The following is a 56,463-nucleotide window of genomic DNA, read 5'->3' on the forward strand; positions in this document are numbered from 1 at the left end:
ATACAGAACATTCCCTTTCTTTTGGTGGTGGGTGTGTGCGACTGGGCTACCCCCACCACCGGCAGGGGATCGGGGCCACCGCAGCCCTCGGGGCCTCGCTCGATCCTGACGCCGAAACCAGTATAGGTCAGGCTTACCTAACTAGACAACCGGTGGTGCCGACCCGGCGGTCCGGACCAAGATCCCGCGTGCGAACGTGGAGCCATGAGCGACGACTTCTCCTCGATCAAGTCCCTGGCCGATATCACCCCGGAGCTGATGAACAAGCTCAGCGAGGGCACCTTCACCGACCTGCTGGGACTGAAGTTCACCGCGCTGAGCGGTGACGGGGTGGCCGCGGAGTGGGTGGTGACGCCGCAGCAGTATCAGCCGGCGGGGATCGTCAACGGCGGTGTGTACTGCACGGTCATCGAGACCCTCGCCAGCGTGGCCGCCGGCGCCTGGCTCGGCGATCGCGGGACCGTGGTGGGCGTCAACAACAACACCGACTTCCTGCGCGCGGTGCGGGAGGGCAAGCTGACCGGTGTCGCGAGCCCGATCCATCGCGGGCGTTCGCAGCAGCTGTGGCAGGTGGTGATCACCGACGAACAGGACCGGACGGTGGCGCGCGGTCAGGTCCGGCTGCAGAACCTCAACCCTCAGAACTGAAGGCGCGGAACCGGAATCGCCGCGCCGGAACTCGTCGTCCACGGATCGGATATCACCGAAACATGCTGGTAACGCAGGTCGTGCCAGAATGACCGACGATCCGTCCCCGCAATTCGACGAGGAGTCCGAATGCGACTGTCGCCGCACGAGCAGGAGCGCCTGCTGCTGAGTTACGCGGCCGAGCTGGCCCGGCGGCGACAGGCCCGTGGACTCAAACTGAACCACCCGGAAGCGATCGCGATCATCACCGATCACGTGCTCGAGGGGGCGCGCGACGGCCGCACCGTCGCCGAGCTGATGGCCTCGGGCCGCACCGTGCTCACCCGCGACGACGTCATGGACGGCATCCCGGAGATGATCCACGACGTTCAGGTCGAGGCCACTTTCCCGGACGGCACCAAGCTCGTCACCGTCCACCACCCGATCGGATGACGGCCATGATTCCCGGCGAATACCTCTGTGCCGAAGGCGCGATCGAGCTCAACGCGGGCGCGCAACGCATCGAACTGGACGTGGTCAATACCGGTGACCGGCCGGTTCAGGTCGGCTCGCACGTGCACTTCCCGCAGGCCAATACCGCCCTGGAATTCGACCGCGCGGCCGCCCACGGCCACCGCCTCGACATTCCCGCCGGCACCGCGGTGCGCTTCGAACCCGGTCTGGGGCAGCGGGTTTCGCTGGTCCCGCTGGGCGGCGACCGCGAGGTGCACGGAATCAGCCTCACCCCACCCGGAAAGCTGGATGCCTGATGGCCGAACTGTCCCGCGCCCGCTACGCCGAACTGTTCGGGCCCACCGCCGGCGACCGAATCCGCCTGGCGGACACCGATCTGCTCATCGAGATCACCGAGGACCGCAGCGGCGGACCGGGTCTCGCCGGTGACGAGGCCGTCTTCGGTGGCGGCAAGGTGCTGCGCGAATCCATGGGCCAGGCCCGCGCCACCCGCGCCGAGGGCACCCCCGATACCGTCATCACCGGCGTGGTGATCGTCGACTACTGGGGAATCATCAAGGCCGACATCGGCATCCGTGACGGCCGCATCATCGGCATCGGCAAGGCGGGCAACCCCGACACCATGAGCGGGGTGCACCCGGACCTGGTGGTCGGGCCCTCGACGGAGATCATCGCCGGCAACGGGCGCATCGTCACCGCGGGCGCGATCGACTGCCACGTGCACTTCATCTGCCCGCAGATCCTCGACGAGGCCATGGCCGGCGGCATCACCACCCTTGTCGGCGGCGGCACCGGACCGGCCGAGGGCTCCAAGGCCACCACTGTCACTCCGGGCGCCTGGCATCTGGCCCGCATGCTGGAGTCCACCGACTCCTGGCCGGTGAACATCCTGCTGCTGGGCAAGGGCAATACCGTGCGCGAGGACGCGCTGTGGGAGCAATTGCGCGGCGGCGCGGGCGGTTTCAAACTGCACGAGGACTGGGGCACCACCCCGGCCGCCATCGACCACTGCCTCACCGTGGCCGACGCCTCCGGCGTGCAGGTGGCGCTGCACTCGGACACCTTGAACGAGGCCGGATTCGTGGAGGACACCCTGGCCGCCATCCGGGGCCGGGCCATCCACTCGTATCACACCGAGGGTGCGGGCGGCGGGCACGCACCCGACATCATCACGGTCGCTTCGCATCTCAATGTGCTGCCCAGCTCCACCAACCCGACGCGGCCGCACACCATCAACACCCTCGACGAGCATCTGGACATGCTCATGGTGTGCCATCACCTGAGCCCGTCCATTCCGGAGGATCTGGCCTTCGCGGAGAGCCGGATCCGGCCCTCCACCATCGCGGCCGAGGATTTGCTGCACGATCTGGGCGCGATCTCCATGATCGGCAGTGACGCACAGGCCATGGGCCGCATCGGCGAGGTGGTCATGCGCACCTGGCAGACCGCGCACGTCATGAAGCGCCGTCGCGGCGCGCTGCCCGGCGACGGCGCGGCCGACAACAATCGCGTGCGGCGCTACGTCGCGAAATACACCATCTGCCCGGCGGTGACACACGGCCTCGACGCCGAGATCGGCTCCGTCGAAGTGGGCAAACTGGCCGACCTGGTGCTGTGGGAGCCCGCCTTCTTCGGGGTCCGCCCGCACGCGGTCATCAAGGGCGGCGCGATCGCCTGGGCCGCCATGGGCGACGCCAACGCGTCCATCCCCACTCCGCAGCCGGTACTGCCGCGTCCGATGTTCGGGGCGGCGCCGAGCGTGGCGGCGGGAACCTCGCTGCACTTCGTGTCCGAGCAGGCCATCGAGGACGGCCTCGCGAACCGGCTGCGGGTGAACCGGAAACTGGTGCCGGTGGCCAATGTTCGCAGCCGCACCAAGGCCGACCTCCCCAACAACGACGCCATGCCCCGCATCGAGGTGGAGCCGGACACCTTCACCGTCCGGATCGACGGGGAGGTGTGGGCCGAACAGCCCGCCACCGAACTGCCCATGGCACAGCGGTACTTCCTGTTCTGAACGGAGCCGGCGCCGGGCGCGGCGAGCGCGCGCCCGGCACCGAGCCCGGCTCCCGAGTGGGAAATCTCTCGGCGTGAGCGCAATGCTGGGAGTGCGCCGGAGGCGGTGGCAGACTTCGGATATGACGACCGCCGATTGGGCCGAAGTTGATCGCTATCTCGTCGAAACCCTGGTGGGAGACGAGGATTCGGAAACCTTGCGGGCGAACGCGGAGGCCGGACTGCCCGCCATCGACGTCTCGCCGCCGCAGGGCAAGTTCCTGTATCTGATCGCGAAATCCGTGCGGGCGCGGCGCGTACTCGAGGTCGGCACGCTGGGTGGATACAGCACCACCTGGCTGGCGCGGGCCGTCGGGAAGGCCGGCCGGGTGGTGACCCTCGAATACCAGCCGAAGCACGCCGAGGTGGCGCGCCACAATCTGGATCGCGCGGGGGTGGGGGAGCGGGTCGACATCCGGGTCGGCGCGGCGCTGGACTCGCTGCCGGTGCTGGCCGAGGAGCAGCCGGAACCGTTCGATCTGGTCTTCATCGATGCCGACAAGGTCAACAACGCCAACTATGTGCGGTGGGCGCTGCGGCTGACCCGGCCCGGGTCGGTGATCATCGTCGACAATGTGGTGCGCAATGGCGGCATCGCCGACGCGGCGTCGGCGGATGCGGCGGTGCGGGCCAGCCGGGAGGTCATCGAATTGATCGCCGCCGAGCCACGATTGGACGGGACCGTACTGCAGACCGTCGGCGGAAAGGGTTGGGACGGTTTCGCTTACGCGGTCGTGCTGGGCGAGGACGACTGAGTTTCACGTCACTGAACGGAGGGCGAACTGGGCATACTCTGCCCGGTCCGCCCTGTCCCGGAAAATTTGCTGCACGTTTGCTTGTCATCCGGCGGGTGTCGACAATACGGTCGTACGCATGACGGACCCGTACGGCTCGACCTATCCGCCGCCCGCCTTCGCGGCCCCGCCGGAATCCGGCCATCGACCCGGCGCACTCGAGCGGTTGCGCTCGGCCGTGTTCGTGGCCGCGCCGGTCGTCGCGCTGGTCGGGACGGTGGGTGTGCTCGCCGTCGTCATCTACCGCGGCGAGCATCCGGCCACCGCCGACCCCGGTCGGAACCAGCGGGCCGGGGTCTCCACCACCGTGTCGGCCAGTCCGGTGCTCCCGGTCGTGCACGCGTCGTAATGCCCTGCGGGGCAGTCACTGTCACCTGCCCTGTGGGCGATCACGCTCGCGAACCGGGCGTTTCGCCCGGGTTCGCGGCCAACTCCTCCCAGTAGTCCACGTACGCCTGCTCGTGCATGATGCCCAGCCGCAGCACGCGGGCGCGTGAGGTCGCGCGCTCGCTGTCGTCCGGATCGATCTCGTCGTAGAGCGTCCGGTACAGCTCCAGCCAGCCGCGATGCTCGGCGGCCTGATTGCGGGCCAGCGCCACCACGTCACCGGGCTCGCCGAGGTCGGCGAAGAACAGTTTCAGCTGCGCGGGATCGCGGGTCTCCGGCGGCGGCGAGGTCGGGTCGCCGAGCCAGCGGGTGAGCTCGGCGCGGCCGGCGGCGGTGAGGTGGAAGACGCGGCGGCGGCGTCCGCTCTCCTCGGCCTCCTCGTGCAGCAGGCCCTGCTCGGCCAGGCGCGGCGGGACGCGATAGAGCTGGGCGTGCGGGATGGGCCAGAACTTGTCGACGCTCTCCTCGAGGCGGGCCTTCAGGTCGTAGGGCGTCAGCGGGCCGTGCCGGGCGATGAGGCCCAGCACGATGTGGTCCTGCGGGCCGAGGTCGTGCATTCGGCAACTCCTCTCGGGTTGACACGGTATCGATGAGACTATACCTTCATTCCCGTCATACCGTATCAATGAGACTATGGGAGTGGGGATGCGCGACTACGCCATCGATCTGTACAACCGCTGGGCCGCCCTCTGGAACGGTGACCTCGCCATCGCCGGCGAGATCATGGCCCCCGAATTCACCCTCCGCTACGCCCAGCCAGGCGCGACCGTCTTCGACGACGTCCACGACCCCGCGGCCCTCGCCGCCGTCGTCGACGCCTTCCGCGCCGAGCGGCCGGGCCTGGAGTACGAGCCGCAGGGCGTGCCCGTCGTCGACCTGATCGACGGCCGAACCGGATTGATCGCCCAGCCCTACGGGGCCCGGGTCGTCGATCCGGACGGCACCGTCGTGCGCGACATCAGCGGTACCGACATCCTGCGATTCGAGAACGGGCGGATCGTCGAAGTCTGGTCGGTGTCCGGTGGACCCACCGGACGCAGCTTCTACGCTTGAGCCCATGTCGAAGCGCCGCGCCCCCCGTCCCGTGCCCGAGGACTGCCCGTGCGGGCTGCCCGCCGCCTATGCCGACTGCTGCGGGCGCCTGCATCGCGGCGAGGTCAGTGCGGGTACCGCCGAACAGCTCATGCGGTCGCGCTTCAGCGCCTTCGCGGTGCGGGACGAGGCGTATCTGCTGCGCAGCTGGGCCCCTGAAACCCGGCCCGCCGACGTGGATTTCGACCCGGGACTGCGCTGGGACCGGCTCGAGATCCTCGGCACGACCGGCGGGGGGCCGTTCCACACCGAGGGCACGGTGGAGTTCCGTGCCCACTACCGCGCCCACGGCAGGGCGGGACAACTGCACGAGAACAGCCGCTTCCGCCGGGACCACGGGGCGTGGGTCTACCTCGACGGCGATATCGAGAACTGATCAGCGGATTCGCTTCTGCCACATCACTCGTCACGGGCCTTCGTCGCGCACGACACAACGGAATCCGAGATGGCAGGTGGCGGTGTCCTCGGTCTGCCCCTGCCGGGCGGCCGGGCGGTAGCGCAGACAGTAGTCGGCCGCGCACAGATATGAGCCACCCTTGACCACCCGACGCGGAAAGCGTTGCGCCGCTTCGACTTCGGGTGTGTCCACCCGTGGGTTGCGTGGCGCGCAACAGGACGACGCCGAGTGCCCGGGGCGAAAGAAGTCGACTGTCCACTCCCACACGTTGCCGGTCACGTCGTACAGCCCGTAACCGTTGGGCGAATAGGTGCCGATCGCCGTGGTGCCGGGCGTGGACGTCTGCCCTCGGCCGGGATGGAACTTCCAGGGGAAGGCGCCGACCCAGACATTGGCCAGGCGCCGGCCGGTGGGTTCGAATTCGTCGCCCCAGGCGTAGGTCGCCGAATCGAGTCCGCCGCGGGCCGCGTACTCCCATTCCGCCTCCGTGGGTAGCTCTTTGCCGGCCCAGGCCGCGTAGGCCGCGGCGTCCTCGTAGGCCACCTGGGTGACGGGGTGACGGTCGAGCCCGTCGAGCGTACTGCCTGGCCCGTGCGGATGGCGCCAGTCGGCTCCCGGAACGTAGCGCCACCAGCGGCGCCAGTTGTCCAACGACACCGGACCCGAGGTGGGCCGGAACACCAGCGCGCCCGGCGTCAGGTCCGCCGGCTCCGCATCCGGGTAATCCTCGGCCGCCGGAATGCGTTCGGCGACAGTGATGTAACCGGTTTGCTTCACGAATCGCCGGAAGGCGGCGTTGGTCACCGGGTGCGGGTCGATCCAGAACGAATCGACTCGCACCCGATGCACCGGCCGCTCCTCGGGGAAGAAATCATCCGAACCCATGCCGAAATCGCCACCGGCTATCCGGACCATGCCGCGGTGGACCTGTGCGCGGATCGCAGTGGCCATGGGTGCTCGCCTCAATCGCGCGAAAAGGCCGCGGCCGCAGCCATTTCCAGATCCTGGTACGGCTTTCCGCTCACGTCCTCGATGACCTGGTGCATCGTCCCACCGGTGAACGGGAACGGTGACCGGTACCGCGCCGAAACGGACTGACCGGTGTCCCGGCCGACCCGGACGCCCTCCCCGACACCGGAGAACACGGTCGGCTGGATCCGCATGTCATCGAGTGAACCCACGGGGTTCTCATCGATGTAGAGGACAGCCTCACCCGTCGGCGTGAAGTGGTCGGGCCGGGTGCCGTGCCGTTCGTACCGCACCCCGAGGATGTGATCGCCGAGCGGCACCCGGCGGTCGGAGACGATGGCCTGTTCCTCCTCGCCGAGGAAGTTGTAGATGTAGCACAGGTGACCGTCCTGGACGAACAAGGCGTGCCCGCCGAGGCGCCCACCGTGGGCGAACAGCACTCCCTCCGCGTCCGGGCTGGTGATCGTCGTCTCGGCCAGCAGTGCGAACGAGCGTCCCAGAATCTCGAGCGCCGCGCCCGGTCCGACCTCCGCGCTGTCCGGGTAGTAGACGGCCCGGTCCAGGCCTTTGGCATAGGTCGGGCGATAGCGCACCATCGCGGAGACGATGTCGAGATCGTTGAGCGGCATCCCGTTGTATTTCTCGGCCTCCGAGAACCACAGTGCCTTCAATTCCTCCAGTTTCTCGGGATGGACCTCGGCCAGGTCGTGCATCTGGCTGCGGTCCTGTTCGAGATGGAACAGTTCCCAGCGGTCCTTGTCGAAATGCCCCCAGCCGGACGGGCATGCCGCGTGCACGGTGTCGGCGAACCACCCGCGATGCCAGATGCCGCGCGTGCCCAGCATCGAATAGAACTGGGTGTGCTTGCCGACATCGGCGTCGGCGTCTTCGAACAGGGCCCGGAAGCTGACCCCCTCCAAGGGGCGCTGCTCCACGTTCTTCACCGTGTCCGGCGGTGTGATGCCGAGCAGTTCGTAGACGGTGGGGGTGATGTCGCAGACGTTGAGGTACTGGTGGCGGATCTCCCCGCGGGCCGGAATGCCGGCCGGCCACGACATCACGCATGGATCGGCGATGCCGCCTTCGTGCGAGGCATACCGCTTGTACAGCTTGTACGGGGTGTTGAAGGCCATCGCCCACCCGATGCTGTAGTGGTTGTAGGTGGTCGGCAAACCCAGCTCGTCGAGCTTGGCCAGACTGTCCTCGATCGTGTCGATGTAGCCGTTGAAGAACTTCATCTCGTTGACCGAACCGTTCGGACCGCCCTCACCGCTGGCGCCGTTGTCCGAGAAGGCCACGATGATGGTGTTGTCGAGCTGGCCGCTCTCCTCGAGATAGTCCAGCAACCGGCCGATCTGCGCGTCCGTGTACGACAGGAATCCGGCGAACACCTCCGCCTGCCGGGCGAACAGCCGTTTCTCGTTGTCGGACAGCGAATCCCATGCCCGTACCGTGTCCTGCGCCGGCCACGGCTTGCCGTCGGCGCTGGTGACGTTGATGTACGGGTTCATGGGTGACAGCTCGGTGTTCTCCGGCACCAGGCCCATGCGCTTCTGGTTCTCCAGCACTATCTCGCGATACTTCTCGTAGCCCATGTCGAACCGGCCGCGGTATTTGTCGGCCCACTCGTGCGCGACGTGGTGCGGCGCATGCCCGCATCCCGGGCACAGGTACATGAACCACGGTTTGTCGGGGGCGATCACCTTTGCGTCGCGAATGAACTCGATCGACTTGTCGGCCAGATCCTTCGACAGGTGATACCCGTCCTCCGGCGGATACGGCTGCGAGATCGGGTGATTGTCGTACACCAGGTTCGGATACCACTGGTCGGCCTCGCCGCCCAGGAAGCCGTAGAACCGCTCGAACCCGCGCCCCAGCGGCCAATGCCGCTTCGACGCCGCGAGGTTCTCCTCCTCGAGCGGCGTCATGTGCCATTTGCCGACGGCGTAGGTGTTCCACCCGCGCTCGGCGAGCACCTCCGAACACAACGCGGTGTCGGCGGGTATGCGCCCCGACAGGCTCGGGAATCCATCGCTGAATTCCTCGATCGTGGCCATGCCGACCGATGACGCATTTCGCCCGGTCAGCAGCGAGGCACGCGTGGGCGAACACAGTGCGGTGGTGTGGAACTGCGTGAACTGCACGCCACTATCGGCGATCCGCTTCATATTCGGCATGTCGACCAGACCGCCGTAGCAGTCCCAGGTAGCGATTCCGATGTCGTCCCACACGAGATACAGCACGTTGGGCGCACCCTGCTTCGCGGTCGGCTCCGCGTACGGCCCCCAGTCGGCGACCGAGTCACGGATATCTAGGGCGACATGCCCTTCGAACTTCCTGGCCATCATTCACCTCTGGAAAAGGAGAATCGTTGGTAGTGATACCCAGCTCCGGCGATACCGCTGGGAGTTCATCGACGCGTCGGTGACCATGCCATTCCTGGACTCGGTATCCGGAACTCTCGCTGCTCACCGGCCTCTCGTTCCGATAGAAGAGTACCGACCGGAATGGACTCATAGCAGCGGTTGGCCGAACACGAGGCCCGAACGGTCGATGATGTAGAGCCCGAGCACGATCAGCACGACCGGCATCATCCAACGGCTGAAGCGCCGCAGGATTCGGCCGGCCGGCGATGGGCCGGCGCCGAGGTCCCGCTGGATAGCACGGTCTGCGACCGGATGGCCTTGCGGGTGATCGAACAGGGGCACAAGACGCTGTCGCCATCTGCGTGCAGAAGCTGCGCAACGGCATCGCCTGCGACATTGCAGTCAATGCAAGGATGCGGGCGATGCCGGACGACGACATGCGGTGGTGCCCGTGATGGTGATTCCGGCGGATCAGTGAGCGGCGCGGGCCTCGAAGCCGTCGCACAGTGCGGTGAGACCGGTGTCGAGCAGATGCTCCGGATTCAGCAGGGCGGTGTCGCCCGTGCCGACGAGATCGGCCAGCGGGGCCGGGGTGGGCCAGTGCGGGTCGCCGTCGAGCAGGGCGGTGAGCCCGGAGCGTTCGTCGGCGCTGCTGTCGCGGCCCTGCAGCAGCCGGGCGCTGACCTCCTGCAGTGCGACCCCGGCGATGTAGCTCCACACCGACAGTGACATGCGGGTCGCCTCCCGGGTGTCGACGCCGAGTTCGGCGAAGCCCTCGACCAGCCAGCTCAGCACCACCAGACTGTGCTCGCCGAAGTTGTAGCGCGGCACCGCGAAGGTGAACAGCACCCACGGATGTTCCTGGTAGAGACGCCAATCCACCTCGGCCGCGATCCGCACCCGGTCCCGCCAGGTCCAGCCCTGGCCCTCGGCCGGCGGGTAGGGGTTGCGCCGCGAGACCTCGTCGGTCATGGCCGCCAGCAGGGTGTCCTTGTTGGGGATGTGCCGGTACAGCGACATGGCGCCGGAGTTCATCCGATCGGCGATGCGGCGCATGGACAGGGAATCCAGTCCGGACTCGTCGGCCAGGGTGATGGCGGTGTCGACGATGGCGGCCCGGGTGAGCTTGGCCTCGGTCATCGGACGAATTGTTCCCTTCCGCGCAGGGGATGCGTACACTGTACTCGCGCTCGTGCGTACAACGTACGCGCGCATTGTCTTGTAAGCCCGAAATCAGCCCGAAGGATAGGTCATGACGAGTACCCTCGCGCGTCCCGACGCGAAGACGCCGCGCCGCGCCTGGGCGGGCCTGGCGGTTCTGCTGCTGCCGGTGCTGCTGGTGTCGATGGACATGTCGGTGCTCTACCTGGCCATGCCAACCCTCACCCAGAGCCTGGATCCGTCCGCGACACAGCAGCTCTGGATCCTCGACATCTACGGTTTCATGATCGCTGGACTGCTCATCACCATGGGCAATCTGGGCGACCGCATCGGGCGCCGCAATATTCTGCTCGCCGGTGCCACGGTCTTCGGAATCGCCTCGGCGCTGGCCGCTTTCGCACCCAGCGCGGGCGTGCTCATCGCGGCGCGGGCGCTCATGGGCATCGGCGGCGCGACACTGCTGCCGTCCAGCCTGGCCCTCATCTCGACGCTGTTCCCGAACGATCGCGCGCGGGCCACCGCCATCGGCGTCTGGACCGCGTTCTTCGCGGGCGGGTCGGCGGTCGGGCCCATCATCGGCGGCATCCTGCTGCATCACTTCTGGTGGGGCTCGGTGTTCCTCATCAATACGCCGGTGCTGCTGGTGCTGCTGGCCTTCGGTCCGCTGCTGCTGCCCGAGCACCGCGACGCCGGGCGCGGGCGCCTGGACTGGGTGAGCGTATTGCTGTCCATCGGCGGCATCCTGCCGCTCGTGTACGCCGTCAAGCATTGCGCGGCCGAGGGATTCGACCTGCCGGCCGTCGGCATCGGGATCCTCGGCGTGCTGCTGCTGACCGCGTTCATCCGGCGGCAGCGGATGCTGGCCGAACCGCTGCTGGATCTGAGCCTGTTCCGGCGCGGGCTGTTCTCGGTGGCCATCGGTTCCAGCACGGCGGGCATGCTGGCGCTGGCCGGCATGAGCTACCTGACCAGCATCTACCTGCAGTCGGTGACCGGACGCGACGCGCTGCAGTCGGCGCTGCTCGGGATTCCGGGGGCCGTGGTGGTGTTCGTGTTCTCGATGAGCGGCGCGCGGATCGGGCGCAGGCTCGGCACCAAGACCACCTTCGTGCTGGCGCTGAGCATGGCGTCCCTGGGCAATCTCATGCTGCTCGGGGTCGGTGTCGACGGCGGGATCGGCTGGTACATCGCCGGTTCCGTGGTCGCGGGCGCGGGCTTCGGCATCGCGTTCACGCTGGTGTCGGAGGTGGCGGTGTCGTCGGTGCCGGCCGAGCGGGCCGGGTCGGCGGTCGGTATCTCCGAGACCAGCTTCGAACTCGGCAACGGGCTGGGCCTGGCGCTGCTGGGATCCCTGGCGGCCCTGGTCTTCCGCTCCGGCGGGGACTTCGGGGCGACGCTGGGCGAGACCGTCGACCAGGCCGGCGGCAATGCCGCCCTGGTCGAATCGGCGCGCGAATCGTTCGTGACCGGCATGCACGTGGCGACCACCACCGGTGCGGTGCTGCTGGCCGCGATGGCCGTGGTGGCATTCTTCGCCAAGCCCGGCGCCCCGGCGACCAGCGCAGCGGTGCCCGCCGGTTCCGCGCACTAGCCGAACAGGGTGGTCCACACCTCGGTGATGCGGGCGCGCCAGGGCATGACCACCCGCTGATACGCCTGGCGCACCGGGCCCGCGAGGGCATGCCAGGCGCGGGCGACGGCCGCGAAGAGTGGTTGCAGGACAGTGCGGTTGAAGCAGCGGCAGGGGGTCACCACCGTGATGTGGACGACGATGGTGGCCACTCGCCAGCCGAAGACAACCGTCACGATCACCGCGTAGACCAGCGGACGCAGCACCCATCGCCACAGCTGCTGCGCGGGCCACACGATCAGCCAGGTGACGAGCGGCTCGATCACGGTGACCAGCAGCCAGTGGCCGCCGGGCCGCAGGATTCGCCGCCACAGGGCCGAGATCGGCACGGCGACCAGCCACTTCCACGCCATGGCCAGCGTCCACCCGATCGCCTCGGCGATCGGTCTCACCACGGTGCGGAAGATCCACGGGATGCCCGGCTTCAGGACCCGCCGCCACAGCCACTCCTCGATGGCGCGCTGGATCGGGCGCAGGACATAGCCGAGCAGGAATGCCCCGATCGGGGTGAGGACCATGCCGAACAGCAGCTGCTGGATCAGCAGGTGCCAGAGATGGTTGCGCACGAAATTGCGCAGCGGGCGGAAGACCCAGTCCCGGAACAAGATCGCCAGCGGTCGCGCCAGATGCTCGTCGAACAGCCTGAATGCCGCGGCGATCAGTCGCGGTATCCGGGTGAGTGCCTCCCACACCAGCCGCGGTGGCACGAACAGCACCAGCACGATGCCGCGTGCGATCCAACCCGGGATCGAGACGTGTTCCGGCGTCGGCTCTTCCGGCGCTCGATACGACATGACGGATTCCTTCCCCCGTAGACCGCCTCCCATCCTGGTGCCGGAAAGTGGGCTGCGCCCAGGGTATTTCCACTCAGTTCCCGATCACGTACCGGTCCGCCGGTTAGGCTCGGAAACGTGGCTGAGCAAGACGCTCCGAACAGTGCGCGACCGGCCGGATCGAACGGACGTCCGTTGGCGGAACGCGTGGCGACCAGACTCTTCTATCCGACCTCCCGGCCGCGCGAGAAGGCGCTGCGCGAGTCCGTGTCCGGCGAGGTCATCCTGGTGACCGGCGCCTCGCACGGCATCGGCAAGGCGGCCGCGCGGAAACTGGCGGCCGCGGGAGCGACGGTGCTGCTGGTGGCGCGGTCGCTGGAGGACCTCGAACGGGTGGCCGCCGAGATCCGGGAAGCGGGCGGGACCGCGCACGTCTACCAGTCGGACATCACCGAATTCGATGCCGTCGAGGCCCTGGGTCAGCGGGTGCTGGCCGAGCACGGCCGGGTCGATGTGATGATCAACAACGCGGGCCGGTCGATTCGCCGCCCGATCGACAAATCCTATGACCGGTTCCACGACTTCACCCGCACCATCGATGTCAACTACCTCGGACCCGTGCGGCTGCTGCTCACCCTGCTGCCGAGCATGCGCGAGCACCGGCGTGGGCACATCGTGAACATCTCCACCTGGGGACTGCGCATGCCGCCCGCGCCGCGGTGGTCGGCCTACGGTGCGTCCAAGGGCGCCTTCGACATCTGGTTGCGCACCGTGGCGACGGAGATCGCCGCCGACGGTGTCACCACCACCTCGGTGTACATGCCGCTGGTGCACACCCGCATGAGCGCGCCCACCGATTTCTCCGGCGTGCCCGGGCTCACCGCCGACGAGGCTGCCGATCTCATCTGCCACGCCGTGGTGGCGCGGCCGCTGGAGATCTCGCCCTGGTGGACCGGTGCGGTGCAGGCGTTCTCGGATCTGCGGCGCGGGGCCGCGCAACGGTTCATGGAGCGCGGCATGGGTCGCAGGTCAGGGAAGTAGCACCACTTTTCCGGTCGTCTCGCGCGACTCCAGGGCCCGGTGCGCGGCGGCGGCTTGCGCGAGTGGGAAGGACTGGACGGCCGGGCGCAGACGACCGGTGGCGGCCTCGGCCAGCGCGCGAGTCTCCAAGGCGCGCAAGCCGCCCGCGCGTTCGAGCATGGGCGGGCCGAGCACGACCTGCGAGGTGATGCCGCGTGCGGCGAGGGCCCGCTCGTCGAGGTCGATCTGTCCGCCGGACCAGCCGAACACCAGTCGCACGCCGCCCACGCCGAGCAGATCGACTGCGGTGCGGGCGATCTCGCCGCCGACACCGTCGAACAGCAGGGTGCCCGGGCGATCGCCGTAGCGGGCGCGCACCGCGTCCGGCCATGCCGGATCCAGGTAGTCCAGCGCCAGATCAGCGCCGTTCTCGTAGACCTGATCGGCCTTCGCCTTGCCGCCGGCGAGTCCGATGACGGTCGCGCCCGCGGCAGCCAGGTACTGCACCAGCAGGGTGCCGATGCCACCGGCCGCGGAGGGCACGATGGCGACGGTCTCGGCACTGACCTCGGCGAAGCCGAGAATCCCGAGCGTGGTGCGTCCGGTGCCGATCATCGCGACCGCGGCCCCGGCATCGACACCGGCCGGAATCGGGTGCAGCCGTTCGGCTTCGGTCACGGTGAGTTCCGCGTATCCGCCCGGCACCTGTCCGATGTGGGCGACGACCGCGCGGCCGAGCCAGCTGTCGTCCACTCCGGAACCGATCCGGTCCACCGTCCCAGCCACTTCCCGGCCGGGGATGGTCGGCAGTTCCGGGATCGGCGTCGGCGATCCCGAGAAGCCCTGCCGCAGTGCGGTATCCAGCAGATGCACCCCCGCCGCGCGGACCGCGATCCGGACCTGGCCGGGCCCGGGCTCAGGGTCCGGGACCGTCTCGTACCGTAGATTCTCGGCAGGTCCGAACTCGTGAAGACGGATGGCGCGCACAGCAACTCCTAGCCTCGGCAATGAACGTGTCCCCAAGCCTGCAACCTGAACAATGCTTCAGGTCAAGTGTTCTTGCGTGGGGTCCGCCGACCGCGGCGAGGAATTCACCCTGCAATTTGAAACGAATCACCTTCACATTCGCGGCTTTCGGGTTAGTCTCGCTGCGTTCCACTTCCTGTGAACTTGCTGTGAGAGAGGACTATTCATGAAAACCGTTGTGCTGAAAGCCTGTGCGATCGCGGCCATCGGCTCCGGACTCGGCGCGGCCCCGGCCCTGGCCGCTCCGCTGTCGGTGCAACCCGCCGCCCCCGAACCGGCCGCGGTGAACCCCGTCGCCGGGCTGGTCCCCGAGACCGGTTCCGCGGGTGCGCTCAATTCCTTCACCTGCGCCCTGAAGAGCATCTCGGCCTCGGCGCCCTGCCTGCTCACCTAACCGAGAGGACGCGGCCCGGCACGGCCTAGGATCGGGCCATGCGCTATCCGGACGTGCGGCGATGAGCCTGGCCACCCTCCTCACCCTCGCCGATTCCCGGCTGCCGATCGGCGGGCACGTGCATTCGGGCGGGGTTGAGGAGGCGGTCGCCTCGGGTCTGCTGCGCGATGTCGCGAGCGTCGAGCTCTACCTGCGGCGGCGCATCCGTACCTCCGGGCTGGTGGCGGCCTCACTGGCCGCCGCCGTCTGCGCGGGGACCCTCGAACCGGGGCGCGCCGAACTCGAGGCCGACGCGCGGACGCCGTCGCCGGCGGCTCGGGCGGCGTCGCGGGCGCAGGGGCGCGGGCTGCTGCGGCTGGCCAAACAGGTCTGGCCGCAGGCCGATTGGCGGGCGCTCGGCGCTCGGCCGCATCTGTCCACGGTGTTCGGGGTGGTCGGGACGGTGTGCGACGCCGCACCCGAGGACATCGCCGCTGTTACCGTCTACACCACCATGACCGGGGCCGCGACGGCCGCGCAGCGACTGCTGGCCCTCGATCCCGCCGCGGTCGCCGCCTGCACCGTCCGGCTCGCCGAGGTGTGCGACGCCACCGCGCGGCAGGCGGCGAAATCGCTTGCCGCGCTCTCCGACCCACTGCAGGACGTGCTCGCCGAGCGGCACCTGCGGCGGGACATGCCGCTGTTCGCGTCCTAGCCGGTCGCCGGGTTGGTAACAACCGGTTTACGTGGCTGGGCAAGGATGGGGGTGAAAGGAGCCGCACATGCCACCTCACCTCATCGACGGGGAACCACACGACCACAGCCACGACCGGCCCAAGCGGGAGCGGACGCCGGGCGAGCCGCTGCGGATCGGGATCGGCGGGCCCGTCGGGTCGGGGAAGACCGCGCTGACCGCGGCCCTGTGCCGGCAGCTGCGGGACGAGCTCTCGCTGGCCGTGCTGACCAACGACATCTACACCACCGAGGACGCTGACTTCCTGCGCCGGCACGCGGTGCTGCCCGACGAGCGGATCACCGCGGTCCAGACCGGCGGCTGCCCGCACACCGCGATCCGCGACGACATCACCGCGAACCTGGACGCCATCGACGACCTGATCGAGGCGAACCCGCCGCTGGATCTGATCCTGGTCGAATCGGGCGGCGACAATCTGACCGCCACGTTCTCCTCCGGCCTGATCGACGCGCAGATCTTCGTGGTCGACGTGGCCGGTGGTGACAAGGTGCCGCGCAAGGGCGGACCGGGCGTGACCTGGTCGGATCTGCTGGTCATCAACAAGACCGACCTGGCCCCCATGGTCGGCGCGGATCTGGCCGTCATGGACCGGGATTCGACCAAGGTGCGCGAGGGCCGGCCGTTCGTGTTCACCTCCCTCACCGAGGACCCGGCCGCGACGCCGGTCCTGGCCTGGGTGCGCGAGCAGCTGCGTGTGGCGGCCGCGCAGGACGCGGCGGCGGGCAGTGCCCATTCGCACTGAGCTCCGCATCACCGCGACCGCCGGGACGCTGCCGCACATCCACGCGGTCGGCGGCCTGGCGGCACGGCATACCGGTGTGGACACGGTGCATATCATCGGCACCGCCGCCACCCCCCTCGGCGGCGACGTGCTGGACATCGTCGTCTCGGTGGGTGAGGGCGCACGGTTGACGGTCCGGTCGGTGGCCGCCACCATCGCGCTGCCCGGGCGCGAGACCCGGAAGTCCGTGGCGCACTGGCACTTCGACGTGGCCGCCGGCGGCGAACTCGATGTCGATCCCGAGCCGACGGTGGTCGCGGGCGGCGCCGAGCACGACACCTTCACCACCATCCGGCTGGAAGAGGGTGCGCGCCTGCGCATTCGGGAACGTATCCAGATCGGCCGCACCGGCGAGGACCACGGCTCCTGGAGCGGCGAGCTCACCGCCGACGTCGGCGCCACTCCACTCCTGCGTCACCGCCTCGAACTCGGCGCCGACACCATCACCGACGACGCCCTCTCGGCCCCGCGCGCACTGGAGAGTGTGCTCACCTACCCCGACGACCGCCCTGCCGACACCACCGGCCTGGACGCAGCACTCCTACCCCTCGCCGCAGGCGGCACCCTGTTCACCCGAACGGGTCGCCTGTTGATCCGCTGACCCGCGGTTCCCCTCTCGAGGAGATCTATGCCTCGGCTCGGGTGAGCGCTCGGACCAGTCGTTCGAGCCATTCGCGCAGGCTGCCGGTGACGTCAGGATGGTTCTGCCGGAACGTGTCCCAGCGGACGTTCCAGGTGAGGATGTCATCGGCTTCGAAATCGTCGGCTGCTGCGCCGAGGGCTCTGCGCAACAGCGGCCGGGGTAGCCGGATGCGCGGGGACTCCGCCAGGAGCACGGCGTCGTAGAGGTCCTTGCCCGCGCCGCCTTCGCGGAGGTCGACGTACTCCGAGTTCGTGGTGGATTCGGTGAACAGCCACAGGAGTTTCCATGCCAGGGACAGCTCCGGGCTCGCCGTGACGCAGGGGGTGGGCGCGCCGCCGTCACCGCGTGGCACGAGGGTCCAGACGGGCGAGTCGGGGAGGGATTGGTCGGCGGCGAAATCCACGTGGACCTCGCCTGCCATCGCGTCGGGGCCGGTCGTGTACCAGGGCACCCGGACCCTGAGGCCGGGGGTGTCGTAGTAGTCGAGGGCATAGCTCCCGTCCGCGGCGTCGTCGATACCGTCGGCGCTCAGGACCACGCCTGCCGGGGTCGCGGGTCGCTGCCGGATCGTCTCGATCAGGTTGTCCAGCAGGGGAGTCCAGGTGTGGTTCTCGCTGTAATCGTCCGGGTCCACCCAGTGCAGGCCCTCCGGCGGCAGGATCGGGCGCAGCCCGAAGGACTCGAACTGCTCGTCCTCCCACATCTCGTCGGTCACCGCTCCGAACGCGGCCTCGGGCCAGTGCTGCACCCAGGACATGTCGTCGACATACGGGAACGGGTCGGCCGGATCGGTGAAGGCGATATCGGTCGGGTCGGGGACGATCCAGTCCAGATCGGCCGGCGGCCTCGCCTTGTCGCCGACCCACGCGGCCATGGTGATACTCCCGCGCAGCACGAGGCCACGGCCCCACGGTGATTCGGCGATCAGCTCCAGCGTGTGGTCCAGCGCCGCCCGATGAGCAGCGCGGAACCGCGGTGTCCTCTCCACCTCCCTGACGCTAGAACAGGGGTGTGACAGGAAATCGCGGTCATTCCAGGTTGTAGACCGCGAAAGCGCCACGCGCCCAGCAGACTTGGACGATCGAGATCGGGAAGCTGTCACTGCGGAATTCTGCCCTTCCCGACACGGGGAGCTCCCTGATCTTGTCGCCAGCCTTGCGCCGCAACAGATTCGGGCCCGGATCGTCGCGCTGCGCTGGGTGCCTGGCCGGCGATGCTCGTCGCTACTGTCCGGTCCGGGCCCGAGATAGCGAGACCAGGTGGTTTCGCGGCGGCCTCGGCGAGATCGATGCCCACCCCGGCGACAGCAGATCCGCGACCTGTACCTGCTCGCCCAAGATGGCTATAGTTAGATATAGTCAGATGGGGGACCGCCGGTGAATCAGGAGGTAGATATGACGACAATCGAGGGCGCGAATGTCCTGGTGACGGGCGGGCAGCGCGGGTTGGGCCGTGCGTTTGCCCGGGAGTTTCTGGACCGCGGTGCGGCCAAGGTGTACGTGAGCGCGCGGAAGCCGGAGTCGAGTGACGATCCGCGGATCGTGCCGGTCGAGCTGGAGGTCACCGATCCGGATTCGATTTCCGCGGTCGCGGAGCGGGCCGGGGATGTGAGCATTGTGGTGAACAATGCGGGGGTGCTGCGGCCGGCTCCGCTGTTGCAGACCGAGATGGCGGATGTGGTGGAGACGTTCGAGACGAATGTCTTCGGGCCGCTGCGGATCGCGCGGGCCTTCGCGCCGATCCTCGCCGCGAACGGTGGTGGGGCGCTGGTGGATATCCACTCGGTGCTGTCCTGGAGTTCTGGGGCGGCTGCCTACGGCGCGTCGAAGGCCGCTCTCTGGTCGATCACCAATTCCCTGCGGATCGAATTGGCGGGGCAGGGTACGCAGGTGGTCGGTGTGCATCTTGGGTTCGCCGACACCGACATGGTGAAGGCCATCGCGGCGCCGAAGATCAGTCCGGCCGAGGTGGCGGCGGCGGTCGCCGACGGGCTGGAGCAGGGGGCGGCCGAGGTGCTCGTGGACGACTTCACCAGGCAGGTGAAGGCCGCGCTGTCCGGCCCGGTCGAGAGCCTCGTACTGCCGTTCGGTCGCTGAAAATCGGTCTCTTCCAAGGGAGTTCATCATGCCGCTGTGGCACATCTATCACCCCGCCGACACCCTCACGGCCGAGGACAAACAGAACTTCGCCAAGGACATCACGGCTTACTACGCGCGCTTCGGGCTGCCGGAGTTCTACGCGGTGGCGCTCTTCCACGAGGTCCCGGCCGACTCCTTCTACGTCGGCGGTGTATCGATCCCCGCGGTGCGGATCACCATCGACCATCTGGCACGGCAACTCGACGACCCCGATCTGCGCAAGCACATGAGCGAGCGCCTGCACGACCTCATGGCCCCGTACACCCTGGATCGCGGGTTGCATCTCGAATTCAATATCAACGAGGTACCCCGGGACACCTGGATGATCGGTGGACTGTTCCCGCCCCCGCCCGGCGGCCATATCGAGCGCGGCTGGGCCGAGGCGAACAAACCCATTCCCTACTGACCGAGGACGTGGCCCCGTATCGGGCGCGATGGGATGGCGGGGCTGGTGGGAACCGGCCCTCACCGCCGGTTCCCACCGCGAGCACAGCGGTGCTCGATCGAACTGGTCGTCGGCGAGGGTCAGTCGCCGACGACGCGGGGTGGAGCATCGAGCGCGTTGAACGCACCGACTGCGGCGGCAGCCGGCCACTGCGTCCTGGGCGCGTCGTCCTGCTGTGCCATCGGAGCGACCTCGGCCGGTGCCGCGTTCGCGGTGCCCGATCCGACGATCGCCAGTAATAGCGGAACCGCCCCTGCCGCAACCACATTGCCGACCTTGTTCCGGTGAGGGTTGAGTGGTCGGTGCTTACCTGCCGCCATGCAGAACCTTTCCGTCCAGGTAGAACATCTAGGGGTACATCGACGCTCGGCATTCGAACCCACCGGTCGCCTGGATTGGTGACAAAGTGGACAACCGGAAATCATTGCCATAACTGAAAATTAGCCGCTGTGTTCGTGAAAAGCCATGAAAGAGGCCGGAATCCAGTTCAGGGATTCCGGCCTCCGGGTATCTGCACTCACTCCCGAGTTGCCGACTCGTCGGCGACAATTCCGCCGACGGGTGCAGAGTCGTCGATTCCGCTCGCCGACTGCTCGGCCGGAGCATTTGGGGTGGCCAGCGCCAGGTAGTCGGCGCCCGCGGCCGCCACCACCGGCGCGGCCATCGGGTCGGGCTTGCTGTCAGCCCGCGCGCTGCTGCGAGGACTTCTCCGCTTCCGCATTCGCCGCGGATTTGCCGTTACCGGAAGAACTTTCGCCGCCGATCTGTTTGGCGAGCTGACGTGCCTCGGCTGGATCGTCGAGCGCCTCGAGCGCCAGCCGCGCGAACACCCACTGCTCGGTGGCGGCCATCTGACCGCGGTGGCGGCCCAGGAAGGAGACGAACCATTCGAGCACGGTCACGAAACGGCTGCGGAAGCCGACCAGGTACCACAGGTGCAGGCCCAGCCAGGCCAGCCACGCGAAGAAGCCGCTGAACTCCAGCTTGCCCACCTGGCACACCGCGCTGAATCGCGACACCGTGGCCATGGAGCCCTTGTCGAAGTACTTGAAGGGCTTGCGGTCGGCCACCGTCTGCTTGCCCGCGACCTCGGCCTTGATGGCCTTCGCGGCGTAGGTGCCGCCCTGGATGGCGCCCTGCGCCTGCCCGGGCACGCCCGGCACCGACATCAGGTCGCCGACCACGAAGACGTTCGGGTAGCCCTTGATGGTGAGGTCGGGTTCGACGATGACGCGCCCGGCCCGGTCCACCTCGGTGCCCTTGGACCGGTCGGCGAGGATCTTGCCCAGGCCGCTGGCCTGCACGCCGGCCGACCACACCTTGCAGGCGGATTCGATGCGCCGCTCGGAGCCGTCCTGGTCCTTGATGGTGACGCCGCGCGCGTCGACATTGGTGACCATGGCGTTGAGCTGGATCTCCACGCCCATCTTCTCCAGCCGCTGCTGCGCCTTGCCGCCGAGCTTGGGGCCCATCGGGGCGAGCACCGCGCCCGCGCCCTCGACGAGGATGACGCGCGCGTCGCGGGTGTCGATATTGCGGAAGGAGCCTTCCAGGGTGCGGTCGGCGAGTTCGGCGATCTGCCCGGCCAATTCGACGCCGGTGGGCCCGGCGCCGACCACCACGAAGGTCATGAAGCGGTCGCGGACTTCGGGATCGGTGGCGAGTTCGGCCTCTTCGAAGGAGCCCAGGATTCGCGCGCGCAGTTCGAGGGCGTCGTCGATGGTCTTCATGCCGGGTGCGTAGGTGGCGAAGTGGTCGTTGCCGAAGTAGGACTGCTGTGCGCCGGTGGCCACGATGAGACTGTCGAACGGGGTGACGTAGTCCTGGTTGAGCAGGCGCGAGGTGACGGTGCCGTTCTCGACGTCGATGTCGGTGACCTCGCCCATGACGACGCGCGCGTTCTGCTGCTGGCGCAGCACGATGCGGGTGGCGGGGGCGATCTCGCCGGTCGAGAGGATGCCGGTGGCGACCTGGTACAGCAGCGGCTGGAACAGGTGCGTGGAGGTCTTCGAGATGAGGGTGATGTCGACGTCGGCCTTGCGCAGCTGCTTGCAGGCGAACAGTCCACCGAACCCGGACCCGATCACCACCACGCGATGACGCTGTGCGACGGATTTCTCGGCGTTCATCTAGTTCCTGCTCCTCGCCAGACGGGGAAAGTACGACAACTCACCCGTAACGGTAATGCAGTGTGAGTAGCGCGGACCAATCAGGATCGACCGAAAACAGACCTTTTAGACAACAACCTTGAAACTACAATATCGGCGGTCGTCCGGCGAGGATTGCCCAGAAGCGCGCCACGGGCGGCCCCGGCCGTGCCGGAACCGCCCGTGCGGGGTTCGGTGTCAGCGCCCCTGGAACAGCAATTGCGCCACGTGCGTGGTGGTTTCGGAGCCGTCGGCGTATCCGCCCTGATCGCCCTGCTCGGTCATGATCGCGAGGGTGTAGCGCTCACCCGGGCCCGCGAAACCGACCGAATTGACCACCCAGCCGCCCTGCTCGTCGGACCAGCCGTTCTTCAGGCCCGGGTTCATGGCCGCGCCCGCGCCCCACACGCCCCAGTGCTGGTTGGTGTCGACATGACGCATGCGGTCGAGCAGGTAGGCGCGGTCGTCCGGGTGCATGCGGGTGAGGACGTTGTCCATCAGCCGGTCCAGGTCGGCGGGGGAGCACTGCTGGAAACCCCAGTCGGGAAACAGCTTGACCTGCTCGAACGAGGTGGTGGGCGGCATGGGGACCAGACCGGTCATGCCGTTGGCGCGGAAGGCGTTGTTGAACGACATGCGGTCGATGCCGGCGTACTTGTTCCACAGGATGTCGGCGGCATTGTCGTTGGAGGTTGCCAGCATGGACTCCATCAGCGCGCGGTCGTCGGGGCCGAGCTGGATGGCGCCGATCCGGGCGCGGTTCAGCAGATCCTCGGCGATTGCCAGCTTGATGGTGGAGGCGGTCCAGAAGTTGGTGTCCGCGTTGCCGTTTCGATAAATGCCGCCGGTGACGCGGTCACGCATCACGTAGCCGGTGACGCCGGGGCGGGTGCCGAGGTAATTGTCGACGGCCGCGATGCGGCTGCTCATATCGGCGTCGAATCCCGCGATCGGACCCTGGGTGTGCACCGGTGCGGCACCGGCCATGGGGACGAAGGCGGGGGCGGCCGGAATGAGGGCCGCGGCAGCGAGAACACAAGCGGAGGAGGCCACGCGCCGGGCCTTGGGGGAACGCACGAGGGAACACAATAGAGGGGACCATGCCCGATACGCACGTCTTGAGGTGAATCGGTGCCTGTGTTATCGAATCGACACTGTTGCACGGACTTTCACGCGAGTCAGTGGAAAGCCGCTTGTAGCTCTTCGATGCTGCGCCCATTGAGGCGGTAGCAGTGCTCGAATGCCTCGGTGTGCCGCTCCCGCGGCCACGACTGCAGCACCACGCCGCGTCCGTAATGCCGGGAGTTGACGAGTTCCCAGCGGTCTCCCACCCGCCGAACGGTGAACCCGGTTCTGGGCACGAGTGGAATCACCGAGGCAGACATCGACGCGGACCAGCCTTTCCTGAGAACTTCGAACCTCCCCGAAAGGCACTGTCGCATACCACACTCGAATTTCGGGGTGACGCGCCCTAGCAAATCCTGGGCATGTGGCAGGTGTCACCCGGCGAGCCGGGGCGCTCGGTGTTTGCATGTCGTTCGCCGACTGTATAAACACAGCTCGTGCACATTCACCGGGCCGAACGAGCGGATACGCTCGCCGACGCGCTGGCCGAGCTGCTCGCCGATCCGCTCGGCGATCCGTTCACCCCGGAGGTGGTGGCGGTTCCCGCCAAGGGGATCGAGCGCTGGCTGAATCAGCGGCTGGCCACGGTGCTCGGCTGTGGCGCGGCGGCCGACGGTATTTCGGCCAATATCGATTTCGCCGATCCGGCGGCCCTGGTGGCGGCGGTGCTGGCGGAGGCGACGGGGGTGGATCCGGAGCAGGATCCGTGGTCGCCGGAGCGGCTGGTCTGGACTCTGCTGCCGGTGCTGGACGGCGTGCTGGCCGAGCCGTGGGCCGCGGTGCTGGCGCGCCATCTCGGGCGCGGGGACGCGGGCGGCCATCGGGTCGGCCGCCGGTACGCGACGGCCGCGCGGATCGCGTCGCTGTTCGACAGCTACGCCACCCAGCGCCCGGCCATGATCACCGAGTGGGCCGACGGCCGCGACACCGACGGCGCGGGCCGGGCGCTGCCCGCGGATCTGGTGTGGCAGCCACTGCTGTGGCGGCGGCTGCGCAGCGTGGTCGGGGTGGCGAGTCCCGCCGAGCGCCTGGGCGCGGCGTGTGCGCGGCTGCGGGTGGAACCGTCCATCGTGTCGTTGCCGGAACGGATTTCGCTGTTCGGTGTGACCCGGCTGACCACCGATCAGCTGGAGGTGCTGTCGGCGCTGTCGGCGGAGCGGCAGGTGCACCTGTGGCTGGTGCATCCCAGCCCCGCGCTGTGGACCAAGCTCGCCGATGCCGAGGTGATCCCGAGTCCCGGTGTGCGCGTGCGGCATCCGCTGCTGGCGGCGCTGGGCCGGGACGTGCGGGAGCTGCAGCAGCGGCTGTCCGGGTACGACCACATCGACACCTATCACCCGCGCCCGGAGACGGCCGCGCCGCGCACGCTGCTGTCGGAGTTGCAGGCCGCGGTGCGGCAGGACCGGTGGTCGCTCATGCCGGAGCCGGGCCTGGCCGACGGGACCATCGCGGTGCACTCCTGCCACGGGCCGTCGCGGCAGGTGGAGGTGCTGCGCGACGCGCTGCTCGGACTGTTCGCCGCCGACCCGACGCTGGAGCCACGCGACGTCATCGTCATGTGCCCGGATGTCGAGCGTTACGCGCCGCTGGTGCGCGCGGCCTTCGGGCAATGGTCCCTCGACGGGGCCGAGCCCGGGCATCCGGCGCACGGGCTGCGGGTGCGGCTCGCCGATCGCGCGCAGCGGGCGGTCAATCCGGTGCTGGATGTGGTCGGCACGCTGCTGGAGCTGGCCGACGGGCGCGTCACCGTGACCGAGGTGCTGGATCTGTGTGCCGCCGAACCGGTTCGGGTGCGCTGCGGCTTCGACGACGACGATATCGAGCGGCTGCGGGAATGGGCCGCCGAGACCGGGGCGCGCTGGGGGATCGGGCAGCGGCAGCGGCAGGCGTTCGGGCTCGGCGACTTCGCGCAGAACACGCTCAATGCGGCGGTGGATCGCATCCTGCTCGGGGTGGCGGCCGGGGAATCCAGCGAGGACTGGCTGGATCTGGTACTGCCGCTGGACGACGTGGACAGCAATGACATCGATCTGGCCGGCCGGTTCGCCGAATTCGTGGACCGGCTGGCGGTGTGCCTGCGCGATCTGCGCGGGTCCACGCTGGAGGAACCGGCGGGCACCGCACGGCCCGCGGCCGAATGGGCGGCGGTGCTGGGCCGGGCACTGGACCTGCTCACCGAGATGCCCGCGAGCCAGGGCTGGATGGGTGTGCAGGCCCGCCGGGAACTGGCGACCGCGCTGGAGCCCGCCGGCGGGATTCCCTTGCGGCTCAGCGATATCGGGGCGCTGCTGACCGCCCGGCTGGCCGGGCGGCCCTCGCGCGCCAACTTCCGCACCGGCGAGCTGACGGTGTGCACCATGGTGCCGATGCGGTCGGTGCCGCACCGGGTGGTGGTGCTGCTCGGCCTCGACGACGAGGTGTTCCCGCGCGCGGGCGGCGTGGACGGCGACGACGTCCTGGCCCGGCACCGCTGTCCCGGGGATCGGGATCCGCGCAGCGAGGACCGGCAGCTGCTGCTGGACGCCATCATGGCCGCCGGGGAGCGACTCGTCCTGCTGCACACCGGATCCGATCCGGTGTCGGGTGCGCACCGCCCGCCCGCGATTCCACTGGCCGAGCTGCTCGACACGGTGCGCGCGCATGTCGGCGCAGCCGCCCTGGAACGGGTGGTGACGCGACATCCGTTGCAGCCCTTCGATCGTCGCAACTTCCGGCCCGAGCAGCCGTTCAGTTTCGACACCGTGGCACTGGCGGGCGCGCAGGCCGCCGGGCGCTCGCCGCAGCCGCGGCCGTTGTTCCTGGGCACGCCGCTGCCCGCGCGCGAACGCGGCGATGTGGAGCTGGCCGATCTGGTGGCCTTCGCCGAGCATCCGGTGCGGGCATTCCTGTGGCAGCGCTTGGGCATCCGGGTGCCGGAGGACGAGGAGGAGATCGCCGATCGCCTCCCGATCGAGCTCGACGGCCTGACCAAATGGAACATGGGCGAGCGGATGCTGTCCGCGCGCTTGACCGGCGTGGACCCGAACGTGCTGCGCGCGGCCGAATGGCGGCGCGGTACTCTGCCGCCGTTCACCATGGGCGCGGCCGTGCTCGACGAGGTGGAAGGCACCGTCGACCAGCTGGTGCGGGTGGCGCGCCCGCTGCACGAGATCCCCTCGCGCACCGTCGATATCGCCGTGGATCTGGGTGACGGCCGCCGCCTCACCGGTACCGTTCCCGACGTCCACGACGACGCGCTGCTGCGCACCACGTTCTCGCGGCTGGCTCCGAAACACCGGATGGCGGCCTGGATTCGCCTGCTCGCGCTGGCCGCGACCGGCACCCACCAGTCGTGGCGCGCCATCACCATCGGCCGCGGCAAACACCATCGCCCCGCCTGGCAGTCCACCCTCACCTCGCCGACCGCGCCCCTGGCCCGCGGCATCCTGCGCGACCTGGTGCTGCTGCGCGACGAGGGCCTGTCGGAACCCCTGCCCATCGCCCCCTCGGCCTCGGCCACCTACGCCGAACGCCGCCTCGCCGGTGCCTCCGCCGAGGACGCTCTGCGCGCCGCCGGACAGGACTTCGACGACCGCTTCGGCGAACACACCGACCGCTACTTCCGTCACATCCTGGGCCGGTCGCCGCGCTTCGACCAGCTGACCGAGGCCGCCGCACCCGCGCTCCCCGGCGTCGACTCCGAACCCACCCGTTTCGGCGATCTGGCACGCCGGCTCTGGAACCCCTTGCTCACCAACGAGAATCAAGGTCAGCCATGACCACCCCGAGGAGGAACCCCCTGCCCCTCACCGCGCCCGGGAGCCCCGAATGACCGACGACCTCTTCTCTCTCACCGATCCGGACCTGGCCCCCCGCCCGGCCACCCGCACGCGCCGCAGCAGCGACGGTCCCGCCGGTGAGAGGCGCCGCCGGGAGACCGCGTCCTCGATCGGCGACACCCCGGACCTGTTCGATCTGTCTGGCGCCGAGCCGGATTCGGCGATGCCGGGCGGCGAACGGGAGCGCGATCATTCCGGGGCCGCCGACGACGGGCTGTGGGATGCGCCCGCCGACGTCGGCGATGATGCTGGGCCGCAGGATGATTCGGTCGCCATTTCCGCAATTTCCCATCCGTTCGCGGATTCAGGGAATCGGTTCGAGCTGACGGGGCCGTTGCCGGTCGGGACCACCGTGCTCGAGGCGAGCGCGGGGACCGGGAAGACGTACGCCATCGTGGGGCTGGCGGTGCGGTTCGTGGCCGAGCTGGGGGTGGATGTCTCCGAGTTGCTGCTGGTGACATTCAGCCGGGCGGCGACGCAGGAGTTGCGGGAGCGGACGCGGGACCGGTTCGTGGGAGTGGCGGCGGCACTGGGGGATCCGGAGCGGGCGGTGACGTCGGGGGACGAGCTCATCCGGCATCTGGCGCAGGGGCATCCGGGGGAGATCGCGACGCGGCGGGAGCGGCTGCTGGCGGCGCTGTCGGACTTCGACGCGGGAACCATTGCCACCACGCACAGTTTCTGTCAGCGGATGCTGGACGAGCTGGGGCTGGCGGGGGAGCAGGATCCGGGAGTGCGGCTGGTGGAGGGGATCGAGGATGTGGTGTCCACGGTCGCCGATGACCTCTATCTGAGCCGGTACGCACGTGGCGGTGCGCCGTTCGGGCCCGCCGACGCGCAGCGGCTGGCCGCGGCCGCGGTCGGGGATCCGCACGCCCTGCTGCTGCCCGAGGCCGAGGGCGAGGAGGATCCGGCGGCCGAGCGGGTGGCGTTCGCGACGGCGGTGCGGGTGGAAACGGCTCGGCGGAAACGGCTTTCGGGCCTGCGGGACTTCGACGACCTGCTGGTGCTGCTGCACGAGGTGCTGGCCGATCCCGAGCACGGGCCGCGCGCCTGCCAGCGCATCCGGGACCGGTACCGGGTGGCGCTGGTCGACGAATTCCAGGACACCGACCCGCTGCAGTGGGACATCCTGCGCCGCGCTTTCCACGGACACGCCACCCTGGTGCTGGTCGGCGACCCGAAGCAGGCCATCTACGCCTTCCGCGGCGCGGAGGTGCTCAGCTATCTGGACGCGGTGGCGCACGCCGACAGCAAGCGCGAGCTCACCACCAACCGGCGCAGCGACGCGGGCCTGCTGACCGCGCTCGAGCATCTCCACGGCGGTGCGGCCCTGGGGCACAAGGAGATCACCGTGCACCGGGTGGCGGCGACCAGGCCGTTCTCGCGGCTCTCCGGCGCGCCGGAGCGGATCACGCCCCTGCGACTGCGGTGCCTGCCGCGCAGTGGCGCGGGTCCGCTCAACAAGTCCGGGTATCCGACGGTCGGCCGTCAGCGGGAACGGGTCGCCGTCGACGTGGCCGCCGATATCGTGGGCCTGCTCGCATCCGGGGTGCTCATCGACGCGGGCACACCCGGCGAAAGGCCGATCGGGCCGGGCGATATCGCGGTCCTGGTCCGTAACCGGAACCAGCTGGAAATGGTGCGTACCGAACTGGAGGCGGCCGGTGTCGCCTCGGTGCTGGCGGGCGGTGCGAGCGTATTCGGCACGCCCGCGGCCACCGAATGGCTGTGGGTGCTGCACGCTTTGGAGCAGCCGCACCGCGCCGACCGGGTACGCCTGGCCGCCGGCACCGCGTTGCTCGGGCTGAGCGCCGAGGACATCGACGCCGGGGGAGCGGATCTGGTCGGCCGGCTCAGCGCCGAGCTGCGCGACTCGGCCCGCCTGTTCGCCCGCGCGGGCTTCGCCGCCGTCGCCGAAAAGCTCAGCGCCGAAACGAAATTGGCCCCCCGACTGCTAGCTCTCGAGGGCGGCGAACGCCAGCTCACCGATCTGCGCCAGATCGCCCAGCTGCTCGACGACGCGGCCCTGCGCGAGGGCCTGGGCCTGTCGGCGCTCACCCGCTGGCTGGCCGACCGGGTGCGTGATCCGGCCTCCGGCAGCGTCGCCGACCGCAGCCGGCGCCTGGACCGCGACGCCGCCGCCGTGCAGGTCGCCACCGTACACGCCAGCAAGGGCCTCGAATTCCCGGTCGTGTACCTGCCTTTCGCGTGGGACGCGGCCAAACTGCGCAACCCGCCGACCCTGCTGTTCCACGACGAGCAGGGCCGCCGCGTCCTCGATGTCGGCGGTCCGGACGCGCCCGGCTACAGCTCCCGCCGCCTGCGCGCCGAGGCCGAGGAGCAGGCCGAGGAACTGCGCCTGCTGTATGTGGCCCTCACCCGGGCCGGCGCGCAGATCGTGGCCTGGTGGGCCCCCGCCTACGACACCCAGACCGCGCCATTGCACCGCATGCTGCTGGGCCGCGAGCCCGGCAGCCCGGCCGTCGCCGACAAGGTGCCGGTACCCGCGGATTCGGTACTGCTGGAACGCATCCGGGAGTGGGCCGCCACCGCGGCACCGGGCGTGATCGCCGTCGAGCCGGTGCGCGAGATCACCCGCGCCCGCCTGCCGATCGACGACACCGCCACCGCCACCGAGCCTTTGGCGGCCGCCCACTTCGGCCGGGCGCTCGACCAGGCGTGGCGGCGCACCTCCTATTCGGCGCTCACGGCGGGAGCGCACGACGCCCTGCCCGCGGCCGATCTGCCCGAGGGCAGCGGCGTCGCCGACGAACCGGCCACCCCGTCCGTGCTCGCCGAGGACCTCACCGTCTTCGCGGGAGCCAGGCCGTCGCTGATGAATTCGCTGCCCTACGGCGCGGAGTTCGGCACGCTCGTGCACGAGGTCCTCGAATACGTCGACACCGACGCCCCCGACCTGGCCGCCGAGATCCGCGCGCGGGTCCAGCACGCGGTGAGCGAGCAGATGTTCGACGCCGACCCGGACGTGCTGTCGGACGCGCTGCTGGCGGTCATGCACACGCCGATCGGTTTCGGCGCGCTCGCCGACTTCTCGACCCGGGATCGCCTGAGCGAGCTGGACTTCGAGCTCCCGCTGGCCGGTGGCGACCATCCGGTCGCGGCGCGGGTGACCGTCCCGCGGATCGCCGACCTGCTGCGCCGCCACCTGCCCGCCGACGATGTCTTCGCCCCCTACGCCGACCAGCTGGCCCACCTCGACGACACCCCGCTGCGCGGCTACCTCACCGGCAGCATCGACGCCGTGCTGCGCACCACCGGACCGCGATTCGTGGTCGTCGACTACAAGACCAACCGCCTCGGCACCGGCGACCTCACCGTCGCGCACTACACCCACGAGCGGATGGCCGCGGAGATGATGCGCTCGCACTACCCGCTGCAGGCCATCCTGTATTCCGTTGCCCTGCACCGGTATCTGCGCTGGCGGCTGCCCGGTTACGACCCGGTCGCGCACCTCGGTGGTATCCGCTACCTGTTCGTGCGCGGCATGGTCGGACCCGACACCCCGGACGGCTGCGGCGTTTTCGACTGGCTGCCGCCCGCGGACCTGATCGTCGAGCTGTCGGCCCTGCTGGCCGGGGACCCGGAGGTGGCGCGATGACCGCGATCCAGCTGGCGCAGCGCGGCACCGGCCCGCTGCAGGTGTTCAATGCCGCCGGGGTGCTGTCGGCGGCCGACGTGCATGTGGCGCTGCGGCTCGCGCGGCTCGGCGGCGAGCGGTCCCCGGCCGTCGTCTTCGCCACCGCCCTGGCCGTGCGCGCGGTGCGCTCCGGGTCGGTGTGCCTGGAGGTCCGGCGCATGCACGAGATCGGCGTCGACGCCGAGGGCGCCGAGGAGTCGGCGATCGACCCGGCCACCCTGCCGTGGCCGGACGTGGATTCGGTCATCGCGGCGCTGCGGGTGAGTCCGCTGGTGACCGGCAGCCCGTCCGGGCCGCTGCGCCCGCTGCGGCTCATCGACCCGCCCGGCGCGAACGACTCGGGTCCGCTGCTCTACCTCGACCGGTACTACCGGCAGGAGGAGACCATCCGCCGCGTCCTCACCGAACGTGCCGCCACCCATCCCATGGTGGACGCGGAACTCGTGCGCCGTGAACTGGATCGGCTCTTCCCCGACCACGCCGGCCCCGGCGAGCCGCCGGACCGGCAGCGGCTGGCGGCCGCCCTGGCCACCACCCAGTGGACCACCGTGATCGCGGGCGGCCCCGGCACCGGCAAGACCCACACCATCGCCCGGGTGCTGGCCCTGCTGGTCGCGCATCAGCAGGCCGTGCCGGGCGCGCCCGCCCTGCGCATCGCCCTGGCTGCCCCGACCGGCAAGGCCGCCGCCCGCATGCAGGAATCGGTGCGCGAGCAGGCGGGCGAGATCGGCTTGCCCGAGCTGACCGCCGCCACGCTGCACCGCCTGCTGGGCTGGCAGCGCGGCGGCGCGGGCCGGTTCAAACACAACGAGTTCAACCGGCTGCCCTACGACGTCATCGTGGTCGACGAGACCTCCATGGTGTCGCTGACCATGATGAGCCGCCTGCTGCCCGCCGTGCGGCCCGATGCCCGCCTGGTGCTGGTCGGCGACCCGGACCAGCTGGCCTCGGTCGACGCGGGCGCGGTGCTCGCCGACCTGGTCGCGGGACCCGTTCCGGGACAGGCGAATCCGGCGCTGGAGCGCATTCTCGGCGGCGATCCGGCCGCCGCTGCCGCCCATCCGGACGCCCTGTCCGGGCGGGAGCGGGAACGCCTGCGGGGCGGCATCGTCCGGCTCACCCGCGGCCGCCGCTTCGGGGGGCGCATCGCGGAACTGGCCGTCGCGATCCGGGCCGGTGACGCGGACTCCGCCCTGGCCCTGCTGGCCGACGGCGGCGACGAACTGTCGCTCTACCCGCCCGACGACATCACCGACGTGCGCGCCGACGTCCTGCGCGCCGCCCGCGAGGCCACCGACGCCGCCGTCGACGGGAACGCGACCGCCGCGCTCACCGCGCTGGAATCCCATCGGCTGCTGTGCGCCCACCGCCAGGGCCCCTACGGTGTCGAACGCTGGGATCGCCTGGCCGCCGGCTGGGTCACCGCGGCCGGGATCAGCGCCGATCCCGGTAGCGGACACTGGTACCCGGGCCAGCCGCTGCTGGTCACCGCCAACGACCACGAGGCTCGCATCTACAACGGCGACACCGGCGTCATCGTCCGCGCGACCGACGGCACCCTGCGCGCCGCCCTGCAGCGCGGTACCGAGCCCTACCTGGTGCATCCCACCCAGTTCCCCGGTGTGACCACCGTCTACGCCATGACCATCCACCGCAGCCAGGGCAGCCAGTACGACACCGTGTCGGTCGTGCTGCCCGGACCGGAGTCCACGCTGCTCACCCGCGAACTGCTGTACACGGCCATCACTCGCGCCCGGCGGCATGTCCGCATCCTCGGCACCGAGGAATCCATCCGCTCCGGCATCGCCCGCCGTGTGCTGCGCGCCAGCGGCCTGCGCAACCGGGAATGACTCGCCGCGCCGACCTCGCAACACCTGGCCACCGCCGGAGTATCCCGCTGGTAGGCCGGCCCGCGGTGGCGCGATCGGCGTAGCGTGGACGGGGCCCGATACGGCTGTCGCCGTGGTCTTTCGGAGTGTGTGCGACCGAAAGTGGCGCGTGCGGCCGAAAGCGGAAGGTTGCCCATGGCCGAGTGGGAAGGCGAGCGGTCCACGGATACCGTGGTGTCCGCGGACGGTACCCGGATCGCCTACGTGACCGAGGGAACGGGGCCGGGGGTGATCGTGGTCCCGGGGGTGCTGGCGATGGCGCAGGGGTACAGCGGGTTCGCCGACGCGCTGGCCACCGCGTTCACGGTGCACACGATCGAGCGGCGCGGGCGCGGGGACAGCGGCCCGCAGCGGCCCGGCCACGGCGTCGAGGACGACTGCGCGGATGTGCGCGCGCTCCAGGACGAGACGGGTGCGGCGTTCCTGGTGGGGCATTCGTACGGCGGGTTCGTCGCCCTCGAGGCGGCGCGGAACAATCCGGGCACCCGCAAGGTCGCGGTGTACGAGCCGGGCCTGTCGGTGGGGGGTTCGATGCCGTCCGACTGGATGGGTCCCTACGAGAAGTACCTGGCCCAGGGCAAACCCTTCGATGCCTTCGTCGAATTCATCCGTGCGATCGGCCCGGACGGCGCGCGCAAGGTCCCGCGCTGGATGTTCCGCCGCATGATGCCGATGTTCATGGAAGCGCCCGAGATGGACATGGTCATCGGGCAGCTGCCGCAGAATCTCATCGAGCACCGCCAGTACGTGCGGCTCGACGGTACCTACCACCACTACGCCGAGATCACCGCCGAGGTGCTGCTGCTCGAGGGCGACAAGGATCAGCGCGCGTGGACGGCCTCCGATCAGGAGCTGCTGGCCTCGGTGATCCCGCACTGCGAACGCGTCACCGTGCCGGGACTCGACCATTTCGGCATCGACAAGGGCGATCCGGATCGGGTGGCGGGCTTGGTGGGCGAATTCTTGTCGCGTTCGTAGTGGGTCTCGCTCACCGCGGTCGATAGGCTGGGGCTATGGCCACTACGCCCGAGCACGTCGAGGTGCTGATTGTCGGGGCCGGACTGTCCGGTATCGACGCCGCCTACCATCTGCAGCGCGCCTTCCCGTGGCGGACCTACGCCATTCTGGAGATGCGCGAGGCCAGCGGCGGCACCTGGGATCTGTTCCGCTACCCCGGGATTCGCTCCGACTCGGACATGTTCACCCTCGGCTACCGATTCCGGCCGTGGCTGGGGGAGAAGGCCATCGCCGACGGCGGCTCGATCCTGGAGTACGTGCGCAACACCGCGGCCGAGAACGGAATCGACTCGCACATCCGCTACCGGCACAGGGTGGTTCGGGCGGAATGGTCTTCGGCGGACAACCGCTGGACCGTCACCGCCGACCATGACGGCCAGTCGGTCACCATGACCGCGAACTTCCTGTTCAGCTGCTCGGGCTACTACCGCTACGACGAGGGCTACACCCCGGACTTCGCAGGCACCGAACGCTTCCCTGGCCCGATCATCCACCCGCAGCACTGGCCCGGCCATGTCGATGTCGAGGGCAAGCGGGTGGTCATCATCGGCTCCGGCGCCACCGCCGTCACCCTGGGACCCGCCCTGGTCGAGGAGGGCGCGCACGTGACCATGCTGCAGCGGTCACCCTCGTACATCATCTCCCTGCCCGACCGCGACGACCTCGCCGACCGCGCCCGCGCATACCTGCCCGCGCGCATCGCCTACGGCCTGACCCGCGCCAAGAATGTCGCCCTCAGCACGCTGATGTACCAACTGTCGCAACGCTATCCGAAGCGCGTGCGGGCCTGGATTCGCGGCTTTCAGAAACGCTGGCTGCCCGATGGCTACGACATCGACACCCACTTCAACCCGACCTACGGGCCGTGGGATCAGCGACTGTGCCTGTCGCCCAACGGCGATCTGTTCCGCGCCATCCGCGAGGGTCGGCTGGATCTGGTCACCGACCGCATCGACACCTTCACCGAGACCGGGCTGCGCCTCGAATCCGGCCGCGACCTCGACGCCGATCTCATCATCACCGCAACGGGTTTGAACCTCATCCCCTTCGGCGGCGTCGAACTGGTGGTGGACGGCCGCAAGGTCCACCTCCCCGACACCATGGCCTACAAGGCCACGATGCTCTCGGATGTCCCCAACTTCGCCTTCGTCATGGGCTACACCAACGCCTCCTGGACACTGAAGGCGGATCTGGTGTGCGAGTACGTGGTTCGCCTGCTGCGCCACATGGACGCCCACGGCTACGCCACGGCGACCCCGGTGCGCGACCCGTCCATCGGCACCGCGCCCTTCCTGAACTTCGAGCCCGGCTACGTGCTCCGGGCCCTCGACATCCTCCCCAAAACGGGCGACCGCGCCCCCTGGCGCCTCTATATGAACTACCTTCGCGACCTCCCCAAACTCCGCTACGGCCGAATCACCGACCCCGCCATGCGCTTCGAGCGGGCCTGACTCCCACGGAAGCAAATCCATTGCAGCTCAGGTGATCAGCTCTTCCGGGTGGGGCGACTGACGGGCAGTGACCGCCCCGTCTCCAAAATCGACGATAGGACAGGCGGATGCGCCGCCTCGGCTAATTTCCTGGGAATTCGATGGCCGGATCCTGATCCGAGCCGAGCAGGAAGTGACCCAGGAACACGACGTCCTCGTCGAGCGCGTCGAACTGGGCGATGCGCACCGCCTCCGGTTCGAAGAACACATCGCCCGGCCGCAGCACGACCAGCGGTTCGCCCTCGATCCGGTAGGCCACCGAGCCGGACACGATGCTGCCCACCACGGGACCATCGTGCGTGTGCAGGCCGGCCGCCGTGCCCGCGGGCATGGAGATGCGGCGGGTCTGGATGCGGTCGGTGCGCTTGGCGGGCGTCACCGTGACGTCCTGGACGATGGCGCGGGTGACGGCCGAGAAGGATTGGGGCGGCGTGGTTTCCGGCATGCGCCGAGCCTAGACCCGCGGCGCCGATGGCCGACCTGCCGGACCGGTCAGTCCTGGGTGGATTCGAACAACCCCGGAATCGTCAGCGCGTATTCGACATCCGCGCGCGTGCCGAGCATGGTGAGCACCCCCCGGATCATGGTCAGCCGGGCCGCGTCGATGGTGGCCTGATCGGGTTCGCCGTGCGGTGCGTCCGCGGAAATGCGGTAGACGACGAATTCGCAGGTCTGCAGCGCGGTATCGAGGTCGAGATCGGTGGGGGCCGGCCGCCCCAGGCCGGTGATCTTGGTGCGCACCAGGTCCCGGATGTCGTCGATGGCCTGCTCGCGATAGGCCGACACCGGCGAGCCCGGATCGTGCAGTTCGGCGAACAGCGGCGCCAGCATCCGGCCGTGACCACCCGCCCAGTGCAGATACGCCTCGATCATATTGATGCCGAGATCGACCGGTTGCTCGCTGCGTTCCAGCGCGGACCGGATGCCGCCGACCAGGTCCTCGTTGGAGACCGTGAGCACCGCGTGCAGCGGCTCGACGGCATTGGCGAAATAGCGGTAGAAGGTGGGCCGCGCCAGCCCGGCCTTCTCGATGATCCGCGCCACGCTCAGCCCGCGCGAACCCTGTTCGGCGAACACCTCGGCGGTAGCCAGCACGATGCGGGCGCGCACCTGGTCGGCCTGCTTCTCCGTCTGCGGCGGGCGGCCGCGGCGGGCCGGGGTGCCCTTGCCCGCCGGAGGGCTTGACATGGTGTGCGTCACGTCCATTAATCTAACACCAGTGTTCATGTAACACCGATGTTCAGTTAATAATGGGTTTCACCCGCACCGACTCCTCGAGAGGGCGACCAATGACGACTGCCCCGCAGCTCGCCGCCGCCGATGCGCTGCCTTTTGACCTGGTCCAGCGCCTGCTCGGCCACGCCGTCGCGGGCGGTGCGCCCTCGGTGGAGGTGTTCGCGCCCGCCACCGGCGCCAAGATCACCGACCTGCCGCAGTCCTCGGTCAGCGATATCGAGGCCGCCTTCGCCACCGCGCGCGCCGCGCAGCAGGAATGGGCGAGGGTGCCGGTCGGGGAGCGGGCCGCACTGCTGGGCCGCATCCACGACCTGGTGCTGGCCGAGCAGGACACCATCCTCGACATCATCCAGCTCGAGACCGGCAAGTCCCGGGTACACGCCTTCGACGAGGTCTCCGACGTCGCGGTGAACACCCGCTACTACGCCGCCGAGGGCAAATCGATTCTGGCGCACCGCAAGCCGCGCGGCGTCATGCCGGTCCTCACCCAGGTGGAGGTGCGCAACCGGCCCAAGGGCGTGGTCGCGGTCATCTCGCCCTGGAACTACCCGCTCGCGCTGGGCGCCTCCGACGCGCTGCCCGCGCTGCTGGCCGGCAATGCCGTCATCGGGCGGCCGGACAACCAGACCGCGCTGACCCTGCTCTGGGCCATCGACATCGCCGAGCGCGCCGGTCTGCCCAAGGGCCTGTGGCAGGCGGTGCTCGGGCGCGGCGCGGTGGTCGGCACCGAGGTCATCGCGCGCGCCGACTACGTCGACTACACCGGATCCAGTGCCACCGGGCGCACCATCGCCCAGCAGGCGGGGGAGCGGCTGATCGGGTATTCGCTCGAGCTCGGCGGCAAGAACCCGCTGCTGGTGCTCGCGGACGCCGACGTCTCGGCCGCCGCCAAGATCGCGGTGCGGGCCTGCTTCGCCTCCGCCGGGCAACTGTGCGAATCGATCGAGCGAATCTATGTGCACGACACGGTGTACGACCAGTTCGTCACCGAATTCGTGGCCCACACAAAGAAATTGGGTCTCGGCAAGACCCTCGACTACAGCTACGAGATCGGGTCGCTGACCTTCCCGCGCCAGATCGACACCGTCAGCAAGCACGTCGACGACGCGGTCGCCAAGGGCGCCACGGTCCTCGCCGGCGGCAAGGCGCGGCCGGACCTCGGCCCCTACTTCTACGAGCCCACCATCCTCGCGGGCGTGCGCGAGGGCATGACCGTCTACCGTGAGGAAACCTTCGGACCGGTCGTGTCGGTCTACCGCGTGTCCAGCGACGACGAAGCCGTCGCCCAGGCCAACGACACCGCCTACGGCCTCAATGCCAGTGTGTGGAGCCGCGATACCGCCCACGGCCGCGAGGTCGCCGCGCGAGTGCGCGCCGGATCGGTGAATGTGAACGAGGGCTTCATCGCCGCGTGGGGCTCGGTGGCCGCGCCCTCGGGCGGGCTCGGCATCTCCGGCACCGGCCGCCGGCACGGGCCCGAGGGCCTGCTGAAGTACATCGACACCCAGACCATCGCGGTACAGCGGGTGCTGCCGATCGCACCGCTGCCGGGCATGTCGGAACAGCTGTGGGCCAAGACGATGACGCTCTACCTGGGCGTCATGAAGACACTGCGGCAGAAGTGATTCCGCAGTTCATTCGACAGGGGTACAGAGGGGTATGAAGACCGTAGCGGGCAAGAAGGTCCTGGTCACCGGGGCAGCCATGGGCCTGGGCAAGTCGTTCGCGCAGCGCGCGGTGGCCGAGCAGGCCGCCGATGTGGTGCTGTGGGACGTCAACGAGAAGGCGCTGAAGGAGACCGCGGCCGAGCTGGCGGCGCTGGGCGGCAGCCGGATTCACCACTACGTGGTGGACGTGTCCGACCGCGACGCCATCGCCGAAGCGGGCGCGACCGTGCGCGCCGAAGTCGGCGGAATCGACGTGCTGGTCAACAATGCGGGCATCGTGCGCGGCAACGGGTACTTCTGGGAGACCGGCAACCGTGCCGACATCGACAAGACCATGGCGATCAATTCGCTTGCGCCCATGTACATCACGCTCGAATTCCTGCCCGCCATGGTGGCGAACAAGGGCGTCGAGGGCCGCGTCCTGAACATCGCCTCCTCCGCCGGGCTGGTGGCCAACCCCCGCATGAGCGTCTACGCGGCCTCCAAGTGGGCGGCGTTGGGCTGGTCGGACTCGGTGCGCCTGGAGCTCGAGCAGTCCGGCAACGAGCACGTGAAGTTCACCACGGTCTGCCCGACCTACATCAACACCGGAATGTTCGACGGCGCCAAGGGCTTCTGGTTCACCCCCATCCTGGACCAGGAGGAAGTCGTCGACACCTCCTGGACCGAAATGAAGAAGGGCTCCGCCCTGGTAGTCCTACCCTGGACCTCCCGCCTCAACCGCGCCATCTCCGGCCTCCTCCCGCTCAAGGTCCGCGACTTCTACCTCAACACGGTGGGCGTCTACCACTCCATGGACGAATTCACCGGCCGCAAATAGCGATTCGAGCCTGATCGGCTCGAGTGAGCGAATGATCCAACCGGGGCCGGTGCCGCAGAATCCGCGGCACCGGCCCCGGTGCCCTTTCCGCTAAGCGCCGCGCCCGCCATACACCGCACCGCACCGGGCCGCGCGTCGATCGTGGTGGATTGCCGATGGCAGCTAGCGCTCCGCGCCTGAAATCCGATGTGTAATTGTGGGATTTGCGGTGGTGAAGACCGGCCGGCCAAAGAATGCCGAGCTGACGGTGAGAGAGGCCGCGCGGGGAGAGTTGGTGTGGACGGCGATATCGGCACAGACGAATGCGCTGCGTGACGGATCGCGCTGGCGTGCGCCGAGACGGGCGCGTTCGATACCCGGCCTACCGAATGCTGCGGCGGCCGGTTACCGACTCTCACGCGCCATCCGTGGGGAGAACTACAATATAAGCGCGCCCTCTTTGCGTCGCGGAAGGGATGTGGTCGCGTGGCGATCGAAGATGTTGAGGCCAAGCCTGCCTCTGAGCAGGGCCTTTGGGGGCGGAATCAAGGCTTCGGGGTACGAAATGCCCGTCATATGTAATCGAAACCACCGGACCGCCCTTGTCGTGTTCGGAATCGCCCTCCTGGCAATTCCGCAGATCGTGGCGTGTACGAGCCCGGAATTCAAAGTCGAGTCCGTCGGCATCAGTTGGGATCGCGACCCAAACTTCGGATGTAATGACACAGCGAATTATACGATGGTTGTGAAAACGAATAGCGACGTCGGGGACTTTCAATTCAGGGAAAATGTTGACGGAATCAAAGGTCCGATAAACGATCAGGCCGTGTTCACGAGACGTACAAATGAGTACACCGGGCATGTTCCCATTGATCAGCCGCCAGGCACTCATAATAGTCATGGACTCTATATCGAAGTCATCTCTCCCAACGAGCTGACCTCGAATACTATATATCTCAACGTCGACTGTTGATAGCCCGACTATCATTATTTGATCTGGAATTCGATGGCGACGCTTGGAGTTCGCATTCCGCTGTGACGACCCCGACGAGGCTGATAATTGCCGGGAGCAATCTACCGCGGCCCTCATCTTCAGCGTGTTGCTCGGATGCGCGGTCGGACGCCTCGGACCGAAGAAGAGCGACGAACTCGCCCGCGCGATTGAACGACTGCAGGCCAGCTGGCCGCGGCGACTGGACGACACCGACCTCGTCGCCCAGATCCTCATCCAGCGCAACCACGTCGACTCGACGAGCGCCGCCCATATCGTGTTCCTTCTCGAGCGCAACCGGCGTCTCGAAGAGGGCAGCCAAGTCGATGAGGCACGCCGCCGACACCTGTAACTCGATATCAATGCTGACGGGATCCGGGCCGTGGACACCGCCCACACCGAGCGCGCACCGCGGAGCACGCGGTACGCAGCACGCAAGCGGCCCTGCGGACGGCCGAGGCCAACCTGCCCGATCCCTCGCTTGGCCCGACCCGGCCTCGGTGCAAGTCCTCGTCCACGATGAAGAAGGCAGCTGCTTCGGTTTTTGGATGATCACGACGGCAAACTCACCGAAGTGCTGGTGAGCCTCCGTTGTCACCGGCGACGGTATCGCGGTGGGAACCGCAACGCTCTACGATCGCGTCGGCCGGTTGGGCACCTGTGTGGTGACTGCCGTCGCGGACGCCCGGCGGCCAGTGCCGGCAGCACGCCGTGCGCCGGCCGCAAACTGATCAACCAACATCCCCATCCCGCACCGGGCTGACCGCACCGGCGCGGTACGGCCGACGATGAGACCGACTGCGGCACAGTAACATCCGCTACTGTCGCGTCCGGGACGTTATGGGTCGGTATTGAAGAGGGGCCATGTTGTGGTCGCTAGTTGACGCGACGCACGTACAGCTGCTGGGTGGCTCGGGCAACTAGAACGCCTTGATCGGAAACGATTTCGGCGGTGTGAGCTGTGATCGACTTGCCGCCCTCGCTCGTGGTGTCCCGGATCGTCGCGACGTGATCAGATAGGAGCGACATGGTGGCGGTCACCATCTCACGGCCGGGCGCGATGAACTCGATGCTTGCGGCGCTCGTCCAAACGCGATAGCCGCGCCCGAGCTGACCGCGGGCCATGATCCCGAAGAACGGATCTGTCATCGAGTACAAGGTGCCACCGAATGCGGACCGGTTAGGGTTCCAGTTCCATGGGCGAACTCTGTGGGTAGCACGCACAGATGTCCAGTCCTCCGAGATATGAGCGACGCGTACACCAGCGAAGAAGAGTGGCGGGTATGCGCTCATAATCAGCCGAAGTACCTTCGGGCTAGGCAATTCTCGTGTGCCTCGGCTCCCAGCGATGGAATCGGACGATCGACGCTCTGCTGAGGCGGACATCACTTCACCTGACTATATTCGGTATCAGAATCGTTGCGGCTCATCCTTTCGGACGCAGCTCTGCGGGGCAACATCCGCTCCTGCCGCCGGCCGTACCGGCCGGCGCGACCAGATAGATGCCGCTACGTCAGGAGATCACGGTCCACCACAGATCGCGGGTGTCCCAAAGTGCTGCAAGAATTTCCCCGACCACGGCCAGAGCGAGTACACCGGCAAGTCCGCCCAGCAGTGACGACATCACTATCCGTACACGGGCCGGATAACCCGTACGCCAGCCCCGCCGGGCCGATAGACGTTCTGCGATAACCGCTCCCCGGCGTGCACTCAACTGCCGCTTCCACGCCGACCGAGCCGACCGGCGCGGGCAGGCGAAAGTCAACTGGCCGGCCGATCCGAGGACGGCGGATGTCCGCAACTGCCGGAGGTCGAGCATCACCACGGGCGGCAACGTGCGTCCTTCCCGCGGAGTCTCGCGAAGGTTCTAGAAGTGAACCTGCCGGTGGGTGTTCGCTACCGCGGTGACGGAAGATACTCCGAGGACGCCGTATTCGTCATAGAGCGTGGCGGATCCGATAGCGATGCCGTCCGCCGCGTGTTGTCCGTTCGATTCCAGACCCAACCCGTCCGATTCGGGCATTCGGTACAGGTTCAGGGTGACATCGACGTTGATGAAGGGCACGCTGTCCCCGTCCCAGTTGGTGATGAAGCTCGTAGCCTCCGCCAGCGTGGCGACACGAGTGAAGGGGGTCGCCTTCTCACCTGCAACGGCGGGGATCATCGTCGGTGTCCACATCCGTTTGCGGGCATTGTTCCGGTGGTCAGCGAAGTTGGCCGACCAGTCGGCTGGATACCCAGCGCTGCTCAACATCGGCGCTGGCGCGATCGCCTCCCCAGAACTCACTACGATGCCCGGCCGCGAAAATTCCGACGCGGGTGTCCAGGCAAAGCCGTCTGCCCTGTCCGTCTCCAGGGGACGGACAAACAGCGCCGAGGCCCGGACGACCGCGCGATCCGACTGAAGTAGCTCCAAATGTAGGAGCGTCACTCGCGTGCTCGATCGGACTAGTTCGGTCCGCGTTTGAATCGAGTGGAACGTGGTCGGCCTGACGAAGTCGAGAGTGAGCCGGCATCCGGCCGCCTCGATCGGGCAGTGGCGCTCCGCTTCCCGGGCGGCGAGCGCAGTCAGGCCTTGGCCGCCAATCGTGCTGTGTCCCCATGGTCCCCGCGCTGCTTCGAGCGGAACGAACCCATCGTCCAGCGGTTCGAAAAACCCGGCTCGCGAGTTCTCCCCACGTGACATCTCCCGCGCCCCTCCCAGTCTTATTCCGCATCGCGGCGAGCTCATCGAGATACTAGAACACGTTTCACTGCCTGGTCGATTATCGACCTGAACGTTCTGCGGCGCAGAGAAATCCACACGCCGCGAGATCGCGCCGCCGCGGACCATGGCAGTGATCAATTCCCAGTCTCAGCACACCACCGAGTCCATCGGCACCGAATCCGGTCCCTCGCCTGTAGCCGATGAGCGCATTAGAAGGTGCGGCTGATCGTGGATCTCGTCGGATCCTCCTTGTTGGTGCAGCTGACGCATTGGTGCAGCTGAGGCGCTTCGGTTCAGGACCTGGCGTTATATCTAATATGAGATATCGTTGTAGGTATGAGCGAGGAGGTGAGCCGGTCGCCGGGCGAGGAGCCTCTCCCGGTGCTGCCCGGGTTTCGGGAGATGGCGCTGCGCAGGATGTCGGAGGATCGTGCGCGGCTGATTGCTGAACTGGTGGAGCGGCGGCGGGCGGCGGGGTTGTCGCAGACCGAAGTTGCTGCCCGTATGGGTACGTCGCAGTCGGCGGTGGCGCGGTTGGAGACGGAGAACATCGATGTGCGGACCTCGACGCTGCAGCGGTACGCCGCTGCGGTCGACAGCCGCATCACGTTGCAAGTGACGAGTACGACAGCTGAATCGAATCGGATCGGAGAACAGCCTTGAGAATCGAGACGAGCACACCCACTTCTCAGTGGCAGCCTTGGCCGTCGGAGTTTCCGAACTACTACCCGGCGAAACGTGAACAACCGCAACCTGTTCCGGCCCCGCCGCCCTCGACGCGGGTGTGGATCGATCCTCACCCGGACGGACCGGCGGATGCGTTGCTCATGCAGCGGACGGTTATCGCTCGCGGGCATTTGGACGCCGCGGCTGCCACCGAGTTGTGCGCTCGGTTGCTGACGCTGGACGCTGAGAGCGCCCGACCGATCCGGCTCGAAATGTACGGGCTGGAAGCGGATCTGCTCGACGCCAGCACTGTCACCGATGTGCTGGACGTGCTTCGCGCGCCCGTGAGCGCCTACGTGAGCGGCACGCTCGGCGGTGCAGCGCTGGGACTGCTCGCATCGTGCGAGCATCGCTACGCCTACAGGAGTGCCCAGTTCGTGTTGCGGGAGCCGTCGGTGCGTCTGGATGGCGGGCTCAGTCGTGTCGAACCGCGACTCGAACACGCGCGAGCCATGTTCGACACGCTGCTGGCTCGACTGGCGGAACTCACCGGTCGCGACACAGACCAGATCCGTCACGACCTCGAACAGCAACGGACACTCACCACTTCAGCTGCTGTCGAGTACGGGTTGATCGAGGGCCCCGCAACCCGCGAACAATCGTGCTGAACGCACAAGCCGGTCGACTTCCCGATCCGAACGAGCATCCGCCAAGATCAGCGGGTGCTCGTTCGCGGTAGCGCCACGGAAATGGAACTGAGCGAATCCAATGAGCGCACAAATCAGTTTCGCGGGCAGTCGCCCCCGGACACTGGTCAAAGGGTGGCGCGCGCAGTCTGATCGCGCAAATCGCCCCTCTGGCAAGGCTGCTCGTCGCACGAGGTCAGCTCAGCCGAAGCCCATGTCAGCGACGAATGGCTAGCGACGAATGGCTCCGGGTCGGCATCGCCGAGCGGGGCAGCTTGGTTGCATTCGCCGACGAACTGCGTGCCGGGCCGGACACTCCCGACGTACCGGTGGCCGCGCTCACCGCGAGGGCATCGACCCCGGCCCGCAGGCGTCGATGCGGGAGCAGATGCTATGTGCGATACACGTGGGCATGAGGAGGATGGCCACGGCCGCGGGTGAGCACGATGTCGTTCAGGGAATATCGCGTCGTCTCCGATGTCGGCCACCACCAGCTGTGCATCACACGCCCCGATGTCGTGGTCCAGGCGATCCGCGACCTCGTCGACCGGGTGGCTCACGCCTGAACTCGGCTTGGCCATGTTCCCGAAGACCGGCGGCATACGGTGCTCACGATCGGCCAGCTCGCGGCAACCGCCCGCGTGACCGTGCGCACCGCACGCTATGCGGGATAGTGCGCGGCCCGGCGCGGGCTTGTGGAAGAGCGATGGGCCGAGCGCTTCACGGGTGCCCGCACGCGTATACCGATGAGCGGATGTCAGCGGGCAAATTTGGCGACGGCCTGCGCGGTGACCGGGGTGAAGAGGTTGATCAGGTTGCCGTCGGGGTCGCGGAGCAGCAATGACCGATTGCCCCACGGCATCGTCGTGGGCTCGTTGACGAAATCGTCGATCGTATCCCGCAACCGCTGGTAGTCGGCATCGACGTCGGGGACCAGGAACTCGATGATCGCGGTGTGGTTGTCGGCTGGGCGCGCGCTGCCGGCCGCGAACAACGCGACGGTGCGGGTGCTTCCGATCGCGAGGGTGCCGGCCGGTGTGGCGATTTCGGCGAAATCCGGTGTAGCCCAGGAAGCTTCGACACCGGTCAGGTGCTGATAGAAGCCGACCAGCCGTTGGATGTCGCCGGTGATCAGACGGATCGAGACGAGATTCACTTGCGTACTCCTGTTGTTGGTTGGGGCGGAGGTTGCGCCGCCCGCAGGCCACGTTAGAGCCGATACCGGACAGTTTCCGCCCGGTATACATGCGAGAATTTTCTGATGACGCGCCCCACTGCCCGAGTGCTGGCACTCCTCGAGCTGTTGCAGGCCGGTGGTACCCATACCGTCGGCGAACTCGCCGGACGGCTCGGCGTCGATGAACGCACGGTCAGGCGATACGTCACCCATCTCACCGACCTGGAGATCCCGGTGCGATCGGTGCGGGGCCGCTACGGGGGATACCGGCTCGCCCCGGGGTACCGAATGCCGCCGCTGATGCTGACCGATGACGAGGCGGTGGCTGTGTTGCTCGGACTCCTCACCAGCCGCGGCGTCGGTCAATCGACAACAGCCGCCCACGCGGCCGACAGCGTGACGGCCAAACTCCGTCGCGTCCTGCCCGCACGTCTGGCGGCGCGGCTGGACGCGCTGATCAACACCGCCGAATTCACCGAGGATGCCCGCTCGGCGGTTGCTGTCGAGACCGCCGTCCTCCTCCGGCTCGCCGAGGCCACCCGCGAGCGCCAACCGGTGGCGATCGGTTACACCGACCGGAACGGACGTCGCAGTGAGCGGACCGTGCACCCATACGGGCTCGTCGCCCACTCCGGCCGGTGGTACCTGACGGGGATGGACGGCAACAGTGACGATCTACGTCAGTTCCGGCTCGACCGCATCACGACGGTGACCACACTGCCCGGAACATTCACTCCGCCAGCGGGATTCGAGCCGACCGCGCATCTGCTGTCCGCACTTGCCACGGCGCCCTATCGGTACGAGGTATCGATTCGAGTGCAGGGCACCCTCACCCAGGTCCGCCCACTGCTCCCCGCGACGATCGCGACCGTGCACGAGATCGACTCACCCCTCCCTGACACCCACCCGTGGGTCCGGGTCCGAATTCGAGCCGAACAACTCGACTGGATTCCCCCCGTCCTGGCCGGCCTGAACCGCCCGTTCGTCATCGAACACCCCGACGCACTCAACGACGCTGTGCGCGCCCTGGCACGCCGACTCACCGCAGCCGCCGACGGTCCACCCGAAGCCCACCGGTAGATCCATCCGCCACACAGCGCGAACGTACGGGAATACCGCCACCCGCGTGTTCGACCGGTCGGTGCGCGGCGTCGGAAGCCCAACGGCCCGAGTGCCGTACGGCCGCGGGCGGTGCACGCAAATGCCGAGTTTCCGACGACCGGTGCAATCCCGCACAATCCGCTGTAGAACAGCAACTTCACGCCAATTCCTCAGCTGTAGTGCGCGTTCAGAACGGTTGGGTTGGCCGTTGATGCGCGCATGGCGGCGTGTTCTTCTCCCGCTGGTCGTGTGGTAAGAGCCCGCTGCGGGGCCTGCCGTGTGAGCGCACGCACATCCCGAAATCCCGTGCGTCGTGGTCCGTCTGGATGCTCGGTCTGTCATGGGGTTAGCGTGTGGTCGATCGCGACTGGCGTTGCGTGGGCCGACCACGAGGAAGCGCAGTATCGGAGTGTCGTACGCCTGGGTGCTCCCTATCTCGAGACGAGAGACGGGGTATGGCAATGGACTTGCGCTACGGCATGAATCCACATCAACACGCGCGTTGCCGCCGAACATGGGGTTGAGCTCGTCATCGAGCCGGGCGGTGCCCTCCAGTCAAACGTCATCGCCGACGCTTGCCGTGAGCACCGCATGACCCTCGCCCGCACCGGAGTTCGACTCTTCCATCACTGAATCGCGGCGACTGCCGAGGCTCATCGATCGCAATCATCCGTTCGCGCCGCACACCGCGCTGGCCGAACCGTCCCGCGCGAGCAAGCAAAGATCTACTTGCCGTTGCCGATCCGGGGCCGGCGGAACGTCCGGAACTGCCGGTGATCTCGATGGGTCAGCGCAACGCCATCGCCGACGAACTCAACGGACGCCCTCGACAAACTCTCGGATTCGTCACGCCATCAGAAGCGTTCGATGAGGTGCTGCGATGACCGCTGGGCCCGCACCGAATATCGCGCGCTCGTCATCGGCGGCTAATGTCGTGCGGCCCAGTTCGGGTTCGATCGGTGCAGGGGTGTTCGCGTCGGCGTAAATAGCATCAGCGCGGCTGGCAATCGGACCCGGGCGCCAGCGACGGCATTGGCAAGTTCCGCTCTGTTGCGGTGTGGCGTCGCCGCCCCGATTTCAGCGGTGGACGTGTCGTGGCGATTGCGTGGACGCATTTACTCCGAGGTCCAGTCCGCCCGCGGGCATCAAATGTGACGAAGTCCAACCGTGAAACGTGATGCAGGTCATTGCCCGAGACGGCGTGGTTGGGCATCGTCGGCAGTTCGTTTTTGGAAAGAACCTGGTTGGAGATGCCTGAATGGCCGACCACAATTTTGCTTACGACCTCACGTTGGACGAGGTACGCCGGCGCAGCGCTGTCCTCGCGGCGCTCGGTGACGACTGGGATCCGGTCGCGGTGCTCGCCGAGGAAGAACTGGCGTACGACATGCTGTACTCCAATCTCGACGATGAGCAGCAGCGGATCTACGACGAACTCGTCGAGGCCGGGATCCTGCCGGATCGGGCGATGCGCCCTATCGCCGACTGATCTTCCCGCCGAGCACGAACCATCACTGGTGTTCGGCTGGTTGCCTCCAGCGAATGGCGACCTGGCCGCTCCGGCGCTCGGCTGAGCTTCGTGACCAGAGGATGCGCATCATTGCCGATTACTCGGTGATCAGGTTGGCCGAACCCCGAGACCGCGCACGATGTCGAGCTCGACAGCTCACTGCTGTCGAATGGGCGTCGACCGGTTCGGTTTTGCGGCCGTTGCCGGTAGCGAAGACCCGTACCTGCACGGAGAGTTTCGCCGGCACGTCCACCATGGTTTCGCCGTCGTGGACCAACCGGTGGGCGAGGTGGCGGCTGATGCCGTTGCAGCCTTGGACGGCCCACACTCGATTAGCGAATCGTGATCCGGCGGTGAGTATTTCGGCGTAGCCCGCAGTGTCAGTGGCGTATCGACCGACGGGCGAGGACGTGTCCTGCCTAGTAGATGACCTCGATAGTGGTCGAGCGTTTGTGTGGATCCGTGCCGATGATGACGGCCACCGGTGTCGCATTCTGCCTCGCAATGGGTGGGGTCCGTGCGAAGAGGGCACCGCTACTTCGAGCCGGGCAGACCCCTTTCCCGCCACTCCGGCACCCGGCGGGAGGCAGGCCATGAGAGAGCCGGACCGAATCATGCTGGCGGGCAGCCGATTGAGGGAGCATCCCATCGGGCACCCTCACCGAATTCTGGACGGGACCAGGCGCTGACGCCAGTCTCGAGTAGCCGCTGACCGCGCTGGCCGGACCGGCTGACTCAGGGTAGCTGGCGGCGAGACCGACTGCGGCCCAGAGATATTCGTTACTGCCGGATGCTGTGCGGTTCACAGCCGCGATATTGCTTTGCTCGCCGAACCGATCCGCGTCTACCGTCGTGCGGATGCGGCGCACCGTCATCATCGGCGACATCCACGGCTGCTTCGATGAGCTACTCGAGCTACTCGGGAAGGTTGAGGTCACAGAAGACGATCTCCTCGTCAGCGTTGGTGACCTGGTCGACCGCGGCCCGAAACCACACGAGGTGGTCAGTCTTTTCCGTGAACGCCCGAACTCGGTGGCGGTCATGGGGAACCACGAACGCAAACACGTTCGCGGGATCTTCTCCTACGCCCAGGAAATCACCCGGCTGCAGACCGGCGATGATTACGCGGATATGGTCGACTGGATGCGGACGCTTCCCTACCACTTCGAGAACGAACATGTCCGCGTCGTCCATGCCGGCATGGTGCCGGGCATCCCGCTCGCCGAGCAACGTGCGGAGGTCCTTTGTGGTTCCACTCGTGGCGAGCGCGAACTCAATGCCCTGTTCCCCGACAGCGTCTGGCACGACCACTACACCGATGCCAAGCCAATCGTGTTCGGACACCACGTAACCGGCGACGAGCCACTGATTCGCGACAACCGGATCGTGGGCCTGGACACCGGGGCCTGCCACGGCGGGACCCTGACGGCACTCAGCCTGCCAGACTTCGCGATTCACTCGGTGCCAGCACATACCGATCACTGGTCGCAGGTCAGGCGCCGATGGCAGCTGCCGGTCCTGAAGACCAAACCGTGGGCCGACTACACCTGGCCGGAACTGAGCGAGGCAATCGCACGGTTCTCCTCGACACCCGATACCGCCACCCAGGCCTGGCTGACAGCGGTCGAGGAATGGGCAGCCGAGCTCCAGTCGGCGTTCCCCGCTCTTGTCGCCGCCGCCCACCACACCGCCGACGCTCTCGACACCGATCAGCTGCGGCAGCATCCCGCCGCGCTGTTCCTGTTCCAAGCCCGCCACAACAGGCTCGATCTGCACAGCCTGACCCGGCAATGCAGCACTCCCCGCAGAACGATAAACCTCGCGACCGCACTGGCTTTCGACGTGCCCGAACTACCCCGATAGTCGAAACATCTCGGTAATTTCAGACCGATTACTGCACAGCCGCAACGCATTTCCATGCCGTTGCTCGCGCGACCGCGGGGTCTGCCATGCCGAATTGAGCGCCTGTTTGTATGTTTGCTTCCCGGCGTCGAGCTCGAGAACACTCGGACCCCTGGTCTTCGGCGATCGACTGCACGGTGCCGTCGCCGGAGAAGAACTCGTCGCTGACACGGAAATCGATTGCGAAAGTATGGAATTGAGCTGCCTTCACCTGGACTTGAACTGAGTCTCCTTGTCTCGCTGGTCCTTTTGACGGCAGCATCCGGCCTTCTCAATGGCGACCACGATAACGGCTTGGTTTGAAACGGACGGAAGCTTTGACGTTCGATACCGGCGTTCTCCAACTGACTTTCTGGCGTGATCGTTGACGGCTTGTAGATGCCGCATCCCACTTCTATCCTTACGAGCAGAGGGGACGGACCCTGCGGAGTAGAGATGATCTACGACAATCTGCTAGCGCTGACAGCGCGGGCACCGATCACCAGTGGATTGCGGCAGGGCGAGGCATTCACGCCCTACGCCGCTTTAATCGAGCGGATCGGCCGGCTAGCCGCCGGTTTCATTGACCGTGGCATCGGGCGCGGCGATCCCGTTGCCCTGCTGATTCCGAACTCGCCCGATCTTTTCGTGACCGCCCACGCGCTCTTCGCCATCGGCGCCATCGCGATGCCTCTGGGCGAGACGGCCACGCGAACCGAACTTGCCGCACTCGCGCAAAAGACCGGACCCCGCGCAGTCGTCTCAACTCCCGGTCATGCCGCCGTTGCCGAGACGCTGATCGCAGATGCAGCCCCCGGCATTCCCTTGCTCTTGACGAGCGCCCTTCCCGAGGGAAGCGCAACCACCCAGCTGCCGAAACTGGGAGGCGATACCACGGCGCTCTACCTCTTCTCGTCCGGCTCGACCGGGTTGCCCAAGGTGGTGCCGCACACCCATGCCGAGCTCGTCGCTGACGGTGAACGAGCCAGCGCAGCCTGGGAAATTCAGCCCGACGATGTCGTCGTGGACATTCTGCCGGGCAACTTCTCATTGGGCTTCTTGCTGGGCGCTACGCAGACCGTCGCCGGCGGTGGAACGACTCTCTATTGGAGCGATCGCCTGCCGCTGGCGCTTTCGCGCAAGAAGCTGCTCGACACCATGGTCCGCGAGCGCGTCACCGTCATGGGCGCCGTTCCGGCAATGTACGAAATCGTCACTGGTCAGACCGGCAGTTTCGACCTCAGGATGCGCCTGGCCTTCTCGGGTGGCGTCGCACTGAAAAGGCCGATCTTCGAAGCGGTGCGCGAGCGCCTCGGTACCCCACTTCGTCAGGATTACGGCTCGACCGAAGCGAGCATGTTCTCGCACAACAACTCCGCCGATCTCGACGCGAGCTGGGCCTCGGTGGGCAAGCCCGCGGGCGACGCCAGGGTCCGCATCGTCCCGTTCGACACCGACTTCGGCCCATCCGTCGGCGAAATGGAAATCAGATCGTCCTCGCTCATGCGGGGCTATCTCGGCGATGCGGTGGCCAATGCCGAGGCGTTCGATGAGGGCTGGTTCAGGACCGGCGATCTTGCCTCGCTCGACGAAGAAGGTCGCATCTTCATCCGTGGCCGCAGCAAGCTGCTGATCGAGGTATCCGGTTACAAGATCGACCCCATCGAGGTGGAGGAGACGCTCATGGCCTTGCCCGCTGTCGCCGAAGCCGCAGTGGCGGGTCTCCCGGACTCGCGCAACGGCAATCGGCTGATCGCGTTTGTCGTCAAAGGGGCGGAGGTGTCGGCCGATGAGTTGATCCGCTACGCCCGCGAAAGGCTGTCGGTTCAGAAGGTCCCGGACGAGATCGCGTTCATCGACGCACTGCCGCGGAGCGCGGCCGGCAAGGTGCTCCGCGCGCGGCTGCGCGAGCTCTAGGCCGGTTGAGCCGCTCGCTGCGAAACATAGGCCGCTATGTTCGCAGGCGATTCGAACAGCTCCGGCCGTATCTCCGTGTCCGGGATGCTGATCTTGAATCGCTCCTCGAGGAAATACACCAGCTTTACCAAACTGATCGAGTCCAGCAGGCCCGTCTCGAGCAAAGGCGTCTCGCGATCGACCGGCGCACCGCCGGTTTCGGCCACCATGGCGGAGATATACTCGACTATCGGTCGTTCGATATCGTTCATCACTCGAGTCCCTTATGTAGTCGGCATGTTAGCCAATTTCATCGCGACCTGTAACGGTATTCGAAAACGCGGGAGGAAAGCTTGGGCGATACACGCCCGCTGGGCGAAAAGGAACAACTGCTCAGCCATTTGCATGTCCATGGCGGGCTGATCACCATGCAGGTGCTGCATGTGCGCGGCCGCCTCGATCCGGCGCTGGTGAACCACGCGCTCGCCTGGCTACAGACCCAGCACCCCATCCTTCGCGCTCATGTCCGCTACGGCAAGCTGGTCTGGCGGCACATGCCGTTCTTCGCCTATCGCCAGCCCTGGTTCGACACCGAGGGCACGACGGAGATCCCGCTGAAGGTGCTCGAGGACACCGACCCAGACGCTTGGCGCACGGTTTTCGCCTCTGAGATCCGCACACCGATCCCGAAGGGCAACCATCCGCGCCTGCGGATCACGCTGGTGCGGCAGTCGCCCGACGCCGACCTCAACCACATCGTCATTTGTGCCGATCACGCGACGCTCGACGCCCAGTCCGCCAACATGCTCGCTCGCCAGCTTCTCGAATTCCTCGCCGATCCAGCCGCGGCGCAACTGAAACCCCCGCTCGACACCACACTGCCCCCGTCGATCGAGGACAGCCTGCTCAGCAAGTCCGGCAGTGGCAAGAAGACCACCTATACGCCGGCCATTCGCATACCCAAGCAGGCGGTACCCGACCGGAAGAAAGAAACGCGAGTACTGGCACGTCACCTCGAGCCCGTCGTAACGGCGACGCTCATGGATGCCATCAAAGCCAACAGAACGACGCCTCACGGTGCGGTAACGGCAGCCTTCCTGCTCGCCTTGCGCGAGCGGTACAGGCTCGATGCCATGACCGTGCTGACCACGGTCGACCTTCGTCGCCTCAGCAGACTCGCGCGGGCGCACGAGACCTTCGGTTGCTACGTCGACATCCTGCGCACCGAGCACCCGATCACCGACGACTTCTGGGCAACCGCCCGTGACGTCTCGTTCAAGCTGATCGCCGCGCTGGCCAAGGACCACGAGTCCGCCTCGATGATGAAGTTTCCGGGATGGGAAGTGTATCGGCACGAAGTCGGCCCAGGGATCCGGCACAACCGGCGCCTCGACGGACTTGCGGTGACCACGACCGGTGAGTCCGGCCTGCAGGCCGCCTACGGCGCCTACACGCTCGAGGACGTCACCAAGGCCGTTTCACTCGACATGTTCGGCCCGTCACTGTTCGTGATCGCCAACGAGCGGCTCGGCGGCCTCGACCTCAGCGTCGGGTACTCGGCACTCGCGATGAGCGACGATGAGGTATGCCGGCTCACCGACAACGCGGTAACCCGGCTCGAGCTAGCTGGATAGAACGCCACGCCGATCGCAGCACGTCCCGCGTCGTGGACGAGGTCCCGGAGAACGACCTGGCCGGCCGCCGAGTCGTCCTCTGGCGCGGGCGGATTCGAGTCCCTCGAGGGCGCCCTCGCTGATGAGGTCGGTCGCCGGTCGATGCGATCGAAACCGCGCCGTCCGCGGACAGCGGTGGTGGGATGGGTGCTATGAGCTTCCCTCGGCGGGCCGGGCCGGTCGTGATCCTCGCCTCGCTGGCGCTCGTGGCCGGGTGTGGGCCGGACAACGATGCCTACGTCGCGCTGCAGAACGCCATGAAGGAGAACATCACCGCCAAGGATCACCGGCCGGTGCGGTCGGTGTCGTGCACACCGCATGTCCACGACACGATGCGTGAAGAGACCGCGCATCTGAAATGCGTCGTGGTGTTCACCGATGGCTCGTCGTATACCGCCAATGCGGTGATCCGGAACCAGAATTCCGGCGGCAGGCACAACATGCCGGATGCCTACAGCTGGGACCGTCCTCCCTCGCAGTGAGGTGCCCGCACAGCTGCTTCGAGGGGGCAGGCTGTCGACCAGCCCTGGGAGACCTGCCGGCTCGGCCAGGTGCCTGCATCGACCCGCTGGCCGGATTCAGTTCACCGGCACGGTGTGGCGGGCGATGACGTCCTCGATCGGTCGGCTCGCGACATCGTGGCTCGCGGGTTCGGTGCCGTCGAGGATGGTGTCCAGGATGGCGGCGCGGTCGAGTGTGGCTGGGAGGCGGTGGGATTCGCGAGCGCTGACGATGACCGCGTGCAGCAGGGTCGCGTAGACGCGGGAGCGGGGGACGGTCAAGCGCCAACCGTGGCGTTCGCGGTCGCGCAGACGGGTTTCGATGGTGTCGAGGACGTCCTGAATGACCTGGATCTCGATCATGTCCGGATCATCGCAGGGCATGGCGACCACCGAAAAGCAGTGTGCTGTACCCGAATACGGCGGCACGTAACAGGGCGAACAGGGATCTGTGCGCGGTCGGCGGCGTTCGCGCCGCACCGGGGTCGAGGACCATGCGCCCGGATGCGACCAGCGCGGTGCGCGCCCGCCAGCGCACCGCGCAGGTGTCGACTCCGCATTGGAGATGCAGTTGCATCGCGACATGTGCTTGTGCGGCAGTCAGTTCGCCGGGATCGGAGTAGCACGACCACAGTCCGCGCACCGAATACCCGACCGTGGCGCTCTCGTTCGGTGGAGGTTCGCTGTCGGCGGCTTGTCGCCTCTCTCGTTCGATACGGTCGATGATCGCCTGCACAGACCACGGGTTGTTGCTGGACATAGTCACCTACCTGTGTGCCGTCGTTGTCGTCCCAGCACACCACCATCGACCTCCTATGACATTGTCATTCCGGGATTTTCGGGAAACGAGAGCAAAGCCCCAGTAGCGGTGTCACTCTGGGATCGGAGCAGTGCCATCCTGACAGAGTCGAGGAGTTAGCGATGCCCGAGGAGAATCCGCGCGCTTCGCTGCCACGTCGGCAGCTCGGGCGATACATACGCCGTCAACGCGAGGAGAACACGGTACTCACGCAGGCCGAGGTTGCGGCTGCGATGCAATGGAGCCACAGCAAATACTCTCGATTGGAGCGGGGTGAGCCCGGCAGGATTCTCGATCGAGACCTTCGTGAGCTCGGCAAGATCCTCGAGATCGCAGACGAGAAGACCGACGCCATGATCGAGCTCGCTCGGCAGGTTGCCGAAAAGACCTGGTACAACAGCTTCAATGACCTCATTCGGGCGAACTTCGATGTCTACATGCGGATGGAAACCGAAGCGGGCGCGATGGAGATCTATCGTCCCGATCTCGTCCCGGGACTGTTCCAAACCTCCGACTACGCCCGATCGCTGAACAGGATCTATTTTCCGAAAGACGGTGAGGAAGAACAGGATCGACGGATCGAACTGAAGCTCAAACGCCAGACGATCATCACTCGCAGGAGGGCTCCCATCACCATCGATCTCGTGCTCCACGAGTCAGCCCTGCACACAACAGTCGGTAATGACGTGACGATGGCGGCGCAACTGCGGCATCTCGCCGACCTCGGTACCCGCCCGAACATCACCATTCGTGTCCTGCCGTTCCGAGCTGGATTCCCACTCGGGACCCCGGTCGGGCCGTTCGTGACGCTCGACTTCAAACCGGACCCGAAAGGTGTCGCCGAACCGACGGTCATCTATGTCGAGAGTTACACCGGGGATATGTACCTTGAGGAAGAAGCCGACGTCGGCAAGTACCGCCGGGCGTTCGCGACGATCCAGCACGCCGCGTTGGATGCCGCAACCAGCCGGAACCTGCTGCGGCAGGTCGCAAGAAGGGACTCCTGACAGTGAATGATCGCCTCCGTACCCGGGAGCAGTGGTTCAAGAGCACGTATAGCTCGGGGAACTCCGAATGCGTTGAGGTTGCATTCCTCGATGGGGGACTGGTCGGGATTCGTGACTCCAAGAACCCGACCGGCCCAGCGCTGGTGTTCGCCCCCAGCGAGTGGGACGCCTTCACTGCCGGTGTGGTGGACGGGGAACTCGACTCTCCCGCCTGATCCGGGCCGGGCCGGATCCAGTCTTCGGGCAGGATCGCTGGCTCGGTGTCGGGATAGCGTGATCAGCTCTGGGCGCGACGGAGACGTGGTAGCGGATTGATATGGCCCGCGCGGGAAAGCTCGCGTGGGCCATGGTCGTTCATGAATGATTAACACTGCCTGTGGTTGGCTCGATAGCCACACGACGGTGACCGCGCGCGCCGGTGACCCTGTGCCATACTCGGCCGGGGTCGGGCGCAGCGCCCGAGGGAGGAAAGAGAACTCAATGGGCCTGTTCGACATGATCCGCGGCGAATTCGTCGACGTCATCGAATGGTTGGATGACACTCGCACCACGCTGGCGTGGCGGTTTCCCCGCTACGAGAACGAGATCAAGAACGGCGCGGAGCTGATCGTCCGGGAGGGTCAGCAGGCGGTCTTCGTCTACCGCGGGCAGCTGGCCGACAAGTTCGGTCCCGGCCACTACCAGCTGACCACCGAGAACATGCCGATCATGTCCACCCTGCAGGCCTGGCGGCACGGCTTCAACTCGCCGTTCCGGTCCGAGGTGTACTACGTGAACACCCGTGCCGTCACCGACATGCGCTGGGGCACACCGCAACCGGTCACCGTGCGCGACCCCGACTTCCGCATGGTGCAGATCCGCGCCAACGGCACCGCGAATGTCCGTGTCACCGACATCGAGGTGTTCCTGCGCCAGATGATCGGCACCAATGCCGAGGTCGACGCCGACGTGCTCAGCGAGCAGCTGCGCGCCAATGTCGCCCTGGCCTTCTCCGACATGGTGCTGGCCAGCGGCCTGGGCGCCATCGATCTGCAGGGCCGCCAGGTCGAATTGTCCGACAAGCTGCGCGAATTCGTCGGTCAGCGCCTGTCCGGCTTCGGCATCGGGGTCGAGGG

56 protein-coding genes (1 of these 56 running past the window's edge) are annotated in these 56,463 nt (G+C 67.5%); 35 read left to right on the forward strand and 21 right to left on the reverse strand.

The features are described from left to right. The first annotated feature begins 204 nt into the window (after positions 1-204). From ACFXKA_RS08705 to ACFXKA_RS08730, 6 genes are all read left to right on the forward strand, one after another. Positions 205-648: a PaaI family thioesterase gene (locus ACFXKA_RS08705; RefSeq protein WP_364617965.1), complete on the forward strand. Its 444-nt coding sequence runs from the start codon at positions 205-207 to the stop codon at positions 646-648. A gap of 129 nt (positions 649-777) precedes the next feature. Beyond that, positions 778-1,080 carry an urease subunit gamma gene (locus ACFXKA_RS08710; RefSeq protein ID WP_326310528.1) on the forward strand — a complete coding sequence of 101 codons (303 nt, stop codon included), beginning with the start codon at positions 778-780 and terminating at the stop codon, positions 1,078-1,080. Between the two features lie 5 nt (positions 1,081-1,085). Next, entirely contained in the window at positions 1,086-1,397 is a 312-nt protein-coding gene (locus ACFXKA_RS08715) for an urease subunit beta (RefSeq protein ID WP_379426916.1), read from the forward strand. Next, positions 1,397-3,118, forward strand: a complete 1,722-nt coding sequence (locus tag ACFXKA_RS08720; RefSeq protein ID WP_379426690.1) for an urease subunit alpha — start codon at positions 1,397-1,399, stop codon at positions 3,116-3,118. Before ACFXKA_RS08715 ends, ACFXKA_RS08720 begins: the two co-directional genes overlap by 1 nt. Before the next feature lie 121 nt (positions 3,119-3,239). Next, positions 3,240-3,911: an O-methyltransferase gene (locus ACFXKA_RS08725; protein ID WP_379426691.1), complete on the forward strand. Its 672-nt coding sequence runs from the start codon at positions 3,240-3,242 to the stop codon at positions 3,909-3,911. A gap of 118 nt (positions 3,912-4,029) precedes the next feature. After that, on the forward strand, positions 4,030-4,299 hold the full coding sequence (locus ACFXKA_RS08730; protein ID WP_354831860.1) for a hypothetical protein: 270 nt from the start codon (positions 4,030-4,032) through the stop codon (positions 4,297-4,299). Between the two features lie 40 nt (positions 4,300-4,339). On the opposite strand, the gene ACFXKA_RS08735 is transcribed toward ACFXKA_RS08730, so the two are convergent. Continuing rightward, a complete protein-coding gene (locus ACFXKA_RS08735; protein WP_379426692.1) occupies positions 4,340-4,894 on the reverse strand; it encodes a PadR family transcriptional regulator in 555 nt (184 codons plus the stop codon). A gap of 76 nt (positions 4,895-4,970) precedes the next feature. Between ACFXKA_RS08735 and ACFXKA_RS08740 the strand changes: the two genes are divergently transcribed. Both ACFXKA_RS08740 and ACFXKA_RS08745 read left to right on the forward strand, forming a co-directional pair. Then, positions 4,971-5,390, forward strand: coding sequence for a nuclear transport factor 2 family protein (locus tag ACFXKA_RS08740; protein ID WP_379426693.1), 420 nt, complete (start codon positions 4,971-4,973; stop codon positions 5,388-5,390). Positions 5,391-5,394: 4 nt separating this feature from the next. Next, positions 5,395-5,805 carry a YchJ family protein gene (locus ACFXKA_RS08745; RefSeq protein ID WP_379426694.1) on the forward strand — a complete coding sequence of 137 codons (411 nt, stop codon included), beginning with the start codon at positions 5,395-5,397 and terminating at the stop codon, positions 5,803-5,805. A 30-nt stretch (positions 5,806-5,835) separates the two neighbouring features. On the opposite strand, the gene ACFXKA_RS08750 is transcribed toward ACFXKA_RS08745, so the two are convergent. The 4 genes from ACFXKA_RS08750 to ACFXKA_RS08765 all read right to left on the reverse strand — a co-directional run bounded on the left by ACFXKA_RS08750 (position 5,836) and on the right by ACFXKA_RS08765 (position 10,301). Next, the gene (locus tag ACFXKA_RS08750; RefSeq protein WP_379426695.1) at positions 5,836-6,777 is read right to left on the reverse strand and encodes a formylglycine-generating enzyme family protein; all 942 of its coding nucleotides are present in this window, start codon (positions 6,775-6,777) and stop codon (positions 5,836-5,838) included. A gap of 11 nt (positions 6,778-6,788) precedes the next feature. Beyond that, positions 6,789-9,140, reverse strand: coding sequence for an arylsulfatase (locus tag ACFXKA_RS08755; RefSeq protein ID WP_379426696.1), 2,352 nt, complete (start codon positions 9,138-9,140; stop codon positions 6,789-6,791). A 168-nt stretch (positions 9,141-9,308) separates the two neighbouring features. Beyond that, the gene (locus tag ACFXKA_RS08760; protein WP_379426697.1) at positions 9,309-9,503 is read right to left on the reverse strand and encodes a hypothetical protein; all 195 of its coding nucleotides are present in this window, start codon (positions 9,501-9,503) and stop codon (positions 9,309-9,311) included. Positions 9,504-9,632: 129 nt separating this feature from the next. Beyond that, the gene (locus ACFXKA_RS08765) at positions 9,633-10,301 is read right to left on the reverse strand and encodes a TetR/AcrR family transcriptional regulator (RefSeq protein ID WP_379426698.1); all 669 of its coding nucleotides are present in this window, start codon (positions 10,299-10,301) and stop codon (positions 9,633-9,635) included. 112 nt (positions 10,302-10,413) lie between these two features. Here ACFXKA_RS08765 and ACFXKA_RS08770 point away from each other — a divergent pair, with 112 nt between their 5' ends. Further along, the gene (locus tag ACFXKA_RS08770) at positions 10,414-11,913 is read left to right on the forward strand and encodes an MFS transporter (RefSeq protein ID WP_379426699.1); all 1,500 of its coding nucleotides are present in this window, start codon (positions 10,414-10,416) and stop codon (positions 11,911-11,913) included. On the opposite strand, the gene ACFXKA_RS08775 is transcribed toward ACFXKA_RS08770, so the two are convergent. Next, positions 11,910-12,746: a hypothetical protein gene (locus tag ACFXKA_RS08775; protein WP_379426700.1), complete on the reverse strand. Its 837-nt coding sequence runs from the start codon at positions 12,744-12,746 to the stop codon at positions 11,910-11,912. The two genes, ACFXKA_RS08770 and ACFXKA_RS08775, sit on opposite strands and share 4 nt — an antisense overlap. A 117-nt stretch (positions 12,747-12,863) precedes the next feature. On the opposite strand from ACFXKA_RS08775, the gene ACFXKA_RS08780 reads away from it, so the two are divergent. After that, a complete protein-coding gene (locus ACFXKA_RS08780) occupies positions 12,864-13,766 on the forward strand; it encodes an SDR family NAD(P)-dependent oxidoreductase (RefSeq protein ID WP_379426701.1) in 903 nt (300 codons plus the stop codon). On the opposite strand, the gene ACFXKA_RS08785 is transcribed toward ACFXKA_RS08780, so the two are convergent. After that, positions 13,755-14,732: a zinc-binding dehydrogenase gene (locus tag ACFXKA_RS08785; protein WP_379426702.1), complete on the reverse strand. Its 978-nt coding sequence runs from the start codon at positions 14,730-14,732 to the stop codon at positions 13,755-13,757. The two genes, ACFXKA_RS08780 and ACFXKA_RS08785, sit on opposite strands and share 12 nt — an antisense overlap. A 205-nt stretch (positions 14,733-14,937) precedes the next feature. Between ACFXKA_RS08785 and ACFXKA_RS08790 the strand changes: the two genes are divergently transcribed. From ACFXKA_RS08790 to ACFXKA_RS08805, 4 genes are all read left to right on the forward strand, one after another. Then, positions 14,938-15,165: a hypothetical protein gene (locus ACFXKA_RS08790; protein ID WP_354831890.1), complete on the forward strand. Its 228-nt coding sequence runs from the start codon at positions 14,938-14,940 to the stop codon at positions 15,163-15,165. Positions 15,166-15,226: 61 nt separating this feature from the next. Further along, positions 15,227-15,859, forward strand: coding sequence for an urease accessory protein UreF (locus tag ACFXKA_RS08795; RefSeq protein ID WP_379426703.1), 633 nt, complete (start codon positions 15,227-15,229; stop codon positions 15,857-15,859). 67 nt (positions 15,860-15,926) lie between these two features. Further along, a complete protein-coding gene (gene ureG / locus ACFXKA_RS08800) occupies positions 15,927-16,640 on the forward strand; it encodes an urease accessory protein UreG (protein ID WP_379426704.1) in 714 nt (237 codons plus the stop codon). After that, on the forward strand, positions 16,630-17,280 hold the full coding sequence (locus tag ACFXKA_RS08805) for an urease accessory protein UreD (protein ID WP_379426917.1): 651 nt from the start codon (positions 16,630-16,632) through the stop codon (positions 17,278-17,280). Before ureG ends, ACFXKA_RS08805 begins: the two co-directional genes overlap by 11 nt. Before the next feature lie 25 nt (positions 17,281-17,305). On the opposite strand, the gene ACFXKA_RS08810 is transcribed toward ACFXKA_RS08805, so the two are convergent. After that, entirely contained in the window at positions 17,306-18,310 is a 1,005-nt protein-coding gene (locus ACFXKA_RS08810) for a nucleotidyl transferase AbiEii/AbiGii toxin family protein (RefSeq protein WP_379426705.1), read from the reverse strand. 406 nt (positions 18,311-18,716) lie between these two features. Here ACFXKA_RS08810 and ACFXKA_RS08815 point away from each other — a divergent pair, with 406 nt between their 5' ends. Next, a complete protein-coding gene (locus ACFXKA_RS08815; protein WP_354831900.1) occupies positions 18,717-19,418 on the forward strand; it encodes an SDR family oxidoreductase in 702 nt (233 codons plus the stop codon). Positions 19,419-19,446: 28 nt separating this feature from the next. Continuing rightward, entirely contained in the window at positions 19,447-19,866 is a 420-nt protein-coding gene (locus ACFXKA_RS08820; protein ID WP_354831903.1) for a tautomerase family protein, read from the forward strand. Between the two features lie 119 nt (positions 19,867-19,985). Here ACFXKA_RS08820 and ACFXKA_RS08825 read toward each other — a convergent pair whose 3' ends face one another. The 5 genes from ACFXKA_RS08825 to ACFXKA_RS08845 form a co-directional block, all read right to left on the reverse strand. Continuing rightward, positions 19,986-20,225: a hypothetical protein gene (locus ACFXKA_RS08825; RefSeq protein WP_379426706.1), complete on the reverse strand. Its 240-nt coding sequence runs from the start codon at positions 20,223-20,225 to the stop codon at positions 19,986-19,988. Between the two features lie 197 nt (positions 20,226-20,422). Beyond that, positions 20,423-20,569 (reverse strand): hypothetical protein, encoded by a 147-nt coding sequence (locus ACFXKA_RS08830; RefSeq protein WP_379426707.1) that lies wholly within the window; start codon positions 20,567-20,569, stop codon positions 20,423-20,425. Between the two features lie 16 nt (positions 20,570-20,585). Beyond that, positions 20,586-22,034, reverse strand: a complete 1,449-nt coding sequence (locus tag ACFXKA_RS08835; protein WP_379426708.1) for an NAD(P)/FAD-dependent oxidoreductase — start codon at positions 22,032-22,034, stop codon at positions 20,586-20,588. Positions 22,035-22,250: 216 nt separating this feature from the next. Next, entirely contained in the window at positions 22,251-23,141 is an 891-nt protein-coding gene (locus tag ACFXKA_RS08840; protein WP_379426709.1) for a tat pathway signal sequence, read from the reverse strand. Positions 23,142-23,230: 89 nt separating this feature from the next. Continuing rightward, positions 23,231-23,383, reverse strand: a complete 153-nt coding sequence (locus ACFXKA_RS08845) for a hypothetical protein (RefSeq protein WP_326361853.1) — start codon at positions 23,381-23,383, stop codon at positions 23,231-23,233. Positions 23,384-23,614: 231 nt separating this feature from the next. Here ACFXKA_RS08845 and recC point away from each other — a divergent pair, with 231 nt between their 5' ends. From recC to ACFXKA_RS08870, 5 genes are all read left to right on the forward strand, one after another. Beyond that, complete coding sequence (recC, locus tag ACFXKA_RS08850) at positions 23,615-26,935, forward strand: exodeoxyribonuclease V subunit gamma (RefSeq protein WP_379426710.1); 3,321 nt, start codon at positions 23,615-23,617, stop codon at positions 26,933-26,935. A 49-nt stretch (positions 26,936-26,984) separates the two neighbouring features. Beyond that, positions 26,985-30,617, forward strand: a complete 3,633-nt coding sequence (locus ACFXKA_RS08855; RefSeq protein WP_379426711.1) for a UvrD-helicase domain-containing protein — start codon at positions 26,985-26,987, stop codon at positions 30,615-30,617. Then, the gene (gene recD, locus ACFXKA_RS08860) at positions 30,614-32,506 is read left to right on the forward strand and encodes an exodeoxyribonuclease V subunit alpha (protein WP_379426712.1); all 1,893 of its coding nucleotides are present in this window, start codon (positions 30,614-30,616) and stop codon (positions 32,504-32,506) included. The genes ACFXKA_RS08855 and recD overlap by 4 nt, the downstream gene beginning before the upstream one ends. 174 nt (positions 32,507-32,680) lie before the next feature. Further along, positions 32,681-33,523, forward strand: coding sequence for an alpha/beta fold hydrolase (locus tag ACFXKA_RS08865; RefSeq protein WP_379426713.1), 843 nt, complete (start codon positions 32,681-32,683; stop codon positions 33,521-33,523). 35 nt (positions 33,524-33,558) lie between these two features. Next, complete coding sequence (locus ACFXKA_RS08870) at positions 33,559-35,013, forward strand: flavin-containing monooxygenase (RefSeq protein WP_379426714.1); 1,455 nt, start codon at positions 33,559-33,561, stop codon at positions 35,011-35,013. 121 nt (positions 35,014-35,134) lie between these two features. Here ACFXKA_RS08870 and ACFXKA_RS08875 read toward each other — a convergent pair whose 3' ends face one another. After that, positions 35,135-35,497 carry a hypothetical protein gene (locus tag ACFXKA_RS08875; protein WP_379426715.1) on the reverse strand — a complete coding sequence of 121 codons (363 nt, stop codon included), beginning with the start codon at positions 35,495-35,497 and terminating at the stop codon, positions 35,135-35,137. Between the two features lie 47 nt (positions 35,498-35,544). Beyond that, on the reverse strand, positions 35,545-36,252 hold the full coding sequence (locus ACFXKA_RS08880) for a TetR/AcrR family transcriptional regulator (protein ID WP_379426716.1): 708 nt from the start codon (positions 36,250-36,252) through the stop codon (positions 35,545-35,547). 89 nt (positions 36,253-36,341) lie between these two features. On the opposite strand from ACFXKA_RS08880, the gene ACFXKA_RS08885 reads away from it, so the two are divergent. The 3 genes from ACFXKA_RS08885 to ACFXKA_RS08895 all read left to right on the forward strand — a co-directional run bounded on the left by ACFXKA_RS08885 (position 36,342) and on the right by ACFXKA_RS08895 (position 40,097). Then, a complete protein-coding gene (locus tag ACFXKA_RS08885) occupies positions 36,342-37,913 on the forward strand; it encodes a succinic semialdehyde dehydrogenase (protein ID WP_379426717.1) in 1,572 nt (523 codons plus the stop codon). Between the two features lie 34 nt (positions 37,914-37,947). Then, entirely contained in the window at positions 37,948-38,775 is an 828-nt protein-coding gene (locus tag ACFXKA_RS08890) for an SDR family oxidoreductase (protein WP_354831934.1), read from the forward strand. 995 nt (positions 38,776-39,770) lie between these two features. Continuing rightward, positions 39,771-40,097: a hypothetical protein gene (locus tag ACFXKA_RS08895; protein WP_379426718.1), complete on the forward strand. Its 327-nt coding sequence runs from the start codon at positions 39,771-39,773 to the stop codon at positions 40,095-40,097. 524 nt (positions 40,098-40,621) lie between these two features. Here the strand turns inward: ACFXKA_RS08895 and ACFXKA_RS08900 are convergent. Then, on the reverse strand, positions 40,622-41,131 hold the full coding sequence (locus ACFXKA_RS08900; protein ID WP_379426719.1) for a PaaI family thioesterase: 510 nt from the start codon (positions 41,129-41,131) through the stop codon (positions 40,622-40,624). 481 nt (positions 41,132-41,612) lie between these two features. Beyond that, entirely contained in the window at positions 41,613-42,578 is a 966-nt protein-coding gene (locus ACFXKA_RS08905; protein ID WP_379426918.1) for an acyl-CoA thioesterase domain-containing protein, read from the reverse strand. A 210-nt stretch (positions 42,579-42,788) separates the two neighbouring features. Between ACFXKA_RS08905 and ACFXKA_RS08910 the strand changes: the two genes are divergently transcribed. Next, positions 42,789-43,115 (forward strand): helix-turn-helix domain-containing protein, encoded by a 327-nt coding sequence (locus ACFXKA_RS08910; RefSeq protein ID WP_379426720.1) that lies wholly within the window; start codon positions 42,789-42,791, stop codon positions 43,113-43,115. A gap of 164 nt (positions 43,116-43,279) precedes the next feature. Next, positions 43,280-43,786: an ATP-dependent Clp protease proteolytic subunit gene (locus ACFXKA_RS08915; protein ID WP_379426721.1), complete on the forward strand. Its 507-nt coding sequence runs from the start codon at positions 43,280-43,282 to the stop codon at positions 43,784-43,786. A gap of 775 nt (positions 43,787-44,561) precedes the next feature. On the opposite strand, the gene ACFXKA_RS08920 is transcribed toward ACFXKA_RS08915, so the two are convergent. After that, entirely contained in the window at positions 44,562-44,960 is a 399-nt protein-coding gene (locus ACFXKA_RS08920) for a VOC family protein (protein ID WP_379426722.1), read from the reverse strand. A 105-nt stretch (positions 44,961-45,065) separates the two neighbouring features. Between ACFXKA_RS08920 and ACFXKA_RS08925 the strand changes: the two genes are divergently transcribed. From ACFXKA_RS08925 to ACFXKA_RS08940, 4 genes are all read left to right on the forward strand, one after another. Next, positions 45,066-46,061, forward strand: coding sequence for a helix-turn-helix transcriptional regulator (locus ACFXKA_RS08925; RefSeq protein WP_379426723.1), 996 nt, complete (start codon positions 45,066-45,068; stop codon positions 46,059-46,061). 1,279 nt (positions 46,062-47,340) lie between these two features. After that, positions 47,341-47,571, forward strand: coding sequence for a DUF6400 family protein (locus tag ACFXKA_RS08930; protein ID WP_379426724.1), 231 nt, complete (start codon positions 47,341-47,343; stop codon positions 47,569-47,571). 879 nt (positions 47,572-48,450) lie between these two features. After that, positions 48,451-49,455: a metallophosphoesterase family protein gene (locus ACFXKA_RS08935; protein ID WP_379426725.1), complete on the forward strand. Its 1,005-nt coding sequence runs from the start codon at positions 48,451-48,453 to the stop codon at positions 49,453-49,455. Between the two features lie 474 nt (positions 49,456-49,929). Further along, positions 49,930-51,390 carry a class I adenylate-forming enzyme family protein gene (locus ACFXKA_RS08940; protein ID WP_379426726.1) on the forward strand — a complete coding sequence of 487 codons (1,461 nt, stop codon included), beginning with the start codon at positions 49,930-49,932 and terminating at the stop codon, positions 51,388-51,390. Here ACFXKA_RS08940 and ACFXKA_RS08945 read toward each other — a convergent pair. After that, complete coding sequence (locus ACFXKA_RS08945) at positions 51,387-51,641, reverse strand: acyl carrier protein (RefSeq protein ID WP_354831952.1); 255 nt, start codon at positions 51,639-51,641, stop codon at positions 51,387-51,389. The two genes, ACFXKA_RS08940 and ACFXKA_RS08945, sit on opposite strands and share 4 nt — an antisense overlap. Before the next feature lie 81 nt (positions 51,642-51,722). Between ACFXKA_RS08945 and ACFXKA_RS08950 the strand changes: the two genes are divergently transcribed. Together ACFXKA_RS08950 and ACFXKA_RS08955 are read left to right on the forward strand one after the other, a co-directional pair. Continuing rightward, positions 51,723-53,003, forward strand: coding sequence for a hypothetical protein (locus ACFXKA_RS08950; protein ID WP_379426727.1), 1,281 nt, complete (start codon positions 51,723-51,725; stop codon positions 53,001-53,003). A gap of 191 nt (positions 53,004-53,194) precedes the next feature. Further along, a complete protein-coding gene (locus ACFXKA_RS08955) occupies positions 53,195-53,524 on the forward strand; it encodes a hypothetical protein (RefSeq protein WP_379426728.1) in 330 nt (109 codons plus the stop codon). Between the two features lie 96 nt (positions 53,525-53,620). On the opposite strand, the gene ACFXKA_RS08960 is transcribed toward ACFXKA_RS08955, so the two are convergent. Together ACFXKA_RS08960 and ACFXKA_RS08965 are read right to left on the reverse strand one after the other, a co-directional pair. Further along, positions 53,621-53,905 carry a hypothetical protein gene (locus ACFXKA_RS08960; RefSeq protein ID WP_354831960.1) on the reverse strand — a complete coding sequence of 95 codons (285 nt, stop codon included), beginning with the start codon at positions 53,903-53,905 and terminating at the stop codon, positions 53,621-53,623. A gap of 7 nt (positions 53,906-53,912) precedes the next feature. Further along, positions 53,913-54,302: a hypothetical protein gene (locus ACFXKA_RS08965; RefSeq protein ID WP_379426729.1), complete on the reverse strand. Its 390-nt coding sequence runs from the start codon at positions 54,300-54,302 to the stop codon at positions 53,913-53,915. Positions 54,303-54,463: 161 nt separating this feature from the next. Between ACFXKA_RS08965 and ACFXKA_RS08970 the strand changes: the two genes are divergently transcribed. From ACFXKA_RS08970 to ACFXKA_RS08980, 3 genes are all read left to right on the forward strand, one after another. Next, positions 54,464-55,348 carry a helix-turn-helix domain-containing protein gene (locus ACFXKA_RS08970; protein WP_379426730.1) on the forward strand — a complete coding sequence of 295 codons (885 nt, stop codon included), beginning with the start codon at positions 54,464-54,466 and terminating at the stop codon, positions 55,346-55,348. A gap of 2 nt (positions 55,349-55,350) precedes the next feature. Further along, a complete protein-coding gene (locus ACFXKA_RS08975) occupies positions 55,351-55,563 on the forward strand; it encodes a DUF397 domain-containing protein (RefSeq protein WP_379426731.1) in 213 nt (70 codons plus the stop codon). Positions 55,564-55,828: 265 nt separating this feature from the next. Then, on the forward strand, positions 55,829-56,463 hold the 5' portion of the coding sequence (locus ACFXKA_RS08980; protein WP_379426732.1) for an SPFH domain-containing protein. The gene runs 538 nt beyond the window's last position; 635 of the gene's 1,173 nt are visible here — the first part of the coding sequence; it begins with the start codon at positions 55,829-55,831; its stop codon lies beyond the right edge, outside the window.

Origin of the sequence: Nocardia sp. NPDC059228 (assembly GCF_042754245.1) — a bacterium.
Classification (GTDB): Bacteria; Actinomycetota; Actinomycetes; order Mycobacteriales; family Mycobacteriaceae; genus Nocardia.

Coding starts and splice junctions, on each gene's coding strand:
- ACFXKA_RS08705 (WP_364617965.1), top strand. CDS start 205: ATGAGCGACGACTTCTCCTCGATCAAGTCCCTGGCCGATATCACCCCG.
- ACFXKA_RS08710 (WP_326310528.1), top strand. CDS start 778: ATGCGACTGTCGCCGCACGAGCAGGAGCGCCTGCTGCTGAGTTACGCG.
- ACFXKA_RS08715 (WP_379426916.1), top strand. CDS start 1,086: ATGATTCCCGGCGAATACCTCTGTGCCGAAGGCGCGATCGAGCTCAAC.
- ACFXKA_RS08720 (WP_379426690.1), top strand. CDS start 1,397: ATGGCCGAACTGTCCCGCGCCCGCTACGCCGAACTGTTCGGGCCCACC.
- ACFXKA_RS08725 (WP_379426691.1), top strand. CDS start 3,240: ATGACGACCGCCGATTGGGCCGAAGTTGATCGCTATCTCGTCGAAACC.
- ACFXKA_RS08730 (WP_354831860.1), top strand. CDS start 4,030: ATGACGGACCCGTACGGCTCGACCTATCCGCCGCCCGCCTTCGCGGCC.
- ACFXKA_RS08735 (WP_379426692.1), bottom strand. CDS start 4,894: ATGCACGACCTCGGCCCGCAGGACCACATCGTGCTGGGCCTCATCGCC.
- ACFXKA_RS08740 (WP_379426693.1), top strand. CDS start 4,971: ATGGGAGTGGGGATGCGCGACTACGCCATCGATCTGTACAACCGCTGG.
- ACFXKA_RS08745 (WP_379426694.1), top strand. CDS start 5,395: ATGTCGAAGCGCCGCGCCCCCCGTCCCGTGCCCGAGGACTGCCCGTGC.
- ACFXKA_RS08750 (WP_379426695.1), bottom strand. CDS start 6,777: ATGGCCACTGCGATCCGCGCACAGGTCCACCGCGGCATGGTCCGGATA.
- ACFXKA_RS08755 (WP_379426696.1), bottom strand. CDS start 9,140: ATGGCCAGGAAGTTCGAAGGGCATGTCGCCCTAGATATCCGTGACTCG.
- ACFXKA_RS08765 (WP_379426698.1), bottom strand. CDS start 10,301: ATGACCGAGGCCAAGCTCACCCGGGCCGCCATCGTCGACACCGCCATC.
- ACFXKA_RS08770 (WP_379426699.1), top strand. CDS start 10,414: ATGACGAGTACCCTCGCGCGTCCCGACGCGAAGACGCCGCGCCGCGCC.
- ACFXKA_RS08775 (WP_379426700.1), bottom strand. CDS start 12,746: ATGTCGTATCGAGCGCCGGAAGAGCCGACGCCGGAACACGTCTCGATC.
- ACFXKA_RS08790 (WP_354831890.1), top strand. CDS start 14,938: ATGAAAACCGTTGTGCTGAAAGCCTGTGCGATCGCGGCCATCGGCTCC.
- ACFXKA_RS08795 (WP_379426703.1), top strand. CDS start 15,227: ATGAGCCTGGCCACCCTCCTCACCCTCGCCGATTCCCGGCTGCCGATC.
- ureG (WP_379426704.1), top strand. CDS start 15,927: ATGCCACCTCACCTCATCGACGGGGAACCACACGACCACAGCCACGAC.
- ACFXKA_RS08815 (WP_354831900.1), top strand. CDS start 18,717: ATGACGACAATCGAGGGCGCGAATGTCCTGGTGACGGGCGGGCAGCGC.
- ACFXKA_RS08820 (WP_354831903.1), top strand. CDS start 19,447: ATGCCGCTGTGGCACATCTATCACCCCGCCGACACCCTCACGGCCGAG.
- ACFXKA_RS08825 (WP_379426706.1), bottom strand. CDS start 20,225: ATGGCGGCAGGTAAGCACCGACCACTCAACCCTCACCGGAACAAGGTC.
- ACFXKA_RS08830 (WP_379426707.1), bottom strand. CDS start 20,569: ATGGCCGCGCCGGTGGTGGCGGCCGCGGGCGCCGACTACCTGGCGCTG.
- ACFXKA_RS08835 (WP_379426708.1), bottom strand. CDS start 22,034: ATGAACGCCGAGAAATCCGTCGCACAGCGTCATCGCGTGGTGGTGATC.
- ACFXKA_RS08855 (WP_379426711.1), top strand. CDS start 26,985: ATGACCGACGACCTCTTCTCTCTCACCGATCCGGACCTGGCCCCCCGC.
- recD (WP_379426712.1), top strand. CDS start 30,614: ATGACCGCGATCCAGCTGGCGCAGCGCGGCACCGGCCCGCTGCAGGTG.
- ACFXKA_RS08865 (WP_379426713.1), top strand. CDS start 32,681: ATGGCCGAGTGGGAAGGCGAGCGGTCCACGGATACCGTGGTGTCCGCG.
- ACFXKA_RS08870 (WP_379426714.1), top strand. CDS start 33,559: ATGGCCACTACGCCCGAGCACGTCGAGGTGCTGATTGTCGGGGCCGGA.
- ACFXKA_RS08875 (WP_379426715.1), bottom strand. CDS start 35,497: ATGCCGGAAACCACGCCGCCCCAATCCTTCTCGGCCGTCACCCGCGCC.
- ACFXKA_RS08885 (WP_379426717.1), top strand. CDS start 36,342: ATGACGACTGCCCCGCAGCTCGCCGCCGCCGATGCGCTGCCTTTTGAC.
- ACFXKA_RS08890 (WP_354831934.1), top strand. CDS start 37,948: ATGAAGACCGTAGCGGGCAAGAAGGTCCTGGTCACCGGGGCAGCCATG.
- ACFXKA_RS08900 (WP_379426719.1), bottom strand. CDS start 41,131: ATGTCCGCCTCAGCAGAGCGTCGATCGTCCGATTCCATCGCTGGGAGC.
- ACFXKA_RS08905 (WP_379426918.1), bottom strand. CDS start 42,578: ATGGTCCGCGGCGGCGCGATCTCGCGGCGTGTGGATTTCTCTGCGCCG.
- ACFXKA_RS08910 (WP_379426720.1), top strand. CDS start 42,789: ATGAGCGAGGAGGTGAGCCGGTCGCCGGGCGAGGAGCCTCTCCCGGTG.
- ACFXKA_RS08915 (WP_379426721.1), top strand. CDS start 43,280: ATGCAGCGGACGGTTATCGCTCGCGGGCATTTGGACGCCGCGGCTGCC.
- ACFXKA_RS08925 (WP_379426723.1), top strand. CDS start 45,066: ATGACGCGCCCCACTGCCCGAGTGCTGGCACTCCTCGAGCTGTTGCAG.
- ACFXKA_RS08930 (WP_379426724.1), top strand. CDS start 47,341: ATGGCCGACCACAATTTTGCTTACGACCTCACGTTGGACGAGGTACGC.
- ACFXKA_RS08935 (WP_379426725.1), top strand. CDS start 48,451: ATGCGGCGCACCGTCATCATCGGCGACATCCACGGCTGCTTCGATGAG.
- ACFXKA_RS08940 (WP_379426726.1), top strand. CDS start 49,930: ATGATCTACGACAATCTGCTAGCGCTGACAGCGCGGGCACCGATCACC.
- ACFXKA_RS08945 (WP_354831952.1), bottom strand. CDS start 51,641: ATGAACGATATCGAACGACCGATAGTCGAGTATATCTCCGCCATGGTG.
- ACFXKA_RS08955 (WP_379426728.1), top strand. CDS start 53,195: ATGAGCTTCCCTCGGCGGGCCGGGCCGGTCGTGATCCTCGCCTCGCTG.
- ACFXKA_RS08960 (WP_354831960.1), bottom strand. CDS start 53,905: ATGATCGAGATCCAGGTCATTCAGGACGTCCTCGACACCATCGAAACC.
- ACFXKA_RS08965 (WP_379426729.1), bottom strand. CDS start 54,302: ATGTCCAGCAACAACCCGTGGTCTGTGCAGGCGATCATCGACCGTATC.
- ACFXKA_RS08970 (WP_379426730.1), top strand. CDS start 54,464: ATGCCCGAGGAGAATCCGCGCGCTTCGCTGCCACGTCGGCAGCTCGGG.